Below are 57671 nucleotides of genomic sequence, written 5' to 3' on the forward strand. Positions count from 1 at the left end.
CTGACGGTGGGCGCCGACCTGATCGGCAACAACAACTGGGACGTCAAGCTGCAGTACAGCGCCGATCTCGGCAGCGGCTACCAGTCCCATACCGGCATGGCAAAGCTCAGCTACCGCTTCTGAGCGCAGACCTGGGACGGCATTCCGCGCTGCCCCGGGCGACAGGCGAACATAGGCGCGCGGCGGCACGGAAGAGTTCTGGCCCGCCGCTGGCGCGCTTATGTTTTGGGGGGACTGGGTGGAACAGATTGCGCTGATCTTCGTGTGCTTGGCCATCGGCGTCGTGCTGCGGTGGTCGGGACGCCTGCCCGAGAATGCCACCAAGGTCCTCGGCGGCTGGGTGATCAACGTGGCGCTGCCGGCCGCGGCCCTGCGCAGCGTGCATGGGCTGACCATGCAGCCCGACTGGTGGCTTGCGGCGGCTACCCCGTGGATCGGCGTAGCCTTCGCTATCGCGGTGCTCGTCCCGCTTTGCCGAGCGCTCGGATGGTCGCCCCGGCGGACCGGCGCACTGCTGCTCGTCGCCGGTTGGGGCAACACCTCCTTCGTGGGCCTGCCCATGATCGTAGCCTTCGCCGGCTCTCAATGGCTCGGGCTCGGCATCGTCATCGACCTCTTCGGATCCTATCTCGCCCTGTCGACGCTCGGTCTCGCCATCGCCAGCGTCGCGAGCGCGGGGCATTTCGACTGGCGGGCCGTCGCGAAGCGGATCGCGACCTTTCCGCCCTTCATTGCCATCCTCGTGGCCTTTGCCACCAATCACCTCGACCGTCCGGATTGGCTGACCCAGATCTTCGTCGCCTTGGCTGAGACGCTGACGCCCATCGCGTTGGCGGCGGTGGGCTACGCGCTACGGCTCGATCGCCTCTCGGGGCGCCTCGCGGCGCTCGGTGTCGGCCTGGGCTACCGGCTGGCGGCAGCACCGCTCGGCATCCTGTTGATGTACCTCGCGCTGGGACAGGCCGAAGACCCCGTCGCCAAGGTGGCCATGCTGGAGATGGCCATGCCGCCGATGCTCGGCGCCAGCATCATTGCCATGGATCACGATCTCGAGCCCGACCTCGTCGCGCTGATCATCGGAATTGGTGTGCCTCTGTCCATGCTGACGGCGTGGGGCTGGTGGACGCTGATCTCATATATCTGACCGAGGCGGCCTATGATGCAGTTCGCGATATCGGCCGAGAGCAAATCTAGGAGAGTCTATGATCGCGGTGACCCTGATCCTCGGGCTCGATATCCTGGCGCAACGGAAGGCGGTGCCGGCCGTCATCCCGGTGCGCGGAGACCGCCATGATCGAACCCGCACTCGCTAGGACTATCGAGAGCCGCCGCGGCCCGTCGCGGCGGCTGGTCGTCGCCGGCCCGCTGGCGCTTGCGCTGGCGGGACAGGCCAGAGCGGAAAGCGTTCCGGCCGCGCCGGTCCTCGCAGGGCGTCAGCTTCCCGCCCGCCTGTTGCCGGTCCCGAACACCGTCAGCCCGGCGCTCCAGGCCCATATCGCCGCGAGCTATCCGCCGGGCTGGGACGATATCCCGCAAACGCCAACCGCTTGGCGCGAGCTGGCCCAGAAAAGCGCCGCCGCGGTCGCGCCGCATCTGCCGGCGATCCGTCAGCGGCTGAACGTCAGCGTCGGGCCCGGCCGGATCGCCGGCGTCGATGTCTTCACGGTGACGCCGGCCGAGCTTCCGCCGGAGAACCGCGGCCGGCTCCTGCTGCATCTCCATGGCGGCGGCTTCGTGCTCTATCCCGGCGAGGCCGGCGCGGGCGAGGCGATGCTGATGGCTGGCTACGGCCGCTTCCGGGTCGTCTCGGTCGACTACCGCATGGCGCCGGACTTCCCCTTCCCCGCCGCTCTGGAGGATGCGACCGCAGTATGGCGGGCGCTGGCGCAGCAGCACGATCCGCGCCGCATGGCGGTCTTCGGCAGTTCCGCCGGCGGGGCCCTGACCCTGTCGCTGATCCTGCGTGCGAAGGCTGAAGGACTGCCGCTGCCGGCCGCGATCGCGCCTGGCACGCCTTGGGCCGATCTTGCTGCCAAGGGCGACACGATCGCAGCCAATGCCTTCGTCGACAACGTTCTGGTTTCGAATACGGGCTGGGCTGGCGTGGCCGCCACGCTCTATGCCGCCGGGCACGATCTGTCAGACCCGCTGCTCTCGCCCGTCAATGGCGATTTCAGCGGGTTTCCGCCCGCAATCCTGACGTCGGGAACCCGAGACCTTCTGCTCAGCGATACCGTGCGCATCCATCGCAGGCTGCGCCGGGCCGGTGTCGAGGCCGCGCTGCAGGTCTTCGAAGGCCAAAGTCATGCACAGTTCCTGGCGCCCTTCGTCCCCGAGACCGAAGAGGCCTTCAGCGAGATCGCCCGCTTCCTCGATCGCCATCTCGCGAACTAGGCTCGAGACTCAATTGGCCCACCCTGTAATGGCGGCAGCGATGCAGACGGCTGAGAGGAAGATGTCGGCGCGCTTGTCGTAGCGCGTTGCGATGCGCCGGAAGTCCTTGAGCCTGCAGAACATGCGCTCGATGAGATTGCGGGCACGATAGGCGTTGCGGTCGTAGGCGTGCGGGTTCTTGCGCGTCGGATTGGGCGGTATGACGGGTTCAGCGCCCCGTTCGACGAGCCAGTTGCGCAGGCTGGCGGCGTCGTAGGCTCGGTCCGCGAGCAACTTGCGACTGGGTTGGCGGATGGCGAGCAGGGCCCTGGCGCCGGCGAGGTCATGAGCGTTTCCTGGCGTCAGGACGAAGGCGACGGGGCGCCCGCAATCATCGCTCAGCGCGTGGATCTTGGTGGTCCGCCCGCCGCGCGAGGTGCCAATGGCATGATGATGAGCCCCCCTTTCGCGCCGGCCGCCGAGCGATGCGCCTTGATGTGGGTGGAATCAACCGCGCCGGTGAACACGCCGGTCGAACCGGTCAGGGCATAGAAGACCCGTTCCCACACACCCTGTCGGCTCCAGCGGTTCCAGCGATTGTAGATCGTGGTGGAGGGGCCGTAGACGGCCGGGCAGTCCTTCCAGCGGCCGCCCGAGCGCAGCATGTGCATGATGCCCGAGATCACGCGGCGATCATCGACACGCCGTGCTCCCCGTCGCCCCTGGGGCAGATGTGGCTCGATCGCCTCCCACTCCGCATCCGAAAGCCAGTACACTTCGCGTTTCTTCGCCATCCGAACACCTCCGGACAGCAAAGGAATCAGAACGCTCGAAGACCGGCAACATCAATTGGGTTTCGAGCCTAGACGAGCCCGCATGCGAAAGGCGACGCTCCATGGAGCGCCGCCTCACGTTCGATTCAATTGGCCGTCTCGATCCGGCGCGCGATCCGGCCCCGCCGCTAGCCATTCCGGCTCGGAGCCGCCAGCAGGCGGTGGCTGCGGCGCGCCGCAACGTCGCGGGCAAGCATCTCGGTCGGGTCTTCCGTCAGCGACAGGCCGCGCGCGCGGTAGATGTCGGCGGGGGTCAGCCCGATATCGCGCAACTGCGCGTGGTCCATCTCCGCGAGGCGGGCGAGGGCGCGGCGGTTGCTGATCGCCCGCAGCAGCCCAGCGATCCGTGCGGTCAGCGCCGAAGCTGCCTTGCCCGACCTGTCGAGAAAGCGCTCGGCGCCTGATTGAAAGTTCGTGGTGACCGATGCGGTGGTGTGAACAAGCGGCATGATGGCCTCCCTGTTTCGATGAGTGACCGGCTGCCGGGGATCGGCGGCCAGTCGCATCTCATGGAGGCGTTATGGGCGGGGCGAGCCTGGACGGCTTGCCGGATTTCTCAGGGATTGTTCGCGGTTTTTGCGATTCTGACGTTGCGCTTCTCGAAAAACGTCCCATTCGCGGCAGGGCCGGCCCATTCCGGACGGACTTGTCGGCGAGGTCCGCCGGATCGTCGCGGGCTCGAAAAGACGACGGGCCAAGGCACTGAATAATCGCATGCTCCGCCACGGAGCTCGGCAGGATTGCCAGCCCCGATCGCGCGACGCCGCCAGCCAAGCGAATTGCAAAAAACAATAAGCCGCATCGCAAAGGCCGGAGAGCCCGGACGGCTGCGATGTTGGAAAACAGCTCCTGAAACAAAGACCGGTCCGTGAGAGCCGGTGAGGGCGGCAAAGGCGGCTGGTCGCCATTGCAGTCGTGAAACATCGATCAGCTTCGGGGATGCACATCATGAAGGCTAAAGCCCCTCTGCAAAAGTCCGGTCCAGAAGCAGCCGGCGAGCTTTCGAACATCATGAAGACGTTCCGGGGCGCCTTTGCCGGCGTGGGCCTGTTCAGCGGGGTGAGCAACATCCTGATGCTGACTGGCCCATTCTTCATGCTCGAGATTTACGACCGCGTGCTGCCCAGCCGCAGCGTGCCGACCCTGGTGCTGCTCGCCGTCTTCGTGGCCGTGCTCTATGCGGCGCAGGGCGTCATCGAGTGGATCCGGGGCCGTGTTCTGGCGCGCATCGGCGTTGGTCTCGACGAGGCGCTGAGCCGGCGCGTGCACCAGATCCTGGTGCGTCTGTCGCTGCGGCGCGGCTCCGGCGAGGGCATGGAGCCGGTCCGGGACGTCGATGCGATCCGCTCGTTCCTGTCCGGTCTCGGGCCGACGGCGCTGTTCGATCTGCCTTGGATCCCGCTCTATATCGGCATCGTCTTCCTCTTCCATTGGATGCTGGGCGTGACCGCGCTGGGCGGCGCGTTGCTGCTCGTCGCGCTGACGCTGGTTGCCGAGAACCGCACCTGGGACCCCATGGTCAAAGCCGCCAGGAGCGCGGATATCCGTGCCTCGCAGGCCGCCGCCAGCCGCCGCAATGCCGAAGTGCTGACCGCCATGGGTTTTGGCGGTCGCATGGCCGAGCGTTGGGACAGCAACAACCGCGACTTCGTCGCCAGCCAACTCGCGGTCAGCGACATTGCCGGCGGCTTCGGCAATCTCACCAAGGTGCTGCGCTTCATGCTGCAATCCGCCGTACTCGGCATCGGCGCATGGTTGGTGATCCGGCAAGAGGTGACGGCCGGCGTGATCATCGCGGCCTCGATCCTCACCGCCCGGGCGCTCGCGCCGGTCGATCTCGCCATCGCCCATTGGAAGAGCTTCGTGGCGGCGCGTCAGGGCTGGAGCCGGCTCGAAAAACTGCTCTCCGCACTCCCTGAGGCTGGCGGACGAACCGAGCTGCCGGCTCCCGCCACCAGTCTTTCGGTGGAGAACATGAGCGTGATGACGCCGACGGACAGCCGCTTGATCCTCCACAACGTGAGCTTCTCGCTGCAGGCGGGCCAGGGTCTTGGCGTCATCGGCCCCAGCGCCTCGGGCAAGTCCTCGCTGGCGCGTGCCCTCGTCGGCGTCTGGCCGGCGGTCCGCGGTGACGTTCGCCTGGATGGCGCGGCGCTCGAGCAATGGTCGGACGACGCCCGCGGCCGGCATGTCGGCTACCTGCCGCAGGACGTGGAGCTCTTCGATGGAACCGTCGCCGAGAACATTGCCCGCTTCGAGGCGAATGCGCCGGCCGATGCGATCATTGCCGCGGCACGCACGGCCGGCGTCCACGATCTCATCGTCAATTTGCGCGACGGCTACGAGACCCGGCTTGGCGAGAACGGCGCGGCGCTGTCGGCCGGCCAGCAGCAACGCATCGCGCTTGCCCGCGCACTCTATCGCGATCCGTTCCTGGTGGTGCTGGACGAGCCCAACTCCAATCTCGACGCTGAAGGCGAAGCGGCCCTCACCGACGCGATAGGCGCAGTCAGGGCACGCAACGGCATCGTGGTGGTGATCGCCCACAGGCCGAGCGCGCTTGCCGCGACCGACACGATCCTCGTCATGCGGCAGGGCCGCGTGGAGAAAATCGCCCCCAAGGACGAGGTCATGCGGACGCTGGTGCGCGTTGCAAACGCCGGTGCACTGGCCGCGCCTGGCGTCACGCCAAAGGCCGAACGGCAGGGACAATCAGGAGAGGCAAGATGACCGTGCAGAACGATGGATTGCGGAACGATGGAGTGAACGAGCCGCAGGTCAAGACCGCCGCAGGCCTTGCGATATCGCGGCACCTGAAAGCCGGCGTGGGCCTCGTCGCGCTGCTGGTCTTCGGCGTGGGCGGTTGGGCGGCGAATGCCGATATTGCCGGCGCGGTGATCGCACCTGGGGTGCTGGTGGTCGATTCCAACGTCAAGAAGGTGCAGCACCCGACCGGCGGCGTCGTCGGCGAACTCTGGGTCCGCAACGGTGACCGGGTCGAAGCGGGCAAGGTCCTGCTCCGGCTGGAAGACACGGTCACGCGTGCCAACCTCGCCATGATCACCGGCGAGCTGGATGGGCTGTTTGCCCGCAAGGCAAAGCTCGAGGCCGAGCGGGACGGCGCCGCGACCGTCGCCGTGCCCGCGGAACTCTCGGGGCGGCTTCACGAAGCCGAAGTCCGACGCGCCATCGACGGTGAGCGGCGCTTGTTCGAAATGCGCCTTGCCGCGCGTGAAGGACAGAAGGCGCAGCTCACCCAGCGGATAGCGCAGCTCAAGCAGGAGATCGAAGGAAACCTCGTTCAGGAGAGCGCCAACGCCAAGGAATTGGCCCTGGCGCTTGAGGAGTTCGAGAGCACGCGCGCGCTCTGGGAGCAGAAGCTGATGCCGATCGCGCGCTATACGGAGCTGCAGCGCCAGCTGGCGCGACTCGAGGGAGCCAAGGGGCAACTGGCTGCGGCGACGGCCCGGTTGAACGGGCAGACCTCCGAGATCGGGCTGCAGATCAATCAGATCGATCATGACCTCGCAAGCGAGGTCAGTCGAGAACTGCGGGTAGCAGATGGCCGGATCGGCGAGCTGCGCGAGCGCCGAATCGCGGCTGAGGATACTCTTCAACGCATCGACGTCCGGGCGCCGCAATCGGGCACGGTACACGAATCGACTGTGCACACGGTCGGCGAGGTCATCAGTCCCATGGGCCAGCCGATCATGCTGATCGTGCCGGACGCCGACAGCTTGACGGCACAGGTTCAGGTGCAGCCGCAGGACATCGACCAGATCAGGGAAGGTGAGACGGCGATTCTGCGCTTCTCGGCCTTCAGCCAGCGCTCAACGCCGGAAGTCTCCGGCACGGTGAGCCAGATCTCCGCGAATGTCAGTCGCGATCCGGCTACCGGCCAGGATTTCTACACGGTCCGGATCAAGGTCCCCGATTCCGAAATCAAACGCCTCGGAGAGATACGGCTCGTCCCGGGCATGCCGGTCGAGGCTTTCATGCAGACCGGTGAACGCACCGTTCTCTCCTACATCGCCAAGCCCATCGCCGATCAGGTCGAGCGGGCGTTCAGAGAGCACTGAAGGCGGGTGTCCAAGACGGTGCCGATCCCCGCGGCAGCATCGTTGCGGTCGGATCGCGCCAAAAGCTTCGTGAAGAAGATGCGGACGGCCAGATCGTACGAACGATCCGGTTGCTCGTAGTAGCGGTAAAAGCAATCAGAGAGAGAAATGTCATGCAACTCGGCAGAAGTTTAAAAGTACTTTTGAAGCTGATCCAAAATTCTGGCCTCAAATCCGTCAAGGACAGTGGCGGGATCATCAAGATGTTCGGTGATTTGAGAAAATTGGGCGACGACTACGTCGACCGATATCTCGACGATACGATCTCTGCGCTGAAGCGGGCATCCGATTCTAACCCATATTTCAACAAGCCGTTGATTCTGAACAGTTTTCTTCTCCATCTCGGCCGCGCCGCGTCAGCGCCGCCGCTGACCCTGGCCGAGAAGGCGGTCGTGATGTTGATCGGCGGGGGCGTGCTTGGCGGGGTCGGAGCCGGCGGCTACTCGATTTACGATCTGATCAACGCCCAGGTCAACGGGAAGGACGAGCCGGCCCCCGAAAGTGCCGCCGCCTCCGCTGCGGAGGACCGTCCGGATTGGTCCAAGGACGAGGAGGCGTCGGCGGCGGCGACGAAGGATCTGTCGGGCTACAGCAAGTCGACAGCGGGGCAGGCCATGTTCATCGACGCCATCGTCGGCGGCGGCGACCAGCGCATCAACTACGGCTTGGTCGGTGAGGAGGCCAAGCACAAGTCCGGCGTGAACCTGACGGGCATCGCGCATATCCTCGGCACGGACAATGGCGACCGCATCGTCGCCTCGCACGATGCCGACCAGGACAACGTGTTCCTCGGCCAGGGCGGCGACGATCGCCTGGAGGGCGGTCGCGGCCAGGACCTGCTCGACGGCGGCGACGGCAATGACTGGGTCGACGGCGGCGCCGACAACGACATGCTGTTCGGCGGCGACGGCAACGACGTGCTGCTGGGCGGGGACGGCAACGACGCCCTGTCGGGCGGCGCCGGCGCGGACCTGCTCCATGGTGGCGCAGGCGACGACACGGCCGACTACTCCGGCTCGTCCTCCGGCGTGCGCATCGATCTCGGGTCGGGCAAGGGCGATGGCGGCGACGCCAGCGGCGACGAGCTCGTCGACATCGAGCATGTCGTTGGTTCGGCCCATGACGACGTCATCACGGCCAAGGACGACGACACCGTCAACCTGTTCATCGGCGGCGCCGGCAACGACAGGCTCGACGGCCGCGGCGGCCACGACATGCTACAGGGCGAAGCCGGCGACGACACGCTGCTCGGCGGCTCGGGCGACGACATGCTCGACGGCGGCTACGACAACGACATCCTCTACGGCGAGGCGGGCGAGGACCTGCTGATCGGCGGCCTCGGCAACGACCAGCTCTATGGCGGGTCCGGCGACGATGCGCTGCATGGCGGGCGCGGCGCCGACCGTCTCGACGGTGGCGACGGCGACGACCTAGCAATCTACAGCGACAGCGCCGAGGGCATCAGCATCGATCTCGACAGCAGCGTCGGCCATGGCGGCGACGCCGAGGGCGACATCCTGATCGGCATCGAGCATGTGATGGGCACGCAGCATGACGACATGCTGCTCGGCAGTGCCGCCGGCAACGTGCTGCTGGGCGGGCTCGGCAACGACGTGCTCCACGGCCGCGGCGGCGACGACCTCCTGGCCGGCGGCGCCGGCGCCGACCATCTCGACGGCGGCGACGGCAACGATACGGCCGTCTACTCCGACTCCGCCGCCGGCGTCACGATCGACCTCGCCTACAGCACGGCATGGGGCGGCGAGGCCGACGGCGACGTGCTGGTCTCGATCGAGAACCTGATCGGCTCGGTCCATGCCGACGCGTTGCTCGGCAGCCATGGCGCCAACAGGCTCTCCGGCGGGCGCGGCGACGACGTCCTGCACGGCCGCGGTGGCGACGACCTGCTGGAGGGCGGCGCGGGTGCCGACGTCATCGACGGCGGCGACGGCCAGGACACGGTCAGCTACGCCAACTCCGACGCCGGGGTGGACATCCACCTGGTGACCGGCCGGGCGCTCGGCGGGCACGCCCATGGCGACACGCTGATCAGCGTCGAGCATGCCATCGGCAGCGCCTACAACGACACGATCAGCGCCTATGGCAGTACGGCTGACACGACGCTGTCGGGCGGCGCCGGCAACGACCAGCTGACCGGCGGCTCGGGCAACGACACGCTGATCGGCGGCTCCGGCTCCGACCGGCTGAGCGGCGGCGCCGGCATCGACACGGCCGACTACAGCGCCTCCAGCGCCGGCGTGCAGGTCAACCTCGACACCGGCTACGGCTTCGAGGGCGACGCCGAGGGCGACTGGCTGATCGAGGTGGAGAACCTCGTCGGCAGCGCGCATGGCGACGTGCTGATGGGCGATGCCAACGCCAACCGGCTCGACGGCGGCGGCGGCGACGACCGCCTCGACGGCGGTGCCGGAGGAGACCAGATCAATGGTGGCGAGGGTAGCGACACCGTCGACTACAGCCGCTCCAACGCGGCCGTCCGCGTCGATCTCAACGCCGGCACGGCCTCCGGCGGCCATGCCGAGGGCGATACGCTGAGCGGGGTCGAGAACCTGATCGGCAGCAACAGCCATGACGTTGCCTACGGCAGCGACGGCGCCAACCGCATGGAAGGCCTCGCCGGCAACGACGAGTTCTACGGGCATGGCGGCGACGACGTGCTCGAGGGCGGCGCGGGCGCCGACTATCTCGACGGCGGCGCCGGCAACGACGTGCTGGCCGGCGGCGACAGCGACGACCGCCTCATCGGCGGCTCCGGCAACGACCGTATCGAAGGCGGCAGCGGCTGGGACCAGCTATGGGGCGGCGAGGGCGCCGACAGCTTCGTCTTCGCCGGCGCCTGGGGCGACGACGTCATCCACGACTTCGCCGACGAGGACGTCATCGCTCTCGACGCCGCCGCCTACGGCCAGCTCGACGCCGTGCTCGCCAATGCCGTGCAGAGCGGCGCCAACCTCCTGCTCGACTTCGGCAACGGCGCGACCATCACCATCGCCAACGCCAGCCGGGACTCCATCACCACAGACGACTTCGCCCGCGCCGCGTAACCGCGCCAAGGCCCCGTCGACAAGCAAGCCGCACGGGGCCTAGCGACCCATTATCCGCGCACGTTCAACACTAGGGGAAAAACAATGAACATCGGTAAATCACTCAGCGTCCTGCTGAAGATCATATCCAATGCCGGCTTCAAGACCGTCAAGGATGTCGGCATGAAAGTCGTCTTTTCCAATTTGAGGAAGATGACCGACGATTTCGTCGAGCGAGGTCTGGACGATCTCATCAACGGATTGAAGATTGCAGCGAGCCGAGGCAGCGACTCCGTCACCAAGGGTGCGCTCATCAAGGATTTCATGAAAATGGCGAGCGGCGGGGCGACCACGCCGCTGACGATCGCCGAGATGGCCATCGTAGGTGTGGTTGGCGCAGGCATGCTCGGGGGTGTCGGAGCCGGCGGCTACTCGATCTATGATCTGATCAACGCCCAGGTCAACGGCAAGGACGAGCCGGACGCCGAAGGTGCCGCCGCCCCGGCTCAGGCCGCCCAGGACGACCGTCCGGATTGGTCCAAGGACGAGGAGGCGTCGGCGGCCGCGACCAAGGACCTGTCGGGTTACAGCAAGTCGACGGCGGGCCAGGCCATGTTCATCGACGCCATCGTCGGCGGCAGCGACCAGCGCGTCAACTACGGCCTGGTCGGCGAGGACGCCAAGCACAAGTCCGGCGCCAACCTGGCGGGGATCGCCCATATCATCGGCACCGACAATGGCGACCGCATCGTCGCCTCGCACGATGCCGACCAGGACAACGTATTCCTCGGCCAAGGCGGTGACGATCGCCTGGAAGGCGGTCGCGGCCAGGACCTGCTCGACGGCGGCGACGGCAATGACTGGATCGAGGGCGGCGCCGACAACGACATGCTGCTCGGCGGTGACGGCAACGACGTGCTGCTGGGCGGTGACGGTGACGACGCCCTCTCGGGCGGGGTCGGCGCGGACCTGCTCCATGGTGGCGCAGGCGACGACACGGCCGATTATTCCGGCTCGTCTTCCGGCGTGCGCATCGACCTCGGGCTGGGCAAGGGTGATGGCGGCGACGCCAGCGGCGACGAGCTGATCGATATCGAGCACGTTCTCGGCTCGGCTCATGACGACACGATCATCGCTAAGGATGACGACACCCTCAATCTGTTCATCGGCGGCGCCGGCAACGACACGCTCGACGGCCGCGGCGGTAACGACATGTTGCAGGGCGAAGCCGGCGATGACACGCTGCTCGGCGGCTCGGGCGACGACATGCTCGACGGTGGCTATGACAACGACATCCTCTACGGCGAGGCGGGCGAGGACCTGCTGGTCGGCGGCCTCGGCAACGACCAACTGTATGGCGGTTCCGGTGGCGATACATTGCATGGCGGCCGTGGTGCGGACCTGCTCGACGGCGGCGATGGCGACGACCTCGCACTCTATAGCGACGGGGCCGAGGGCATCAGCATCGACCTCGAAAGCGGCGTAGGCCGTGGCGGCGATGCTGAGGGCGATACCCTGATCGGCATCGAGCACGTGATCGGCACGCAGCGTGATGACATGCTGCTCGGCAATGCCGCAGGTAATATGCTGCTGGGCGGGCTCGGCAACGACGTGATCCACGGCCGCGCCGGCGACGACCTGCTGATCGGCGGCATCGGCTCCGACCATCTCGACGGCGGCGACGGCAACGATACGGCCGTCTACTCCGACTCTGCCGCCGGCGTCGTCATCGACCTCGCCAACGGCACGGCGTCGGGCGGCGAGGCCAACGGCGACGTGCTGGTCTCGATCGAGAACCTGATCGGCTCGGCCCATGCCGACGCGTTGCTCGGCAGCAATGGCGCCAACAGGCTCTCCGGCGGGCGCGGCGACGACGTCCTGCACGGCCGCGGTGGCGACGACCTGCTGGAGGGCGGCGCGGGGGCCGACGTCATCGACGGCGGCGACGGCCAGGACACGGTCAGCTACGCCAACTCCGACGCCGGGGTGGACATCCACCTGGTGACCGGCCGGGCGCTGGGCGGACACGCCCATGGCGACACGCTGATCGGCATCGAGCGTGCCATCGGCAGCGCCTACAACGACACGATCAGCGCCTATGGCAGCACCGCCGACACGACGCTGTCGGGCGGCGCCGGCACCGACCAGCTGACCGGCGGCTCGGGCAACGACACGCTGATCGGCGGCTCCGGCTCCGATCGGCTGAGCGGCGGCGCCGGCATCGACACGGCCGATTACAGCCAGTCGGGCACCGGCATCCAGGTCAGCCTGAACTCCGGCTACGGCTTCGAGGGCGACGCCCAGGGCGACTGGCTGATCGAGGTGGAGAACCTCGTCGGCAGCGCGCATGACGACGTGCTGATGGGCGATGCCAAGGCCAACCGGCTCGACGGCGGCGCCGGATCGGACGAGATCTGGGGCGGAGCGGGTGCAGACAGCTTCGTCTTCGCCGGCGCCTGGGGCAGCGACGTCGTCCACGACTTCACCGACGAGGACGTCATAGACCTCGACGCCGGCGCCTATGCCCAGCTCGACGCCGTGCTCGCCAATGCCGTGCAGAGCGGCAACAACCTGCTGCTCGACTTCGGCAATGGCTCGACCATCACCATCGTCAATGCCAGCCGGGACACCATCACGACAGACGACTTCGCCCGCGCCGCGTAATGTGCCGGCTCCGTCGGCGATCCCCTTCCGGGCGGTCGCCGGCGGTTCCATCAGCTGCCTGCTGCCAATTGGCAGCAGGCAAACTCGACGACGGTGACCAAGCCGCCATTTCTCGTGAAGAGGTTGGCTCAGTCTGGAATGTCGGCGGTGAAGAGAGAAGGTCAGGGCTTTCTTTCGAAGCCCCGCGAAGTCAGATTCACCAGCGCCATGTCCAGGCCGAAGATTTGCCTGGCGGTGATAGACGTAGCTTCCGCGAACTGGTCGACGGCACGCGGGTCACCACGGGCGCGAACAGCTTCCAGCGTGTAATAAAGCGCTACAAAGTGACAAATCGCCGCCGTATGGGCCTCTTGCGCAATGTTTTCAGTCGGTTTGGGCCGTAGCGAGTCAAGCGCATAGGCAATCTGCCGGGAAAGCGCCTTGATCGATTCAACAGCGGGGTCCCCGGCCTTGTGGGTGGCTGTCCATAAAATGGCGGCAATGGCCGTCAGTGAGTCTGCCAGCCTTTGGGGCGACAAACCGAAATCTCCCAGCAATCCCGCGAACGTGCCCGCGAAATCGTGTCGTTCGATCATCGCATCGAATTCCTCCGCGGAACTGGAGTCATTCTTCGCAAGGCTGGCAACGAAGCTGCTCCGTTCGCCGTCGGGTACGCTGGCGTCCAGGGCAATTTCGGAGAGGGCGTCGAATGCCGGTATCCCGTGCTCCGCCGAGAGGACTCTTTCCAGAAAGACCGGGCCCAGCGGGGCGTGGATTGCCGGGCTGACGATGGGCGCCAGCCTGGCCCACCGCAGACGGCTGCTGACGACGACCGGCTGCGGCAGGCTGTAGGCTTCCCGGGATGGAAGCTGAGAGAACTCGTTGGGCTCCCTCAGTTCCTGGCTGTGCTTCACCCATGCGCTCGGCACGCACCCCATCAGATCGACGAAGACGTGATGAAAGCTGGCGTAGCTTCCGAAGCCGGCGTCGAGGGCCGTCTTCAGCAAATTGGCGCCGGGACGATAGCCCTCCAGGAATCGGTCAAGCCTGATCCGGTTGCGCCAATCCATGAAGCTGTGGCCGGTATTGTCGACGAGCAGCCGGCTGAGATACGGCGCGCCAATTCCGGCTGCGTCTGCAAGCTTGGAGAGCGATGGCATGCCGCCGCTTTCGCGCAGCAGGAGCAGCGCTCGGGACACGGCCGGATGCATAGGCCGCTCGGCCGCTGGCGGCTTGTCCCTGCTCGCCCGCCAGGCGCGCTTGAAGGCGTATTGAATTCCAGCATTGTAAACGGCTGGCTCATCGGAATCCTGTGCCACCTGACTGAGCAGTCGGTCGAGATCGACAAGCTCTTCGCCAGCGAGGACGCGAGAGGGCTGTTCCGTAATCTCGGCAAGACTCTCCGGATCGAGCAGATCGGCTCTGCCCAGGACAACCCACATCTCCAATGTGGACGAGCGGTTGAGTCGATGTTGCCGCCCAGGCGGCATCCATATCAGTGTTCCAGGCCTCAGTTCATAGACTTGGTTGCTCAATGTCAGTGCGCCAGCGCCTCGAACGACCAAGTCGAACTCGAGGCTGGCGTGATGGTGGTCGATTTGGAGCTTCGAAGCCGGCGCGGTTCGGCGCACGTAGCCGTCGGGGCGCCCCTGAATTAGTCGGGTCTCGTCGGTAATGTCGGCAACCTCAACCAGAATTGCAGAACACGGTAGGCTCCGGTGCAACGGGGGGCAAGCGCAAAAGATTTGAAGGTCACAACAACAGTATTGACGCCAAGTCGAACGCGGGTTCCTGTCCGCATAGAAGCGTAACGGCCCGCCGTCGTTCGAAGTCGCAGAAAATCCTGCCGCAGCGGTGATTCGGCGCCCCCCGACGTAGTCGATTCCTATTCTGGCCAACATTCATGCGGCGGCGACGCGAACCGACCGCCTTGCTGCCGGGCAGACGGTCGTCAGTGCAGCTCAATAACCCGAGGGCGCAGGGCGGCGACCTCAATCTATGTCCTAGCCGTCTGAAAGGCGGCCGGACGGCTAGGCAGCGCCACGGCGCCGCCCTAGTCGACCGACGAGACGTTGGCGGGGGCCCGAGCCCTCGTCAGCGCCGGAATCACCTTCGCATTTGGATGGCGATCAGCCAGAGCGAGGCGATGATGGTCCTCCGGAGATCAGATCGCTCCCGGCCTTGTCCAGGGCGAGAACGGGGACATACGATAGCAGGTTGATCTCGGCGAAATCGTCGGTGTTCAAGGTCGACCTAGCGCTCGCGACGCTCGCGATTGGCGGGATCGTTTCGATGGAAAAAGTCGCTGTGACCGATCAAGATCGGGAGCGGACTTCGCCCTGAGTAATAGATGTAGCGCATCGGCTAATCGTCTCCCTCGCGCCAAGTGCGGAACTTCGGAGCTTGCCGACAAGCCGACATTGGTCATTGCATCTAGCGGCGGCCCCCGCACTGAGCGGAAGCTGCTTCCGCTCAGTGCGTTTGATCTGGTGCGGTGTGGTATTGAGGGTGCCGTCTTCGGCGTCTGATCCGTCAGAAAATCGCCTCTGTCCGCAGGCCTAGCGCCATCGCACCGGCGTAGCGAGACTGAGGACCGGCCTGGAGAGGGTGAAAGCGTGCGCCCTGAATGTCACGAAACAGGCGTTCCAGTCCTGTCTCACGGTAAAACGACGCACCGCCCGCCAGCTCCATGGCCAGGTCGACGGTTGCTATCGCATGCCGGGCGACAAGAGTGCGCCCTATCATGACTTCGTTCACCGTCTCGGCGGACGGGGCGTTGCGCGCGACCATGTCGAGCATCCAGCGATGCGCCAGCTGCGCGGCGCGCAATTCGGTTTCCATGCGGCCAGCGAGCGATTGGTCCGGTGCTGGCTTCTTCTTCGCGATCTCGACAGCGATATCGCGGGCGCTTTCTGCAACTCCGAGATAGACGGCGTAGATCAGCGGGAAGGCAATCGTCGCGATCGTCTGGAAAACCGGATGCCACTCGCCGGCCTTGCGCGAAAAAGCGACGTTCGCGTCGGGAATGAAGAGGTTGTCGATCACGACGTCGTTCGAGGCAGTGCCGCGCATACCAAGCGTGCGCCAGGTGTTCTCGATGCGCACAGCCGCGGACTTCATCGGCACGCCGAAATGAATGACCGAGCGACTGCCGTCTTCCCCCTCGTGGATCGCGCCGGTCATGAGAATGTCGCCGGCCTCGGCGCCGGAGGTGAATACCTTCCGGGCCGTGATCCGATAGCCGTCGGCGACTTTCACAGCCTTCCCCGAGCCGCCGATCCAGTCCGAGCCACCTGACGAGAGAAGGATGATTTTCTCATCCGCGACCCTCTTCAAGAGAGGTTCGACGGCGGCCACCTTCTGGTGACGCCAGCGCCAGGCAGGAATGGCGACCTGATGCGTGTGCATGGAAAAGGCGAGTGCGGTGGAACCGCATGCACGCCCGAGCACGCGCAGCATCTCGGCGAGCTCGGATATTTCGGCGCCGCCACCGCCGAGTTCCCGAGGGACGCCTGCCTCCACCAGGCCAGCCTTCTTCAGAAGGGTGTAGTTCTCGCCGACGAAACTGTCGTTCTGGTCGATTTCGGCAGCGCGTTCGGCGAGTTTTCGCGAAAGATGGTGCGCAATTTCCACGATACCGCCGGCGCAATCGCCGGTGTTTTCGACAGCTGAGGTGGCTGGAGCTTTCGAAGCGACGTTCGTCGGCATGGCGTCCTCCATTTCCTGTGAGGCTGAAGGATCGGAGCTGAAGTCGTGAGGGTCCAGTTCAGCAACTGTACTAGAGCCGCCTTTTGCATGAGACTGATCCGGTACCATTCGCCAATAGAACAGCGGGGGCTCGAAATGGACGAGCGCGGCGGCTATGGCCAATTCTGCCCGGTGTCGATGGCGTCGGAGATCCTGTGCAGTCGCTGGACGACATTGGTGGTGCGCGAACTGCTTTGCGGCAGCACCCGGTTCAATGATCTGAGGCGCGGCGTGCCGAAAATGTCGCCGGCGCTGCTTTCCAAGCGCCTGAAGGAACTGGAGCGAGCCCAGGTAATCACCGTGTTGCGCAAGACAAACGGCTCGGTCGAGTATCATTTGTCTGAGGCGGGCGAGGAACTGAGGTCTTTGATCATGGGCCTCGGCAACTGGGCGCAACGCTGGATGGAGTCGCGGCTCTCATTGAAGAACCTCGATCCGTCGCTCCTGATGTGGGACATGCGGCGCAGCCTCAATGTCAAGCTGTTGCCGGAGCGCCGCTGCACGATACAGTTTCTGTACCCAGAGCTACCAAGCGCGCAAAAGAGCTGGTGGTTAGTGGTGGACGGCGGAACCGTCGACCTCTGCAATTTCGATCCCGGTCACCAGCTCGATCTCCTCGTCCAGAGCTCTTTGCGAACAATGACGGCGATCTGGATGGGGCTGACGACGATCAAGAAGGAGTCGGATTGCGGCGAGCTGGAGATCGATGGCGATCCGGCGCTTGCCCGCTCGATGCAACAATGGCTGGGACTTAGCGCCTTCGCCTACGAACCACGGCGGGTACAGTAATCGGCAGACGGCTGCATAGCGCCAACTCCAGACGTTCGGTGCTGACCCGAAAGCGGACGGCGGTCTCTGGTCATTTTCTGCGCCCGCCCGATGGCGGAACCTTGCCCCAACCGGTGGCCTAGCGCCTTGGACAAGCGCAGTTGCATTCAGCATGATCACATCGACGCCGACCGTCCCGTGGCGCCACAACGACAGGAGCAAGCTTTTTGGCCAGGCTCGCGAGCATCATCCTGGTATCGGCTGCTTGGATGGCCTCATTTGGCAGTTTGGCTGTGGCCGCCCAGATGCCGCTGGGTTGCTTCAGCCGCACCTATGACACAGCGCATTTGCGGATACATCATAGCCAGCAGGTTCAGCGTCTCTGGATCCGCTTCGAGGAGTCCCGTTACGATCCTGGCAAGATCGACTTCGGCATGAATCTCTGGGTCAGGAGCCAGAAACAGATATGGCGCGCGGGCGGGCGCTGCAAACCGAGCGGCAGAGGATTGAGATGCCAGCCCGACACTGACGGTGCCTCCGAGCTTCTGGTCACGCTTGAGGGCCGCAACCTACGCCTCACAAGCCCCGGCAAGCTGAAAATCTTCGATGATGTAACCGGGCCCGATCTGAATGAGAGGTTGATCGGAGGTTCGGCGGACTCAACCTTCCTTCTGCAGGCAACGCCGGACGCTGCCTGCAAGGACGCCCGCCCGTGAGCACGCTCTTGGTCATGCGGTATCGCTCATCTTGGCGCGCATGACGGCTTCAACGGCTCCGCGCCAGGAGGCGACCTTGGCGCGCAGCCGATAAGCGGACATTCCTAAGCCCACGCGCAATAGCTGAGCCTCCGACCTAGGGGCTCGATCAGCGTATATGCCGCGCTATTGGTGATATCGTGCTCGATACGGCTGCACGGCGCGAACAGCCTGCTCGGCGATCCGACCAAACTCTCGATCCGGGCGAGGCGCGATGCTGCCCTGTTGCCGGAGGTCAAACGGGTTTTTGACGAGAACTTCCAGGTGCATAGCGTGCGCAAGGTCTGGCGGTAGATGAAGCGAGAAGAGCGTCAACTCGCTCGCTGCACCGTGGCGCGCCTGATGCGAAGCGCAGGGCTGCACGGTGTGATCCGTGGCAAGCCCATGCGCACCCCGGTGGCCGACAAGGCGGCGCCATGCCCGCTCGATCATGTGAACCGGGTTTTCCGTGCGCCCGCGCCGAACATGCTTTGGCTCTCGGACTTCACCTACGTCAGCACCTGGTCGGGCTTCGTCTATGTCGCCTTCGTCATCGACGCCTACGCCCGCCGTATTATCAGCTGGCGGGTGTCCCTCGACGCGCTGGAGTAGGCCCTGCATGAGCGACGGCCCGTCCACCGCGGCGGCCTCGTGCATCATTCCGACAGGGGGTCCCAATACGTCAGTATTCGATACTCCGAGCGCCTCGCCGAAGCCGATATCGGGCCCTCTGTCGGCAGCGTCGGCGACTCTTACGACAACGCTCTCGCCGAGACGATCAACGACCTCTGCAAGGCGGAGCTGATCCACCGGCGCGGCCCCTGGCGGAGCTTCGAGGCGTCGAGTTCGGCACGCTGACCTGGGTCGACTGGTTCAACAATCGCCGGCTGCTGGAGCCTATCCGCAACATCCCGCCGGCCGAGGCCGAGGAACGCTACTACGTTATGCTGGACAAACCAGCCACGGCGGCGTGACTCAAAGAAATGGTCTCCGACGAATCCGGCGCGGTTCAGGTCCAACTTTTTACCCTTATTTATCCCAGGGCCGAAGTCCGCTGCTGATAGTCCTCTTTTCAGAGGTGCTGATGTTCGATCCGCACCCATCTGGAAAGGAAAAGATCATGAACAGACATCTCGTCGGCGCCACCATCGCAATTCTTGTAGCCATCTCTCCCGTTGCGGCCGAAGCCCGCTGCGTCCCGAACAACACAGTCATCGCCGCGAAGGCTGTTCCCGTCATTCAGTACAAAAACACGACGATCGACGGTGTGAAGGTCTTCTACCGTGAAGCCGGCCCGAAGGACGCGCCGGTCCTTCTGCTCCTGCACGGATTTCCGACCTCGTCACACATGTTCCGCAACCTCATTCCGCTGCTCGCGGACCGCTACCGAGTGATTGCGCCCGACTATCCCGGCTACGGCCAGAGTGACGCACCCGACCACACCAAGTTCGACTATACATTCGCGAACCTGACCAACATCGTCGACAAGCTGACCGAAAAGGTCGGAGCCGATCGATACAGCATGTACGTCATGGATTACGGCGCACCGATCGGATACCGGCTCGCGCTCAAACATCCCGACCGGGTCGAAACCCTGATCGTGCAGAACGGCAACGCCTATACGGAAGGCCTCGCCGCATTCTGGGATCCGATTAAGGCCTATTGGGCCGAGAAGACGCCCGAACGCAGGGAAGCACTCGCCAGCCTGGTTACGCTCGAGACCACGAAATTCCAATATACCGACGGGATGGGCGATGTCGCGAGGATCAGCCCCGACAACTGGGTCGTCGATCAGGCCTTGCTCGATCGACCGGGCAACAAGGACATCCAGCTGGATCTCCTTGGCGACTACGGTAGCAATGTGCCGCTTTACCCGCAGTTCCAGGCCTTCTTCCGCGATCACAAGCCGCCAACGCTGATCGTCTGGGGCAAGAACGACAAGATCTTCCCAGAGTCCGGCGCGCACCCCTATCTTCGGGATCTCCCCAACGCCGAGATGCACATTCTCGACAGCGGCCATTTCGCCCTCGAGGACAAGCTCGACGTGATGGCGCCCCTCATCCGAGATTTCCTCGCCCGCAAGCTTTGCAAATGAAGTGTCCCGCGGGGCCACGGCCCCGCGGCCAACATCCTGAAAGGAAGAAACATGACCTTCCCGGCGCCGAACTTCATTTTTTCGACACCGGACATTTCGCCCTCGAAGACAAGGCGGACGAGATGATCCCCGTCATGCGCGACTTCCTCGCGCGAAACCTACCTCAGTGACTGAAACTCAAAGAAGGATGACGACCATGTACAACAGCAAATCCAAGTCGAGCGTGCTTCCGACCGGTGGCGGCGCGGCCCTCATCGATCCCTCCGACGCCTTGATCCTGCTTCTCGATCACCAGTCGGGGCTGTTCCAGACGGTCAAGGACATATCGGTCTCTGATCTCCGCCGGAATGTGGAGATGATCGCCAAGCTCGCCACGCTGCTGGACATCCCGGTCATCACGACCGCCTCGGAACCTGCCGGCACCAACGGTCCGCTGATGCCCGAGATCCACGAATATGCACCGCACGCCGTCTATGTGCCGCGCAAGGGCGAAGTGAATGCATGGGACAATGACGATTTCGTCGCCAAGGTTCGCTCGAGCGGCCGCAAGACTCTCATCATGGCGGGCGTCTGGACCAGCGTCTGCGTGATGTTCCCTGCGCTCGACGCCCGCGCCGCCGGCTACGACGTTTATGCTGTCCTCGATGCGTCGGGGGATCCGAGCGAAATGGCCTCACGAATTTCGCTCGCCCGCTTTGTGCAGGGCGGCGTCAAACCGACATCGACCAACGCACTGCTGTCGGAGCTTCACCGCACCTGGGCACGGCCCGAGGCTGCCGAACTGGGCAAGCTCTACGGACTTGTCGCTCCCAACTATGCGGCCGTGGCCGAGAGCTACGCGCGTGCGCAACAAGCCGCGAGAGAGGCGAGCTAGGCTCGCATTCGACCGGTGCCCTGCGAACTGACAACACAGCAGCGAGACACGACATGACTTATGGTTTCATGGATATCGCGTTGACACCTGCAGTTCGCAGGGCGCAAGCGGAAATGGGAGCGGATCGTCTCTGGTCCGACTTCAAGGGGCACCGCGAATTCGATCGGTTTTCGGCCAGAGAGACCGCATTCATTGCAGAGCGCGACAGCTTCTATATGGCCTCGGTTTCGGAAACAGGCTGGCCCTATATCCAGCATCGCGGCGGGCCTGCGGGCTTTCTCAAGGTCCTCGACGATCGCACGCTCGCGTTCGTCGATTACCGGGGCAATCGCCAGTATATCAGCACCGGTAATCTGGCGGAGAACAATCGAGCATGCTTGTTTCTGATCGACTATCCGGCCCGCGCCCGCTTGAAGATCTATGCCCGTGCCGAGAAGCTGGCACTCGACGCGGATCCGGCGCTCACGGCCGCAGTCACCGACGGTGACTATGGCGCCAAGGCCGAACGCATTTTCAGACTGAAGCTCGAGGCGTTCGACTGGAACTGTCCGCAGCATATCGTGCCGCGCTACACGGAAGCCGAATTTTTGGCGGCCTCGCAGATGCTTCTGGACAAAGTCACTCTGCTCGGGCGGGAAAATGCGTCGCTACGAGAGCGCCTCGACTCACGGCGAAAGGGTTGAGCGGCGGCAATCATCGAAGGAGCGCCAGATCAGCGTAGGTCCAATGCAGCCATGGCAAGTTGGGTCCGCTTGGTCGCTCCGCCTGCACCGATGGCACGCGCGCAATCCAAAGATTTTTGCAAATAGCGCATCGCCTTGTGTGGCCGCGCGTTGCCGGCTTCGATCATTCCCGCGACGCGCCAGAGATCCGGATGCCACCAACGTTCTTCGCGAATACCGATTTCTCTAAGCACTGCGCGCAGACTATCCTCGGCAAGTTGCATTTCGCCCACGGCAATATAGGCCTCCGCCATCAGGCTGCGGTAGAAGGGCACGCGAGCACGCCAGCCGCCCCGGAGCAATCCGGTGATGCTGTCCTGCATCAAGGTGAAGCCGGCTTTGTCGCCTTTAGCGGACTGGATAGCGCCCGCGAAAAACACGGCTGTTCCCTCGTAAATGCCGACGTTTTCACGCCGGCTGACTTCGGCCAGCTGCCGCTGAAGCTGCAAAGCAGTTTCCAGTTCGCCCTCGACGAACGCGATCGGAAGGCCCGCCAGCGAGATCGCATTGCCGAGCGTTATCATGTGATCGAGATCGGCGGCCCGATCGATGGCCCAGCCGGCCAGACTGGAGGCACGAGCAGGATCACCTTCTAACCAGCACAAAAATGCCCGAGACAGACGAATGGCAGCGGGCAAATCGACTTGGGACCGGGCAAGACCATGACCCTCTTCCAAGTGACCCCAATCCTGCATCAGTGCCTCCAGACGGGCCGATGCCGAATTTAGCTCGCCTGCGTAGATTTCGATATGCGCCAACAGGCGCTTGCCGTCGGGCGCAGCCGCCCAGTCCAAACCCTTTGCTGCCGCAAATTCATTCATGCTGCGTAACGCCGTGAGCGGCCGACCGGAATAAAGAAGAAAAACGGCCTGTCCGCACACCGAGCGTATTTGCAATTCGGCGTCGCGCGATCCGCTCGCATGAAAGATGCTTTCGCGCCAGGCGTCGTCGGTTTGCGGGTGCATGTGGCGCGCCAGCGTCATGGCCCATGCCCGCGCCGTGGAAAGCCTGGCTCGGGTCAGAGGCGCGAGCCCTGGCAGGGCTGCGCTGTTTTCGCTTGCAAGGTCGATGGCCGCCAGCATTTCCCTGAACGCCGAAAGTTCTTGCCACAGCGGCAACGCAGCGACCACCAGCTCGACGCCCAATTCGGCGTCGCCCGCAGGATCGAACGCCCACCCGATCGCGGCTCGGACATCGTCGATCTGCCTGCGATATTTCCGTAACCATTCGCGAGATGTCTGGGATGACCGTTCCCGCTCGGCGAGCTGCAGCTTATCTTTGATCCGGATGGCAAACTGTCGCCTTGCTTTTTCCCTGTGGCGTGAACTGAAAAGACGCCGCGCAGCATAGGTGCCGGTGCTCTCGGCCAGCCTGTAGTTCACAGTCCCGCCGTCGTATTCCGCAGAGACGAGCGATTTTGCCACAAGCTGCGAGAGGGCGTCACGTCCTGTCATCGGCTCGAGGGCGCCGGCGGAATACAGGGCCTCCACGTCGTCGGCGTTGAAGCGGCCCGAAAACACCGAAAGCAGATCGAGCAAGACGGCCTCGCGGTCGGGAAGAAGCCGGTAGCTCCAGTCGAGAGTGGCCTCCAGCGTCTGGTGACGCAAAGGCGCATCCCGTGCGCCCCTGCTCATCGATTCAAAACCATCCTTGAAGAGATCATCGAGTGCCGAGGGCGCAAGGAGGCCGGCCGTGCCGGCGGCCAGTTCGATCGCGAGTGCCAGGCCTTCCAACCGTGTGCAGATCGAGACGACGTTCCGGACATATTGGTCCGTCGGTTCGGCAACGCCTGAGCCTTGCGCCTTGGTGATGAAGAGCTGGACCGCTGGAAACTGCATCGCGTCGCTCGTGGAGAGCGCCATCGTCTGGTCTGGATAAGCGAGCCCGGAGAGGAAATGGATCTGTTCCTGCCGCGTCCTCAGCGGCTCGCGGCTAGTCGCGAGGATACGGGCAGCAGGAACCTCTGATGATATCCGCTCGACGATCGTCGCGGCCATCGCAATGACGTGCTCGCAATTGTCGATGATCAAAGGCAGCTTGTTGCTCCGAAGAACGTCGATCACGCCTGCGATCGGATCGTCAAATCCAAGCGAGACACCGAGAGCGGTGGCAATCGCGGGCACGACGAATCGGGGATCGCTGAGCGTCGAGAGGTCTACAAAGGCAGTGGCTTCGCCTGCACCGCAGCAACGCTGAGCAACGGTGACCGCAAGTGACGTTTTTCCGGCTCCGCCTGGCCCGACGATAGTGACATAACCCGGTTGATCGAGCTGCCCGGAGATCTGCCGGATCGCGTCATCGCGACCGAGGAGCGGCGGCACTTGCGGCGGAGCGGTATGATAGCTCGCGACTGCAGCAATGTTCCGTGCTGCCGCTGGGCGATCGCTCTCCACCGCGGCGACGAACTTGTAACCGCGGCCGGCGATCGTTGCGATGTAATCCACGGCAGGATCGAGTTCGGCCAGCGAGCGTCGAAGGTTGCCGACATTGACCTTCAAGTTATGGTCGTGAACAATGTAGTCCGGCCATACGTGCGCGAACAGATCGGCTTTGCTGACCACCTCGCCAGCCCTGGCCACGAGCAGGGTCAGTATATCGAAACCTCGCCCCCCGAGCGCGACGGTTTGTCCCTTGTGCAGGAGGGCCTGGGCCTCTGGCAGCAACCGGAAATCGCCGAAATGGTAGGCGTTTTGCTTCGTCAAGGCACGGGCCCCGCCGTCGTTCGACACTTTGCCCTCACAAATCGTAGACGTTATATCGCATGAGCCCATTATCAGTCGTCACGGGACTTCGGCGCTAGATTCTTCGGCTAACATGCACGCTAGACCTTGTGACCTGAGACCCTTTTATCCTCCGAGCTGAGGGAGAGTCCTAGGTTTCATTGATCCGGTCCCATTTCTTGGACCGCCGGAGAGTGGAGTTTTCCGGCCTTTATCACGGCGGCGGGCTGGGTTCGCCCACCGGGGTTCTGTAACGAGATCGGCGGCTTATGGCCAATGGCGTCGTGCGGCCGATCCTCGTTGTAGTACCTGCGCCGAACCGGAAGTTTGGCCGCTGTCGATCTCTCAGCGTCGAGATCGAATCCGTCCTGTAAGCTGGCCCAAAATCGTCTGTCGGATGTCGCGCGCCCCCCAGAGCGGACTTTCCCAACGTCGGCAAGGGGCCAAAGCCGGCTGCGCGGCACATCGCTAAACTGAACCGCCCGAAACCGGACGCTCCAGATGTCAGGAAAGGGCCAGAAGCGCCGGACGCTGGTCCGGCCGAGATGCGCCAATAGCGGACGGCGGCCTGATGCCAAGAAGCAGACATTAGATCGGCTGGCCTGCCTGGACGTCGCACTTGATCACCACAGAGCGAAGCGTGATCTGTTTGCACCGCGCTGGCGAACGGGTTCTGGAAGATCATCTGCATGCGCTTGTACCGGTCGCGCAGCGTGCGCCGACCTCCCTCATGGAGCGCTTGGCGGCTCTGCATCATCGGCCTATGCCTAAGTCTGATCGCCCGGACGGTTGTTCCGGACGGCCGTATTCGTCGTGGCAAGCAAGAGAGCGCCATTGGAGTCCCTCACACCTTCGCCGCCGGATGTCTTGGCGCAACTCGACAGGCTGCAGTCGAGCGCAGCCTTCGCAGGTTCCGAAAGACTGATCGTACTCCTGCGCTTCATCGTCGCCGAAGCGCTCAACGGCGCCGGCGGCTCCCTGAAAGAAACCGTGATCGGCAACGCCGTCTACGGGCGCGAACCCGCTTATGATCCGCGCATCGATTCCACCGTCCGCGTCGAGATGCGCCGGCTGCGCCGCAAGCTGAAGGACTACTATACCGCGGACGGCCCGGCCGATCCCGTGCTCATCACGCTGACGACGGGCCACTATGTGCCCTCCTTCGCCTGGAACATGCCGAAGCTGACGGCGACACACGCAGATGGCAATGCGCTGGACGTCAGCGGCCCGATCTTCGAGAAGGGCTCGGGCGCCGCCCTGGCTATCATGCCATTTCGCGCGCTTTCGCGCGATCCCGAGGACGAGACCTTCGCCGAAGGGCTGACGGATGAATTGATGTTCGCGCTCGGGCGGGCGAAGGGCTTGCGGATCGCGTCGCGGGCTGCCGTCTATCAATATCGGGACAAGCCCTATTCTCCGGTCGAGCTCGCAAGCGCCTTCGGATTCGATGCGATCCTTCAAGGGGCCGTGCGGCGCGAGGGCGAGATGATCCGCGTCACGGTCGAGGTCTGCGATCCCAGGGGCTTCGTCGTGCTGTCCGACCGCTTCGACGCGCCGGGAACGGAGCGCATGCAGCTTCAGGAGCGGATCGCGGCGACGATGCTCAACCGCATTCGCCTCGACAGCTCCCATATGAGCGCCTTGCAGATTCGCCCCGGTCCCGCCGCGTTGGAAGCCAACGCCAAGATCTATACGGCGCGGCAGCTCCTCGACCGCCAGACACCCTCGGCCCTGCACGAGGCGCTCCAGTTTTTTGCCGATGTCAGCCGGACCGCTCCGGATTACGCCCGCGGCCATTCCGGCATCGCCGATTGTCATTGCGACCTGTTCCGGCTGGGCCTCATCGATCACGCGGCCGCTTCTGTCGCGGCGAAGCGCGCGGCGCGCAGGGCTCTGGAGATCGATCCCAGATCTGTTGAAGCGCATACGGCCAGCGCCACCATCGCGGCCTGGCTCGACCGGAATGGGCCCGAAGCCGAAGCCTGGTTCGAGAAGGCCCTGCGACTCGGCGAGAATGCGCGCGCGGCCAGGCTCCATGCCGTGCTCCTGACGATCTTCGAGCGGCATGACGAGGCCGAACGGCGGTTTCGCGAAGCGCGTGCGATCGAGCCGTTCTCCTCCCAGCAGGACATCGCCGAATCCCTGAGCCACTATCAGGCCCGCCGTCACCATTTGCTGATCGGCGACGCGGCGGCTGTGCGAAACGGCCCCAGGCAACCTGTCGAGGCCCTTTTCTACAGGGCCTTGGCCGAGATCTTCGCCGGACAGCCCGAGCTGGCGCGCCCGCTGGCGATCCTGATCGAGGCCGAGGCAAGGGGTCGCAGGGACCTCGTCTTCGCCCGGGCCGAGATCGAGGCCTGGCTTGGCGAGCCTGAGCGCGGCCAGGCGCTCCTGACATCCCCGAACGGCGAGGCGACGGCTTTCGCACGCGCAACGCTCGCGGCGGCCCTGCGCGACAACGAGCGCTGTCTCGAGGCCATCGAGGTTGCACTGGCGCGCCGCGAGCTCTCGACCGTGTGGCTCAGGACCGATTCGCGCTTCGACCACCTGCGCGGCTCGGACCGCTTTCAGCGGTTGCTGGACCAGCTGAGCGCGCAGGCGGCGGCATAGCAACGCGCGGCGCTGCACCCTCAAAGCGCCGGCGCTTGCATCGTGAGACGCTGTTCGTCTCACCGTTAGTTCCCGGTAGCTCACTCCTGCTCGGGGCGGCGCGCGGTTAGGTCTTCCCGGCCTGAAGCGTGCGCCAGTGATGTCCGGGGGCACAGGCAATCCTGGCGCAGGACGCGCGCCGCTGTTGCGAGAATGGAATGATGTGTGCTGCAGGCTGCAGGACAGCGTCATGCCGGCTGGAAGAGCTCCGTAATGGTTGAGCCGATGAAGCCTGCTCCCGACGCCCATGTCGCTTCTTCGGAGCTGCCTCAGGAAGCTTCCGGGGGCGGGACAAATCCGGATGCGCAGGGAAATTCGGTTTCGCAGCGACAGATAACGCCCGCGGCGGTCATCGTCATATTGTCCGTGGCGGCCATCATCGGGTTGTCGCTCTGGTATGTCGCCCAGCCGCAGCCGCTTCTGGTGCAGGGCGAGACCGATGCCACGAGGATCGACATTGCCGCCCGTGTCGATGGCCGCCTCAGTCAGCGACCAGCCTCGCGCGGCGACAATGTCGTTGCCGGGCAGATTCTGGTCGCGATCGAGAACCCGCAGCTCTTGACCAAGCTCAAGGAGGCTGAGGCTGCCAGGGCGGTCGCGCTGGCGGATTTCGCTCGTGTCCAGGTCGGGACGCGGCCGGAGGTGATTGCGGCGCGCAAGGCTGCGCTCGCAGCGGGAGAGGCCTCGGTGACGCTGTCCCAGCAGACGTATGACCGGGTCAAGCAGCTCGCGGAGCGCGATTTCGCCTCGACCCAGCGGCTGGATGAAGCGACGGCCTCGCTCGATGTCGCGCAAAGAAGCGCCGAGCAGGCGAAGCTCGCCTATCAGGAAGCCGTGGCGGGATACACGGCCGAGGAGCGCGGCGTGGCCCAGGCCAACGTCGCCAAGGCGGAGGCCGCGATCGCCACGCTGGCGGCGCAGGTCGCCGAACTGACCGTGAAGGCCCCCGCTGCCGCGCAAGTCTATCAGGTCGGCGCGGAGCCCGGCGAATATGTCTCGCCGGGCGTGCCGCTGCTCTCACTGGTCGATCTCAGCGATGTCTGGATGCGCTTCGACCTGCGCGAGGACCTCGTCAAGGGCCTGAAGCCCGGTGACAGGTTCGAGGTCAAGGTTCCCGCGCTCGACGACCGACCCGTCACCGTGGCGGTGCGGACCATCGCGACGCGCGGCGAATATGCCGGCTGGCGCGCCACCCGCGCCACGGGCGATTTCGACCTGCGGACCTTCGAGGTCAGGGCCTATCCGATCGCGCCGCTGCCGGGTCTGCGGCCCGGCATGAGCGTCTATTTCGACCGCGCCGGGGCGCGCTGATGTCGATGCCCGAGGCAACCGGCCTGCTGGCGGTCGCGGCGCGGGAGGTGCGCTGGATCTGGCGCGACACGGTTGCGCTTGTCCTCGTCGTCGCGATTCCGCTGATCGCCTTCGCCCTGCTGGCCGGAACCTTCAGCAATGCGGTGATCCGGGATCTGCGCGTGGATATCGTCGATCAGGACCGGACGCCGACTTCGGCGGCCTTCATCCAGGCCGTCAACGCGGCGCCGGGCGTCAGCGTCGCCAGGCCCTCATCCGAACTCAACGACGCGATGCATGCGATCCGCTCGGGCGAGGCGATCGCCACCGTCTACCTGCCGCGCGAGCTGGAGCGCGACATGCTGGCGGCAAAGCGGCCGGAGATCGTGATCTTCTACAACAAGCAGTATTTCACGCCCGGCAATGTCGCGTCGAGCGCGCTGCAGGCGGCGCTCTCATCCGCTGCGGCTACGATGACTGCGCCTGCCGCGAGTAATTCCGCCTATGCGCCGGGAGCCCTCGTCGTCGAGCAATATGTGCTGACCAATCCGGCCCTCAACTACGCCCAGTTCCTGCTGCGAGCGATCCTGCCGACCGTGCTCCACGTCATGATCGCGATCGCGGCCGGCTATGCCGTGGGGTCGGAATTCGCGGGCCGCGACATGGCGGGATGGCTGCGCGTGGCGGGCGGCAGCCCGTTGACGGCCTTGACGGGAAAGCTTCTGCCCTATTTCGGCATCTTCATCGTGATGATGGCGGTCGGGCTCGGCGTCATTCACGGCCTCTACCAGATCCCGTTTCGCGGCGAGGCGCTGTTGATGGGGGCCTCGGCCTGCCTTCTCGTCACCGCCTATCTCGCTTTGGGCGCGCTCTTCCAGCTTCTCGTCAGGAATCTGGCGACCGGTCTGACCCTGACCGGCATCGTCTGCTCGCCGGCTTTCGGCTTCGCCGGCGTCGGCTTCCCGGTCCTGGCGATGGGCGCGTTCGGCCGAGCCTGGGGCTCGCTGCTGCCCCTGCGCTGGTACATCCAGATTCTGTTCGACCAGGCAGCGCGCGGCGTGCCCGCGCGGGATTCCCTCGAACCTTTCCTGGTCCTGGCCGGTCTGGCCGCCCTGTTCTTCGGCCTCGCGCTGCTGCGGCTGCGCGCGATCGCCCGCCGCCCGCTGCCGCCGCGGGAGGCGCCTGCGGATTTCGACCGGGGCGGACGGCTCGGCATCGTGCGCGCCTTCGTCCATGAATATGGCCGCATCCTGCGCGATCGCGGCGCCTTCGGCCTGATCGTGCTCGGCCCCATTATCTATGGCGTGTTCTACCCGCAGCCATATCTCGGACAGCTCATTCGCGGCGTGCCGATCGCGGTCGTCGACAATGATGCGTCCGATCTGAGCCGGACGGTCATCCAGGCGCTCAACGCCCATGAGGCCGTCTCGGTGGCGACCAGGACCGCGACGCTCGCCGAGGCGCAAGCCGCGCTCGCCCGGCGCGAGGTCTTCGGCATCATCAACATCCCGGCCGGGACGCAGCGCGAGGTCCTCAAGGGCAACAGCGCAAAGCTGCCGGCCTATGTCGATTCCGCCTATTTCCTGCTCTACAGCCGGACCTTGCAGGGCATCCTGGAATCGGTCGGCACGGTGACCGCCGAGCTTGCAGGCCGTGGCGCGAGACAGGATGGCAGCCTCTATCGCGCGGCACTGGCGAAGGGCTCGCCGGTGGTGATCCTCAATCAGCCGCTGTTCAACCCGACCGGCGGCTATGCCAGCTACATCGTGCCGGCGGCCTTCGTGCTGATCCTGCAGCAGACCCTGCTTATGGGCGCCGCGACCGTCGGCGGCATCGCATTCGAGCGCGGCGGCCAGGCCGCGCGCCGCCGCCGCGGCCTCCCCGCCGCCGTGATCGGGCAGGCTCTCGCCCATCTGCTGCTCGCCCTGCCGGGCTTTGCGCTCTATCTCGTCGTGCTGCCACGCATCTACGGCTTCACCAGCAGCGACCACCTTCTCGACATCCTGGCCTTCGCGATCCCGTTCATCCTGTCGGTCAGCTTCCTCGGCCAGTTCGTCGGCGCCTGGTTCAAGCGGCGCGAAACGGCGGTGCTGCTGCTGATCGCGATCAGCCTGCCGCTGTTCTTCCTCGTCGGCGTGGCGTGGCCGCCTGAAGCCATTCCTGAAATCCTGCGTCGGATCAGCGTGATCTTCCCCAGCACCTCGGGCATCGACGGGCTCGTCCGCATCAACCAGATGGGCGCATCCTTCGTCGATGTCGCAGCCGATTGGCGCCGGTTATGGCTCCTGACCGGCATCTACGCCGCGCTCGCCATGCTGGCGGCCCGTGTTTCGGGGCCATGGAGATCGTCTTATGGGCGCTAGGCGGAAAGTCCTGCTTCTGGCCGGTGCCCTGCTGCTTATCGGGCTGGGGGGCGCCCTCCTCTACGGCCGGCGCGGCGAGGCGGCTTCGGTCGCGATCGCGGGCATGGTCCGTCAGACCGAAATCCGCATCGCTCCCGAAATCACCGGCAGGCTTGCCGCGATCCCGGTGTCTCCGGGCCAGCCCGTCCGCAAGGGCGATCTGGTCGCGACCTTGGACACCCCCGAACTCGCCGCCTCCGTCGCCGAGGCGCGCGCCGCCGTGGCGAGCGCCCGGGCGGAGCGCGACAGGGTCCATTCGGGCGTCCGGGCCGAGGAGGTCGCGATCGCCGCCCAGGCTGTCCGAACGGCGCAGGCCAACCTGCTCCTGGCGCAGCAGCACAATGACCGTGCCGTCGCGCTGTCGGCCCGCAGTTTCACGAGCCGCCAGCAACTCGACGAGAGCAATGCCTCGCTTGCCAAGGCGCATGCCGATCTCGACTTGAAGCAGGCGCAATCCACGGCAGCGCAAGCCGGCCCCATCGCCGAGGAGCGCGCGCTTGCCGATACGAAGGTCGCCCTGGCGGAAGCGGCGCTTGCCGATGTCCAGGCCAGGCTCGACAAGACCAGGCTGACCGCTCCGGCTGACGGGACGATCGGCATCCGGGTGGCGGAGCCGGGCGAGATCATCGCGCCCGGCAAGCCCGTGGCGACGCTGCTGGTGGCTGGCGGATACTGGTTCGGCTTCACGCTGCGGGAGGATTATCTGCGCGGCCTCGCCTTGGGCGAAACGACCTCCCTGACGCGCGCCGATGGCAGCCGCCTCGCGGCACGCGTCACCGAGTTGCGACCGCTGGGAGAATTCGCGACATGGCGGGCCGCGCGTGCGGTCGGCGATCACGATCTCAACAGCTTCAGGGTCAGGCTGGACCCCGTCGCCGGGAGCGATGGCCTCGAACCGGGCATGTCGCTCTGGCTACAGCGCGGTCCTTGAGCCAAACTCCGCCAGGACAAGGCCCGGCTCGCTTGCTTCGGGCCGCAGCATCCGGCAGCGCGGCATGAGCGTGGTTCAATCCGAGACGATCCTGCAATTGCTGGCCGACCCGATGGTCCAGACCGGGCTGATGGCGGTGGCAGGCGCGCTGGTCACGCGCGTCGCGCTGCGGCACCATCCCGCCAAGCGCCTGTTCGGCCAGGTGCTGTTCTTCGCGGCCTTGACGGCCCTGCTGCTGTATCACGGCATCGTGCCCTACCAGGCAGCGCCGCCCGAGACGGCCGCTCTCCAGCATGTCTTCGTCGGCATCGCGAAAATCATCTGGTGGATCAATGCGGCCTGGGCGCTGATTGCCTTCGTCCGGGTGTTCCTGATCTTCGAGAAGCAGCCCCGCGAGGGGCGGCTGATCCAGGACCTCGTCGTCGGGACGATCTATCTCGGCGCGCTGCTGTCGGTCGTCGCCTATGTCTTCAGCGTGCCGGTGGGAACACTCGTCGCGACATCGGGTGTCGTGGCCATCATCATCGGCCTCGCATTGCAGAGCACGCTCAGCGACGTCTTCTCCGGTGTCGCGCTCAATATCGGCCGCCCCTATGCGGTCGGAGACTGGATCGTGCTCAATGACGGCATCGAGGGGCGGGTGCTGGAAACCAACTGGCGCGCGACCCATCTGCTCAACGGCGCCAACGATCTCGTGGTCCTGCCCAATAGCAGCCTCGCCAAGGCGACCTTGACCAATATGAGCAGCCCCGAGCGCAGCCATGGCGTCAAACTGATGGTGTCGCTGCTGCCCACAAAACCCCCTCGCGTCCTGGTCGAGGCGATGCGCGATGTGCTGCTGAGCTGTAATGCGACCCTGAAGAGCCCGCCGCCGGCCGTACAGATCAAGAAATTGACGGGAACGTCGATCGACATCGAATTGTCGTTCCGCGTAACCGACATATCGAGATCCGGAGCCGCCAGGAACGAGCTCTTCGACCTGATCTACCGTCACGCGCTGGCGAACGATCTCAAACTCGTCCCGATCGCCGATGACCAGGCCGCCCCCGCGACGATGTCCTCGGGCGGGACACGCTCCGAGATCGAAACATCCCGGCATCGGACCACGCCGCTGCGGTTGCTCGACGCGGTTCCACTGTTTGCAACCCTGACCGAGGACGAGAAGGAAGTCCTCGCAGCGGCGATGGTCCGGCGGACCTTTCGCAAGAACGAGATCGTCGTCGAACAGGGCACGACGCTGCAATCGCTGATGGTCCTTCGCAGCGGCGTCGCGGTCGTGACACGGGCCAAGGCTCGCCAGGAGATCGAACTGGGGCGCCTCGCGCCCGGCGATTTCTTCGGCGAGGGAGGACTGCTCACAGGCGCCAAGGAACCGGGAACCATCAAGGCGCTGACGCTTGTCGTCATCTACGAGATCGCGCAGCCGAGCCTTGCCCCATTAATGCAGGATCGCCCGGTCATCGCCGAGGATCTGGCCATGATCTTCGCGCGTCGCATGGATAATGAACGGCAGCGATCGTTGCCGGAAAGCCGTGCCGTCGAGCCCGGCTCGGTACAGCGCCTGGTCGAGCGCATGCGCCATATCTTCGATATCAAGCACGCTGGCGGCGACGCCTGAATTCGCCTGCGGCGAGGCGTTTCTCGATCCCGGCGCCAACACGGATGTCCGGCATCGTCAGGCCCCGGAACTGAATGGATTATTCGCGCGCATGATCGGGCAGCCCTGGACGTACTCCCCGGGTTTGCCGCACGATACGGCATCGTGATCCTGAGAACCGATGATAGGGCCGATGCCGAGTTGTCGAAGGAGCGCCGCGTCGACACGCGCGCCGCAAGCGCCAACAGCAGACGTTGAGCCACCGCCTAGAAGCGGACATTCATATCCGGTGGAGTGGGGGCCGTTTGCGCCCCTTAGCGGAATTCCGTTTCGAACACGTGGCAGCGCAATCCGTCAAATCGTCGCCAAGTTCGCTTTCCTCATCGATTTGGTCGCGATCGACTGCTGGAGTCAGTCGGATAGGGATCCTCCGCCAATCCGACTGGGCAGCAATTCGCCCATGCGCTCAAGAACCGGATAGGCCGCGGCAGCGACGATGTAGCTGTTCACGAGCTTGATGTTGCGCAGCAGGTCGAGGTGCATCGCGCTCGTTTCTGCGACGTCGCGACGGCGAGCCCGCAATCGATCGACATGGGCTCGCGTGGCTGCCTGCTCGGTATCGCGAAAAATTGCTTTCTCTTCCGCCAGCAACCGGGCGGCGCGCGGATCGTCCGTCATGAACAGAGAGGCGGCGGTTCGTAGATTGCTACTTAGGCGATCGAACATGGACAGGAGGTCGGCCTCTTCGTCTCTTGAGAAGCTGAGGCCACGTTTCAGGCGTTTCGAGGCGTGCGGCAGCAGGTTGCGGGCGATAACGTCGCCGGCATGCTCCATGTTCATGGCAAAGGTCAGGATCTCCTCAAGGCGCCGATGGTCCGCGTCGTTGAGCTCATCGGGATCGATTGACGTCAGATAGGTCTTGATCGCTGTGTTGAGATGGTCGAGCACGTCGTCGAAGCGCCGTTCCAGCAAGGCCGCGTAAGGCGTCAGCAGCGGCAAGAAGAGCAGCGCGAGAACAGCATTGAAGACCAGGTGGAAGCTCGCCACCGCACGCGCCTCGTCGGGCTGGATCGTGACCATGAAGGTCCCGATCGCGGGCAGGAATGCCAGGGCCAGGACGACGCCGACGAGCCGTGTCAGGAAATTGCCGACCGGAAGGCGCTTGCCGGCGGGATCGCTACCGGAGCTGCCCTCGATGATCGGATTGAGCGCGGTTCCGAGGTTGGCGCCGAGCACGAGCGCGAATGCGGCAATCGGCGGCACCGCGCCCTTGCTGGCCAGCGACATGATCAGCAGGACCACTGCCACGCTCGAATGCATCGCCCAGGTGACGCTGGCAGCCAGCAGGACCGCGATGAGCGGCTCGGTGCTGATCGCGCCGAGCAGCAGCCGCAGGCTCGGCACGTCCTCGTAGGGGGTCATCATTTCGAGCAGGCGATGCAGCGCCAGCAACATCAGGCCAAGCCCGATGAAGACGCGGCCCAGATCGTGCGTGAGCGGGCTGGAGTCGCGGCGAAACATCAGGACGCCGATCAGAACTAGCACCGGCATCAGTGCCGAGACGTCAAAGGATAGGACCTGGACGATCAGCGTCGTCCCGACATTGGCCCCGAGCATCACGGCTAGCGCCGGCGCCAATGCGACCAGGCCGGCCGCCGTGAAGCCCGCCATCATCAGCCCGGTCGCCGTGCTGCTCTGCAACGCGGCCGTGCCCCCCACTCCCGCGAGAAAAGCCCGGCCGCGGTTGCGCAGCGCGTTGCCCAGGATGCTGCGGAGCCTTGGCCCGAACGCGCGCTGGACGCCCGTCTGGACCATATGCGTGCCCCATAGCAGGAGCGCGATGAAGCCGGCGAGATCGACGAGTGTAAGCGGAAAAGCCATCGTGCTGGCCTCCTTGGCAAGCAATCTAATCAAGCTTGAGGGAGTGGATCACCGCTTTCAGGCCCGGCTCCTCGACCAGGTCGGCCGCGTCGCCAGCTTGAACCATTGGTGCCGCCGCTGATCGCGCTCCGGCCAATCGTCTAGGCGCCCCGTGACGGTGAGCAAAAAGAGCTTCACCTCGCACAGAAGCATATAGTCCTCCATCCGCTTCCAGTAGAGGTATCGGCCCATCGACTTCCTGCGAATGGTTCCAATGGCGCCGGCTTCCTCCTGCGCTTCGCGCGCGGCGGCCTCATGGGCTTTGAGCCCCTTGATCGGCCAACCCTTCGGAACGGTCCAGCGCTTCGTGGTCCGGGTGGTGACCAGGAGAACCTCGATCGAGCCATCCGGCGAGTGGCGGACCGGCACGGCACCGACCTGCAGTCGGGCCTTTTCCGGTACGCGCCGCGTCTTCTTTATCGACTCGCCGATGCGCTTCATGATGTGAAAAGTCTAGACTACGATGCACTCCGGGACTCAACTGCTGGGTTAGCGGTCTGGCGTCAGCTTCCGACCTTAAGCCGAGTTCAGAGCTTCATCCGCTTTCCGCACGGATAAGGCAAAGGCCGCCAATTTGCTCGGATCCAACCGGCCTGCAATCCGGACGCCCAAACTCAGGTCGACGCCGAACGGCCTTACCTGTCGGATGGCGTCACCGACATTCGCGGGGGAAAGGCCGCCCGCGAGGAACACTGGGAGACGGCTGGACTGAACAAACTCGGCGCTTATCGCCCAATCGTTCTGTCGACCTGTTCCGCCCAATTCCGGCGTCGCCGCGTTGGGTTGGCCCGAGTCGAGCAGGAAGGCGTGAACGTACGGGCTGTAGATTGGGATCATCTCCAGCGCTGCGCGGCTCTCGACGTGAACAACCTGAACTCGACGCACATGAGGCTCGATGTCAGCCAGACGAGAGGACTCGGCCGGATCGATATTCCATAGAATTTGGACGGTGGTCGGACGCGTACTGCGCACATGGGCAGCTATTGCGTCGGCTGTCCGCTCGACGGTCAGCAGGAATGTAGCGACTGAAGGCGGTGTGAATTTCGTGATCTCGGCGACAGCAGAGTCTCCGATGTTGCGAGGGCTGGAAGGCCCCACACAATTGAAGCCAAGAGCGTCGACGCCAGCTTCTACGGCCAGGCGGGCTCCAGTGCAGTTGCAGGAGATCGAGGCGCTCCACCCGCAGGTGCTTGAGGCTCGCCTCGCAGCCGGTGCGGATGGCCTTGCGCCGGCCGTCCTTGTAGGCGACGCCCGGCCCCATCTTGGTCTGTCCGCATTTGGTCGCGATGACGAGCCCGTCCGGATAGGGCTGGAGCGACTGGGCGATCAGGGTCTCGTTGAGCCCCGCCCCGTAAGCATAGGCCGTATCGATCAGGTTGACGCCGATCTCGAGCGCGCGCAGCAGCACCTGCCCGGCGCCCTCCGGGTCCGGGTAAGGCCCCCAGTTGCCGGGCTGCCCGGAGAGCCGCATCGCTCCGTAGCCGAGGCGCGACACCGGAAGGTCCCCGCCGATCCGCGGGTCGTCTCGATGGCGGGCTCAGCCATGTCGGTTACTCCTGTCCCGGCGGGTAAACTGTGCTTGGCGACGTTCCGCGACCCGTGACAAAACCGCAAGATCGGTCGAGCGCCTCATGTCGGCGACTGCGCCGCGCCATTGAAGCTCATCCGGCACGGGCTTGCGTCTGCAGGATAAAGCCGCCCTTCGCTAGATTTCCGGAAGACGAAGCCACAGGGCGACCGCGCTCAGCACCATGTTGACGGCGAGGGCTGCGAGGAGCAGCCCCATGATCCTGCGGATGAGATTTGCACCGTTCGCGCCGATCAGGCGCCGCAGCGTCTCGCTCAGCAGAAAGACGCCAAGCATGACGGCAAGGACTGCGGCGAGCGCGACGATGGTAAGCGCCTGCTGGAGCACGGTGTCGCGATTGTTGTCCATGAGGAGGACGATGGTGAGCATCGCCCCGGGCCCGGCGATGATCGGCGTCGCGAGCGGATGAACTGCGACGGACATAGCGGAATCTCCCTTCTCGGTCTTGAAGGGAGACGCCGGGGCATCGCCAAGCACCATGTTCAAGGCGAACACAAAGACGATCATCCCGCCCGCGATCTGGAACGACCGCCGCGAAATGCCCATTGCATGCAGCAGCATCGGTCCGGCCAGCGCGAAGATCGTCAGGATGCCGAACGCGATGACGATGCTGAAGCAGGCGGCCCGGCGGCGCTGGGATGCGCTAAGGGTGGTCGTCGCCCCGAGAAAGAGAGGCAGAAGGCCGATGGGGTTGAGCATTGCCCACAGGACGACCAGCTGGGTCGTGAAAAGCCGATAGTCGTCGAGCACGCGGTGCCGCCTCGTCCTTAGCTGCAGTTTGGCTTGGATTGCTCGCCCTGCCGATGCTTCAAGCACCCGGTGCGTTGCCGCGGGCGCCTCGCCGGGCCAGCACGACCATCGCGGCAAGGGCGAGTAGCGTCGCGGCGGTCAGGAGCCCCATGGCGGCGCGATAGCCGCTCGTGAAGAAGTCGTCGACCAGCCCGGGATTCGGCGCTCCGCCGAGGAGGCGGGCGAGCTGCTCGGCCGCCACCGTCGGCTCGGAGACCAGCCGGTCGATCCAGGCCGGATCAATTCCGGAGGAAAGATGCGCCTCGGATTGCAGCGCCTGCTCGGCCAACATTCGGTAGAGCAGCGTCGACAGCACCAGGCCGGTCGCGCCGCCGACATTGTGAATGGTCCAGCATGCCCCCATCGCCACGCCGCCGAGCCGCTTCGGCACCGAGGACAGGGCGGCAAGCGTCGAGGGGCCGAGAATGCAGCCCCAGCCGATACCCATCGTCGCGAAGGCGAGAATGACGAAGGGGGTGCTCGTCGCCTCGGAGAACAGCATCTGCAAGCTGGCCGATAATGCCAGCAGGGCGAGGCCGGCCGCGAGGAGCGGCATGGGCCCGTGCCTGTCCGCCAGCTTGCCGACCACCGGCGATGCGAGCGCCACCAGCGCGGTCGTCGGCAGCAGCATGAGGCCGGTGAGCAGGCTGCCATAGCCGCGGACGACGCCGAGGTAGAGCGGCATCAGGAAGAACGCCGAGCAATAGAAGAAGGCGAGCGCGAAGGTAGCGATGCCGGCGGCCGCGAAGCGCCGATTGGCGAAGAGGTCGAGGCGGATCAGCGGCGATGCGGCACGCCGCTCCACTACGACGAACAGCAGCAGCAGGCAAAGGCCGCCTCCGGTCGCCGCCAGCGTCGGGATCGCAGTCCAGCCCCAGTCCTTGGCCTGCGTCAGGCCGAGCAGCAGGCTCGCCAGCCCTGCGAGCAGGAGGCCGACGCCCGGCCAGTCGAGCGGTCCGCGATCGCTCTCGTCTCGCGTCTCGCGGACGGAGGAGAAGCACAGGACGGCGCTGAGCAGAAGGAACGGCACGTTGACGAAGAACACCCAGCGCCAGCCCAGCAATTCGACCAGCACGCCACCTGCGACGGGGCCGAGCGCGAGGCCGATGCCGTTGGCGGCGAAGAGCAGGCCGAGCGCCCGCCCGCGCATCGCCTCGGGAAAGGCGTCCGACACGATTGCGGCGGTGGTGGTGTAGAGCGCTGCGGCGCTCGCGCCTTGGACAAAGCGAAAGCCGATGAGCGCCTCGATCGACGGCGCCGCGCCGGCACCGAGCGAGCCCAGCGTGAATGCGGCCATTCCGATATAGAACAGCCGCCTGCGGCCGTAGCGATCCGCCAGCCGTCCGCTCACCACCATGAAGCCGGACAGGGCCATGACGAAGGCCGCGACGATCCATTGCGCCTCGCTCACCGTAGCCGCGAGGCCGCCCTGGATATCGGCGATCGCTGTGTTGACGATGGTGAAGTCGATACAGCCGACGAAACTTGCCAGGCTGACGCCGAGAAGCAGGATCCAGCGGGTGCGCGCCTGATCATCGACTGTAAGGGAGGTCATTTGCCGCGTCCGATCCAATTTCGCGTACCGTGCAGGTCTGACCGGCTGCCGCCCAGGCGGATCGGCAGCCGGCCGGGAACCTGCCGTTCAGCCTTCCTCCTCCTCGAAGAGCCAGAGCGTCGCGCTCGGCTGGCCCGGCCCGCCATGGTCGGTCATGCCGAGGAAGACCGGCAGGCGGCGCCTCTGCCCGTCTGACAGCGAGGCGACGAAGGGGCGCGCGGCCTCGACGAGGCGGCGCAGCTCGCGGCCGCGTGCCTCTTCCGCATCGGCGATCGCGCCGAGCACGTCGAGGAAGCTGCCGGGCGCGGCCGCCTGCTGACGCCCGTTGCGGCGGTCGGAAGCGGCCTTGCTGATGTCGCGAATGGCGGCTTCCACGGGCGTCCAGAGCTTTTCCTGCTCGGGCGTCAGCTCGGCGACCACGCGCAGCGCGGCGAGCCTGGCGTTGAGCACGGCGCGGGCATCGGCGTCGCTCCAGTCGGGGAGCTGCTGCGCCTGCGGAGCGGTTGCCTGCTGTGCGAAGGCCTGATGCGGTCCGGCAAGCAGCGCCGTGGCGAGCAGGATCGGGGCGAAGATCTTCATGGCATGGATTCCGGAAACTTGAGGGGAACGAGGGAGGGGTTCACTTCCAGCCGCCGCCGGGGAGCGGGCCGTGATAGGGCGTGTTGCGGCAATGGCCCCAGGGGCCGCGCCAGGAGCCGGGAGGGCAGCCATTGCCGCCGAAGACCGGAGCAGGACCGGTCCAGCCGCCGCCAGGGAGGCGGCCATAATACGGTGTGCTTCGGCAGCCTCCCCAAGGGCCGCGCCAGGCGCCCCAGCCGCAGCCCTGAGCGACGGGCACGACCTGCAGCGTCGGCTCGGGGATCGGGAGTTGCGGGAGAGCCGAGGCTGGCGCGGCGAAGGCCGCGAGGCTAGCTGCGGCTGCGAGCAGTGGCAGGATCACGTGTCTCATGGGTTCCTCTCGTTCGATGGGGTGGGCGGAAGGCATGCAGATCAGGCGTCCGGCCACCGGCCGAGCCAGGGATTGGGAGTTGGGTGCCCCCGATCCGTCAAAAGCGGACGGCCAACCGGGCGAGGCCGGTATGCGAGCTGTAGCGGTCGCCGAAATCGCCGTTGTACTGGAGCTTCAGCTCGAGGTTGCCGGCGGTCGCCAGGTTGGCGCCGACCGAGACGCGCGCGAGCGCGTTCGGGATCGGCGTCGTGGCCCTGAAGCCCGCGGTCGCACCCTGCACGCCGGCGAAGCGCGCGGTGGCGGCCCAGCCATCGTCTCCGTTGACGCTGAGGCCGAGGCTGGCGAAGGGCAGCAGCGTGCCGAAGGAGCCGAGATCGATGCGTGTGCCGACCTCGACCGCGCCGGTTGCCGTCAGCATGGTCGCCGTCTCACCCGCGACCGCCAGGCGGAAGGGGCTCCAGCCACCCTCGGTATAGGCGCCGGCGGCCATATGCGCGACGCGCAGCTCGGCCATCGGCTTTACGTACCAGTCGCCCATCGCCATGCGGTAGCTGAGGCGAGCGGTGGCACCGAGATGCCAGGCGTTGGGCGAGCCCGTCGCCGACTGCATCGTATCGCCCAGCACGATCTGCCGGGTGCTGTCATAGGAGCCGTAGCCGGCGTCGAGTGCGCCCGAGAACAGCCAGCCGCCGCGCTGGTGCTTCAGCACCAGGCCGCCGAGCACGCTGTCGCCGGTGACGGTCGAGGTGCCGCGGCTGCCGGAGAAGCGGCTGCTCTCATAGGCGAGCGAGCCGCCGAGGAACCAGTCCGGCCGGATCTCGCGCTGGCCGCCGATCTGCGCCGTCACCGCGCTGGCGTGGTAGCCGAGCGAGCCGGGCAGCGTGTCCTGTACGGTCGCGTTGCCGATGACGCGGCCCCAGACGCAGTCGCGCTCGCGCAGTCCGAGCGTGGCGTCGACCAGATCCGGGCAGCTTTGCATGTTGCTGACGAATGCCTGGCTCGCCGCGAAGTGGGCGGCTGCGATGGCGCCGATCGTCTGGCCCGAGAGCGTATTGAGCGCATGGGCGTAGCTGCCGCTATCCTTGATCCCGGCCAGCGCCGCAAAGCCCGTGCCCAGACTCTCTCCGTTGTTCCAGGCTTCCTGGAGATGCGCTGCGACCTGGAGCTGGGTTGCGCCGAGGCGGCCGGAGCCGATGAAGTCGGCGCTGGGCTGGATATGCAGGCTGGAGCCGTCGCTGACCGGCTTCAGGTCGAAGACGTGGCTGCGATAGCCGGTGGTGGCGGGGTCGAGATCGATCCCGCCCGATGCGGTCAGCACCGTGACGGGGGCCTTGGACAGGGTGATTGGCCGTGCCTCGATCATGCCGGCGAGCTCGGCGCGGCCCTGCACGGTCAGCATGTCGGCGCGGCCGGCGGCATGGTCGGTGTCCACCAGCAGGCGGCCGGTGGAGCTCTGGGAGAGCTTGCCGGTCAGTGTCGTCGCTGAGATCGCGGTGCCGTAGCCGACCGAAAGGATGCCGTCGTTCGAGACCCGGCCGTTCGGGCCGAACTGCATCACCGGACCCATCTCGACGCGCCCTTGCCGCGCGTTCTGCAGCGTCGAGCTGTCGCCCAGCACGACCGAGCCCAGCACGGTGCCTCCGAGGTTGTTGACCTGGCCGGAGGTCGGGCCGTTGCTCCAGGAGCCGATGGCGACCTGGCTCGTGCTCTGGCTGCCATCGATGACGCCGCCCTGCCGCACCAGGACGCCGGTGCCGGTGAATGGGACGGTGCTGCTGGCCCCGGCGATGAAGACCGCGCCAGCGGCCGACCCCTTGGCCACCACTTGCGCCTGCCCGCCCACCTGGTTGCCGTTCGCGTCGGTATAGCCGCCGACCGCGACGTTGCCAGTGGCGGAGTCGGCGCCGCTGCCGATGGCAACGACGCCCCAGGCATTTGCCCCGCTGACGGTCACGCTGCCCTGGTTGACGGCCACGAGGGCAGTCGAGGTGCACGCGCCGCAGGCCGACGAGGCGCCCGAGAAAGCGAAGCCGGTCCCGTCATCCTGCCCGACGATGCCGCCGAAGCCGGTGCTCTGCGCGAAGATGCCATGCGCATAGGCGCCCGTCGTCGCGATGGTGCCAAAGGAACTGACTGTCACCTGTCCGCCGACGGATCCGGTCGCGGTCGTCACGACGACGTTGCTGCCGAAATTGTTGCCGTTGAGCCCCTGGACGATGCCGCCGCCGCCAGCGCTCTGCGCCAGGATGCCCGCCGCGCCGCTGCCCGTGGTGGTGATGGATGTTCCCGGATCGGTCGTGACGTTGACGGCGCCGCCGTTGTTCCCGCTGCCCGACGGATTGCTGAACAGGTTGTTCGAGGTCGGCCGGAAGCCGCCGGTGACGATCACGCCGCCGCCATTGCCGACGCTCTGCGCGATGATGCCGGAGGCGTTGAGGCCGCTGGTCTTGATCGTGGCGGTGTCCTGCAGGTTGACGTTCACCGTCCCGCCCGTGCTGCCGGAGGGCGCGTCGCCGTTGAAGGCGAAGGCGACCGGGATCGTCCCGCTCGCAGCGCCCGCAGGCGCGCCGGCGGAGCTGGTGGACTTGCCGGTGGTGGGGTCGTAGATCGCGCTCATCACGGTGGCGAGGCCGCCGCCGCCGCCCACGCTCTGCGCCAGGATGCCGGCCGCGTAGTCGCCGGAGGTGCTGATCTTGCCGGTGCCGCTGACGGTGGCGTTGACCGTCCCGCCCGACTGGCTGTCGCCCCAGTTCTGCCCGCCGGCGCTGGCGCCCAGCGTCAGCAGGAAGCCGCCGCCGGTGGGCGCGCTGGCGGTCAGCGTCGCGCCGCCGTGCCCACCGCCGCCGCCCACGCTCTGCGCCAGGATGCCGAAGGAGAGGTCGCCCAGCGTGGCGATGCTGCCGCTATGGGTGATGTCGACCTCGCCGCCAGAGCCGCCGCCGCCGCCATTGCCGCCCAAGGTCAGGTTGCCCTGGAAGAAGGAGCCGGAGAGGTTCGTGCGGGCCAGGGAGGGGCCGGTCGCGCCGCCCACGCCGCCGCCGCCGCCGACGCTCTGGGCGAAGATGCCCGCCGAGAGCGGCCCCGTGGTCTGGATGCTGCCGGCATCCAGGACCTGCACCGTGCCGCCGTTGCCGGCCGCGCCGCCATTGCCGGCCCAGCCCACGCCGAGGTTGACCGTGTAGTCGGTGAGCGAGGTGCCACCATCAGGCGCGTCGCCGCCGGCGCCATTGGCCTCGGCGTAACCATCGCCGATGCTGTTCAGCGAGGGGACGTCCCCATAGCTGCCGGTGAACGGCGCCTGCCAGGCCCAGATGTCCGAGGTCACCTGGACCACGGGGTTGTTCTGTCCCATGCCGAGCGCGCTTGCGAGATGGGTGCCGACATAGCCTCCCAACGCATAGGTCGGGTCGATGCCGGAGCCCATGGCCGCGTTGCCGCCGCGCCCGCCGCCGCCGCCGACGCTCTGCGCATTGATGCCGGCCGCCTGCGCGCCGCGCGTGACGATGGCGCCTGTGCCGTTGTCCACGAGCACGCTGCCACCATTGCCGCCCGCGCCGCCATAGCCGCCCACCGAGACCCGGAGGTTGAGGTTGCCGTTGCTGCCGGCGCCCATCGAGGCGGCGCCGTTGCCGCCGCCGCCGCCGATGCTCTGCGCCAGCAGGCCGTCCGAGCCGTCGCCGGTCGTCAGGATGCCGCCGGACCCGTTAAAGGCGTAGCTGCCGAGGGCGGTGGGCTGGTTGGGCAGCGTCTGCGGCGCGTAATTGTAGAGGCTCACCGCGCCGCCTTCGCCGGCTGCGCCGCCATGCCCGCCCATGGCCACCGTGACCGTGAGGGTGGGAAGATCGCCGTTGCTGCTCTGGTAGCTGCCGCTGTTGGCGCGGCCCGCGCCGCCATGCCCGCCGCCGCCGCCGATGCTCTGCCCGTGCACGCCCGGCGAGAGATCTCCCAGCGTCATCAGGAGGCCGCTGTTATAGGCGGAGACGGGGCCGCCATCGCCCCCGGTCCCGCCCGAGCCGCCAATCGATGTGGAAATGGTGATCGTTGGCGACATCACCGAGTTGCTCAGCGCGCGCGCGTTGCCGCCGGTGCCGCCGCCGCCGCCGATACTCTGCGCCAGGATGCCGGCTGAGCCGATGCCCATCGTGCCGATCATCCCGGCGTTGAGCACCGTGACGTCCCGGCCCTTGCCGCCGGTGCCGCCGCTGCCGCCGAGGCTGGTGCTCACGCTGATCGACGGGAACTCCTGATCCGAGACCGACGTCTGCAGCGCGGCCGCCACCGCCGAGCCGCCATGGCCGCCGCCGCCGCCGATGCTCTGGGCGCGGATGCCATGGGCATCGTCGCCCATGGTGAGGACCTGGCCGACGTTATAGACGCCAACCGAGCCGCCTGTGGCGCCGGTGCCGGCATTGCCGCCGACCGCGGCAGCCGCGGAGAACGGGCCCGCTACCTCGTTGGTCACGTTGACCGCGATGGCCATGCCGCCGGCGCCGCCGCCGCCGCCGATGCTGGCCGCGTCGATGCCGACGGAATGCGTGCCCATGGTCTGGACCACGCCACCCAGGTTGAAGATGGAGACCGTGCCGCCCGTGCCGCCATTGCCGCCGCTGCCGCCGATGCTGAGCGCAAGGCCGCCGATGTTGGCGCTCCAGGCGTCGCCCGCGCGGCCGCCGCCGCCGCCGATGCTGGCGGCGACCAGGCCGCGGGAATGATTGCCCGTCGTCGAGACGACGTAGCCCGGCTGGATGGACCAGTAGCCGTCGTCTTCGTTCAGCCAGACCAGGCCGTTGTTGATCGTCGCCGAGCCGCCGGTGCTGGCGCCGCCGCTATTGCCGCCGACGAAGGCCGAGAAGCCCAGCGAGCCGCCGGTCACGCTGCCGCCATAGCCGCCGGCGCCCGCAATGCTCAGCGCCACCACGCCGTCGGAATCCCCGCCCGAGGTCTGCAGCAGGTTGTAGCTGTACTGGTATTGCGACGGGTCGGTGGTGGACGGGGGAGTGTTGGGGCTGAGGGCGCTGATCAGCGAGATCGCGGCCGTCCCGCCCGCGCCGGAGGCGCCGCCATTGCCGCCATGCTCCCGGAACAGCGAGCCGGCTTGCGCGCCGTTGCCGCCGTTGCCGCCTGTGCTGAGCGCCATGGCGCCGACCGCGGCGTAGCCGCTCGTCGTCACGTTGGTGGTCCCGGTCGTGGCGAAGTCGGTCGTCACGTCGTTGCCGCCGAGCTGCAACTGCACGGCGCCGCCAATGCCTCCAGTGCCGCCGGCTCCGGCTGTGGAGCCTGTCAAGCCGTTGCCGGTGCCCCCGGCGCCGCCTTCCATGCCGATGCTCTGGGCCAGAAGGCCGACCGTCAGCAGCGAGGTGTTGATGGAGACGGTCTGCCCCGGATTGTTGAAGGCGTCCGCGTTGGCGGCCGCGCCCGTGCCGTACCCGGCGGCGCCCGCCACCGTCACCGTCCCGCCGGCGAGCTGGAGGGTGACGTCGCCACCGCTGCCGCCGCCGCCGCCGCCGCCGCCCGTACCGGAGTCGAACGTCGAGCCGCCTTCTCCTCCGTTCGCCCCGCTGCCGGCTTGGCTCGTCGCCGTGATGCCTGAGCCATGGGACGTGACCTGCGCGACCATGGAGACTGCGATGGTGCCGCCACTCGCGCCGCCGCCGCCGGCCGAGCCGGTCGCTTTTTCCTCCAGCACGGTGTCTTCCGCAGCAGCGCCGTCACCGCCTTGGGAGAGGAAGCTCACCGCCGTCTGTCCCGCCGCCATGCTTGAGAAGATCGGCGTCCCGATACCGGGCTGGACCTGAACGATAATGTTGCCGACTGCGCCGCCGCTGCCTCCGGCGCCGCCCTGGCCCCGGTTGCCGGAAGCGCCGCCCTGGGCGCCCGAGCCGCCGAGCGCGATCACGCTCAGCGCCGAGCCGGCGCCGGTGTTCTGGGTGAGGAAGGGTGCCCCGACGAAGTTGATGGTGATGTCGGTCGCGCCGCCGCCCGAGCCGCCGTTGCCGCCATTGCCCGTGGACTGGCCGGAGGAGGCACCGGCGGCGCCCTGGCCGCCCTGCGTGCGGATGCTGACGGTGGCTTTGGGGTCGCTGGAGCTGCCGGAATAGCCGCCGCCGAACGCGAGGTCGATGATGTCCGGCGCTGCCGCCCCCGCTTTGCCCGCAATCGTAGCGTCGGTGCCCTGCTGGATGAAGCTGTAGGGGAAGGGGCCGTCGTTCGGCGCGATGGTCTGCGCCGCCGGCGTGGCAGCGGCAAAGGCGAGGAGGCTGGCGCTCGATGTGAGCGCCGTCGTGCCGCGCAGGAGGCGGGACCAGCTGGCGGGGCGGATCATCGGCCGGCCTCCGCATTCAGGTCGATGAGGAAGGAAGCGGAGGAGCCGGACGCCGGGGCGCGGACAGGTAGAGGGGGCATCATGTCAGTCGATCCGTTCGTATGACCCGTCCGTCGAGAAGCGCGCTCCGCAGGCATGAAGGCGCGATAGAGCACCTTCGCCATGCTGTTCTTTCAGCTGAGGAGCGGGCGTCGTCGCATGCCCCCCCGTGATTGGCGGGACATGTGTCGCAAACCGGGCAAGAGGAAAAATATCGCTTCGCTATGCGGGTATCGGCGCTGCTTATGGCTGCACCCGAGGTTGCTCCTGGGCCAGCCGAGAACCACAGGCAGGCTCAGGCGGCCGCGCTCATCGCCGAAGCGATCGCAGCCGCGTTGAAATCGATCAGGAATTCGAGCGGGTAGCCCGGATAGTGCTCGACCATGATGGCGTGGATCTCGGCCGTCGCCGCTCCGACCGACCCGGCGGGGCCAATACGCGAGCGGACGAGGTCCTCGAAATCGACGATGTAGCGTTGCTGGGCATCCAGCAGCTCGATTGCGCCGGACGGGCCGTGTCCGGCATGGACGCGCGCCACATCCGCGTAGCGCTTGGCGACCCCATCGAGCTGCGCCAACCACAGAGCTGCGCGGCCTTCCGCAAGCCACGGATGGCAGGCGGAATAGACGAGATCGGAGGCGAAGAGCTCGCCGGTTCGAGGAGTGAAAAGAGCGACGTTGTCGCTGGCTTCGCTCGGCCCGAGATCGTCGACGACGAGCTCGATGCCACCGAACCGCAATGTCTCGCCGGAGGCGATGATCCGGTCGGGGTAGACGAAGCGCCGTGGATAATCTGTCCCGTAATGTGGCGTCCAGTACAGGCGCTTCGCCTCGGCCGTCGCACGAATTCCTTCGGCAGTCGCCGACGTTGCCAGCACCGGCACCTTGCCCAATCCGTCGAGAAGGACCGCTGCACCGTTGTAGTGGTCAGGATGAGGATGGCTGAGGATCAGGGCTGCGATTGGCTTGCCGATCGCATCGATCTGCCGGCGCAGGGCGCGTGCACTGGAGACCAGAAACTGCGCGTCGATCACGACGATGCTCTCGTCCCCCTCCAGGATGAAGGAGTTGACGAGGAAGGCCGCTTCCGGAGCGGTGAAGACGTGCGTCACATGGGTCATCTGTGGCTCCCGCCATGGAATGGCGGCGATGCCTAGATGACACCGGGGGACCTATCAAATTCATTGGCCTCATATAAGTATGAAGCCGATTCATAGAGTGTGGCATGATGTTTGGGGGGCGTGCCCATATGAGTGAACAGCATGGGCGATCGCTCTCCACGACCCAGATCGAGGTGCTGCACAGCCTGTTGCAGACCCGCAGCCTCAGCGTGACCGGCAGCGCACTCGGGCTCACCCAGTCGGCGATCAGCCACGTACTAGCCGGGCTGCGCCGGCATTTCGGCGACGAACTCCTGCTTCGCCGGGGGCGCGGGATGGTGCTGACGCCTTTCGCGGCCAGCATTCAGGAGCCGGTCGGCTCCGTCCTGCGCCAGATCGAGGACGTGTCGGGATTGCGGGAAGCCTTCGAGCCGCAGGCCCTGACCCGCCGTTGCGTGATCGCCGCACGCGATCTCACCTTGAGCATCGTAGCGCCGGCGCTTCTGCGCCGCTTCGCGGAGCAGGCGCCACGCGCCAGCATCAGCATCGTCTCATGGGAAAGCACGCGCATTGCCGACCAGCTCGCATCCGGCGCGTGCGATTTTGCCATTGGTGTCGATCCGCCGCTGTCGGATATGGGCCTTCGCATCCAGAAGCTTTACGAGGACGACTTCGTCGCCGTGTCGGCACGGAAAGCCGAGGCCGCCGGCCCTCTGACGATCGACGATCTGGTGCGCCGGCCCGCGATCCTCGTAAGCCGGACCGACGCGATCGGCAGCCCTGTCGACGATGCACTGGCCGCGCAAGGCCTCAGGCGCCATGTGGTCATGCGTAGCGCTTATTTTCTCTCGGCCATGTCGATCGTCCGCGACGCAGACCTGCTGATGGTCGTCCCCCGGCGCATTGCGTTAAAGCATGCTGCGGACTTCGATTTGGAAATCAGCGAACTGCCTTTGAAACTGCTGCGCTATTCTGTGTTTGGGGTTGGGCATGAGCGGTTTGCGGCTAGTCCGCTCTACAAATGGTTGCGCTCGCTCTGTGTCGAGGCGGTCAAAGAGGCTGTTGGACAGCTCGGCGGACGCAATTGATGGTCAGTCTGGAGGCGGGTTGGCGCCACGAGGCTTCATTCGTGGTCGCGCCAGGAGCAGACATTGGGACGTTGCCGGGAAGCAGACATCGCTGAAAACGGGGCTGACTTCTGTTCCCGCCCAATAGCGGATTGGAGGCGCGCGACTTGAGGGATTGGGGGCGCGGCTGGTCGATTGCGGCGCTCCCCAGATCGCCACAATTTACGGCCGCCACATGATCCTGCCATGTCTCCATAGCGGTGAATTGGGACTCTGCTCCGGCAGCAGGCCGATGTCGCGGAGGTCACTGGGTGTGATTCGAGGACTGGACTGCATGCTTCGCCATAGAAAGCGGATGATGGCGAACACAGCCGAAAAGCAACGGGTGGGCGATTCCCGGAAGATAGCGGAGCGCTGGGAGCCTTCATGTGGGCTCCCGACTGACGGAATCGAAATGCTTTGCACAAAGCTCATCATAACCTCTCTTGAAGAGTGGGCCAGCAAGACGCAAGCCGTGGAAAAGAACATTGCGCTTCATGTTCTTGTCCTCTCAATGGCCAGAACGAACTTCAAACCGGATCAGCCCCGAGAGGCAACGTCACTACGTTCAGTTTCTGCACGCTGATACCAAGTTTCCTCGACGCAGCAGTCCGTCTCCGCTTGTGCGGAAAGCTATCGCATCCGACTGACGTGGCATCTTGGACTGAATGTGACTTCGAATTGTCCCACGCTGGAACAAATCGGATTTTCAGGCAATTTTCATCCAATCTCACCAAACGTAATATTGCAAAAAATCCAGGATAGACGCTAGCTGACCTGAAATAGTGACCACCGTGCGACTGAAAATGATATTCTGGCCATTGTATCTGGCGGAGGAATTGCCTTGAAGACGGCGCCATTTTGTAGAATGGGGATGCCCCTGACGAAGGCAACATATAATCAAGGCAGTGCTCCGCGGTTTCTACGTTGAGCAACGGCTCGCATCGGACCTGTCACATGCCCCCGGCACGCGCCGGGCAGGTGCGCTTTTCGACCGACAACCACGCCGGACGCGATCGCTTCGCTATCTGGCGGGAAATCTATAGCCGGCACCTCTTCAACGTGGATATCGAACCGCTCAGCGATGAGCCGTTTCGCGCCGACGTCGTGTTGCGCGCCCTGCCGGGAGCGAATGTCGTGCTCGGGTCTCGATCGGCGACGCGCACCAGCATTACACGCCCGCTCCTCCAGACGGCATCCGACTCGCTGCTCCTCGCCGTCACCACCAAAGGCCGTTCCCAGGCCCGCCAGCTCGGCCGCGAAGAGACGATTCCGGAAGGCGGCGCCGTGCTGATGTCATCGGCCGAACTCGCCAGCCACACGTTGGAAGATGACGGTGTTCTGCTGAGCATCGCAGTGCCGAAGGCGTCGATCATGCCCTATGTGGGCGATATCGGCTCGGCTCTCATGCGCCCGTTCACCCCTGAAGCCGATGCCCTGCGCCTGCTGGTAGATTACGCCAAGAGCGCCATGGCGCTCGGCGAAACGGCCTCGCCGGAGCTGCAGGGCGCTGTCGCCCAGCATCTGCGCGATCTGGTGGCCGTACTGCTGGGAGCACGCAACGATGCTCGGGAGTTCCTGGCCGAACGCGGCGTGCGCGCAGCGCGTCTGCGCGCAGTCAAGAGCGAAGTCCTCGTTCAACTCGGCCGTGACAATCTATCTGCCGAGACGGTCGCGCTGCCGTTGCGCATTTCCGCCAATTATGTGCGCAAGCTGCTTCAGACGGAGGGCTTGAGCTTTTCCGAATACGTGCTGGGTGTGCGCCTTGCGCGCGCCTTCGCCATGCTCCGCGATCAGCGTCTCTCCGACCGGGCCATCAGTTCAATCGCGATGGCGGTCGGATTCAGCGACATCTCCTATTTCAACCGCACCTTCCGGCGTCGGTTCGGCATGACGCCGAGCGAGGCCAAGAATGAGAGCTGATGTCGGAATCGATCAGGCGCGGCATCGACTGATATCGCCGGTGCAGACGTGGAAGATGAGCTTCATCCCATCGGGCGTGGCTTGAGACCGCACATCCTCCGCGAACCTGGGTCTCAAGGCAGGACGGGTCTCAAAGAGCCGTGCATGGAAAGCCGCCCCGACCTCGTCGGCAACGGGGCGACCTTCTTGACGCTCTCCTGAACCAACTGGATCGTCTCATGATCCATGCGGCCGTCAGAACCTGACGTTGAGGTTGCCGCGGAGAGTCTGGTCGGTGAGGCCAGATCCGAACTGTCCGCCATAGGAGAGGCCCAGCGTGGCATCGGGGGTGATGTTAAGGTCGAGCCCGACATCGACGACGGCGGTGTCCCTCGCGATGGGCACCCCAGCGATGCTGAAGGACGACCCGCCTGAGAAGGTCATGGCCGAGGCCGGCGTGGTCTCGCCATAGGCGTGGCGCCAGCCGATCATCCCGCGTGCCGTCACGGCCACACCGTTACCGAGGGCAATGTCCGTCGAGGCGCGCAGGCCGAGCGTGCTGAAGGTCACGCCGGTATTGCTGCCCTGGCTGGTAAGCGCCGCTACCCCGCCCTTCTCGGTGAAGCCGTCGGTGTCGAGGTTGACATAGGCAAGATTGGCGAAGGGCTCGAAGGCGGACTGACCAGCCTTGATGCGATAGCCGAGCTCGCCGAAGGCCTGCGCCGTGCCCGCGCTATAGTCGCCTCTGAGCGCATCGCCGAAGCCGGAGAAGGCGATGGTGCGGCTGGTCGAGACGTCGTGCCGCGTATAGGCAAGGCCGGAACGGAAGGCGAGATTGCCCCAGTTCGTGCCGCCATAGAGGCCGACATGGTAGTTGTCGCTCGAGCCCGATGCGGTGCGGCCATCGACCTTGAAGGATGAGCGGCTGTAGCCGCCGGTCATGCCGATGCGCCAGCTCTCCGCGACGAGGCCGTCGGCGCCGATGAAGAAGCCGCCGAGATCGCGCTTGATAGTGGCGGCATTGCCGTCCCCCTTGACCGATCCCCAGGAGCCGAAGCCGCGCCCCCAGACCGCGAAGCGATCCGTCGTGGCCGGCGCGAGCACGGGCTTGCCATCGACATAGGTCGTCACCGGCGCCGAGACCACGCCGACACCGTCGAAGGCGGAGCGCAGTCGGTCGATGGTGGCCTCGCGGAGGAACCGGCTGTCCTCGATCATCACGCCCTTGGCCGAGGCATGCACCTCGCCCGAGAGTTGGTCGAAGGCCGCCCGGGCCTGGGCTTCCGTCGGGATGCTCAGGACGGCGTCATAGAGCGCGTTGCCGCTGCCGAGAGCTTCCGAAGCCATGCCGGTGACGATCTGATTACGCGTATGGCCGACCGAAGCGAACGACTTCGTCCTCGTCACATCGAGATAGGCATGCGTCGCGTCGTAGCTGCCGACGAGCCCGAGGAAGGCGGAGAAAGCGCCGTTATTGGCCAGCGAGTAGCTCCCGGTCACACCTCCATTGGCCTGCAGCACCGTATAGCGCGTGCCGATGACATAGGGCGCCGCATCGATCTTGATCACGCTGAGGGCGGCGCCATTGGCGATCGTCGCGGTGCCAGTCGCATTGATGCGATCCGACTGACCCGTCGAGGTCAGTTCGACCTGATAGGTCGAGCCCGCCGCCTGGGTGATATTGCCCGCAACATTGAGCGTGCCGATCGAGTTGCCCGGCGCGACGATGCCACCGGCATTGGCGAGGATGCCGCCGACCGTGCCGTTGCCGCCCAGGATGCCGCCGCCCGAGATCGTCACCACCGAGTTCGCCAGCGAGCCGTTCACAGCCAGCCGGCCGGCTTCGACCGTCGTCGGGCCCGACAATGCGCTGACACCGGTGACATCGAGCGATCCGACCCCGCGCTTGGTGAAGGAACCAGCCCCCTCGATCACATTGCCGAAGGCCGCATCCATAGCCTGGTCGATGACGAGCGTGGCGTTGTCGACGATCTTGCCCGAGCCGAAGCTCGTGGCCGAGCCGATCAGGACGCCCGTGTCGATCGTCGTTCCGCCGGTATAGCTGTTGGCGCCGGTCAGGACCGTCGTGCCGGAACCCTGCTGGATCAGGCGGCCGCTTCCGGAGACAACGCCGCCGAGCGTGACGACGCCGGATCGGTTGAAGGCGAGTGTGCCGCTATTGGCGACGTCGCCCAGGATTGAACCCGTCGCGCCGCCATCGCCGATCTGCAGGGTGCCGCCAGCGATCGTGGTGCCGCCTGCATAGCTGTTGGCCCCGGTCAGGACGAGGGTGCCGGAGCCGAGCTGGCTCAGGCGGCCGCTGCCGGAGATGGCACCGGTGAAGCCGACAATGTCGGAGCGGTCGAAGGCGAGCGTGCCGCTATTGGCGACATTGCCCTGGATCGTGCCGACCGTGCCGCCATTGCCGATCTGCAGCGTGCCGCCAGCGATCGTGGTGCCCCCGGTATAGCTGTTGGTGGCGGTCAGGATCGTCGTGCCGGAACCGAGCTGGCTCAGGCGGCCGCTGCCGGAGACGCCGCCGCCGAACGTGACGACATCGGAGCGGCTGAAGGCGAGCGTGCCGCTATTGGCGACGTCGCCCAGGATCGAGCCTGTCGTGCCGCCATTGCCGAGCTGTAGCGTGCCGCCGGTGATCGTGGTGCTGCCGGTATAGCTGTCGGCGGCGGTCAGGATCGTCGTACCGGCGATCTGGTTGACCGAGCCGACGCCGTTGATAACCGACGCGAAAACATAGCTCGCGCTGGTATGGTTGAAGTTGACCGAGTCGGTACCTGCGCCGAACTGGACCGAGGCCGCGTTCAACGTGCCCGGAGCCTCTGCCGACGATCCGGCCGCGCCGCCGATGTTGAGCGTGCCGGCCGAACCCGCCTGCGCCGCCAGCATGACGAAGCCGCCGGCCGAAACCGCGCCGCCATTCGCGATCGTCAGCGCGCCGGTGCCGAGGTCGCCAACGACAAGGTTGGCGGCGTTAGACCAGAGCGAGCCCGCGCCGGAGACCGTCACAGCGCCGCTGGATCCCACCTGGAAACCGACCAGGCCCGCAGCATCGGCGGCCACGCCTCCGTTCGAGATGGTGAGCGCGCCTACGCCACCATAGCCGACATAGAGTATGCTACTGGTCCAGTTCGAGCCCGCGCCGTCTACCGTGACGGTGCCGCTGGAGCCGACATTGAAGCCTAGAGCGGCTGATGCGTTGCTCACAGAGCCGCCACTGGCAATGTTCAGCGTGCCAGCGCCGGACTGGCCGACCCTGAGATCGGCACTGTTGATCCAGGCAGAGCCCGCGCCGCTGATGGTCGCGGTGCCGCTGGAACCTGCATTGACGCCGATGACGCTCTGACCGGAGCTGACAGAGCCACCATTCGTGACGGCCAGAGCACCCGTGCCGCTATAGCCGACGGCCAAAGCCGCGTTGGCCCAGCTCGAGCCCGCGCCATCGACCGTCGCAGAGCCGACGGCTCCCGAGCCGAGGCCGATATAGCCGACGACATCGCTGACCGCGCCGCCGTTCGAGACGACGAGAGTGGCCGCGCCGGAACCGCCGATATTGAGATTGCCGCTGTTGGTCCATGTCGACCCGTTGCCGCTAACCGTGACCGTGCCGCGCGAGCCGGTGTTGGCCGCGATGGAGCCCAGGACGTTGCTGACCACGCCGCCATTCGTGATGTTCAGCGTGCCGGTGCCTGTGTCGCCGACCGTGAGGTCTACGGTGTTGGTCCAGGTCGAGCCGACTCCATCGACCGTTGCCGTGCCGGTCGAGCCCCCATTTTCTCCGATGGTGCCGGTCGAATTGGTGACCATGCCGCCGTTAGAAACCGTCAACCTTCCTATACCGGCGTTGCCGACGAAGAGGGCGCCGGCGTTTGTCCAAGTCGAGCCCACGCCGTCAACGGTCGCCGTGCCCGAGCCACCGGCAAGCCCACCGAGAGCGCCAAGGACGTTGCTGACGCTGCCGCCGTTCAGGATATTTAGCGTGCCGCTGCCCGAATCGCCGACGCCCAGATTGAAGCTATTAGTCCAGGTCGAGCCCGCACCAGTCACCGTTACCGTGCCGCTGGAACCGACGTTCGTGGCAATCGAGCCAGAGCTATTGCTGACAGTGCCACCATTCGAAACTGTCAGCGCGCCCGCGCCGTAAAGCCCAACATAGAGAAAGCCAGTATTGGTCCACGTCGATCCTACGCCATCGACCGTTGCTGTGCCGGTCGAGCCCCCATTTGCTCCGATGGTGCCGGTCGAATTGGTGACCATGCCGCCGTTAGAAACCGTCAACCTTCCTATACCGGCGTTGCCGACGAAGAGGGCGCCGGCGTTTGTCCAAGTCGAGCCCACGCCGTCAACGGTCGCCGTGCCCGAGCCACCGGCAAGCCCACCGAGAGCGCCAAGGACGTTGCTGACGCTGCCGCCGTTCAGGATATTTAGCGTGCCGCTGCCCGAATCGCCGACGCCCAGATTGAAGCTATTAGTCCAGGTCGAGCCCGCACCAGTCACCGTTACCGTGCCGCTGGAACCGACGTTCGTGGCAATCGAGCCAGAGCTATTGCTGACAGTGCCACCATTCGAAACTGTCAGCGCGCCCGCGCCGTAAAGCCCAACATAGAGAAAGCCAGTATTGGTCCACGTCGATCCTGCGCCATCGACCGTTGCTGTGCCGATGCCTCCCACCGCATTGCCAACAATGCCTGTGACGTTCGTGGCGACGCCGCCATCCGAAACGATCAGCGTGCCCGTGCCGGCATCGCCGACCGTAAGGCTGACGCTGTTGATCAGGGTCGAGCCGGCGCCGTCGATGGTCGCTGTACCCTCTGAGCCTGCCATGAGACCGATGAAGGTGCCGCCTGCCTGCGCCGAGCCGCCGCTGGAAACCGTCAGCGTGCCCGAGCCTTCCTGTCCGGCCACGATACCGGAGGTGTTCTGCCAGACCGAGTTGGCACCATTGATCACAACAGTCCCGGTCGAGCCCGCAGAATACGCCACGTAGCCCATGATATCGGTGACCTTGCTGCCTCCCTCTATCTTCAGCCGGCCCGTGCCGTCGTAGCCGACATAGAGCGAAGAGCTGTTGATCCAGTTCGCAGCCGCGACCAACTCCACCAAGCCATTGGAGCCAGACTGATAACCGATATAGCCAAGATAATTGCTCAGCGTGGCGCCGGTAGTGATGCCCAGTCCGCCCAGGCCGCCGGGGGCGACACCCACCGTCACGTTGTTTGCGACTGCGTTCACCGCGCCGTTGATATTTGCGTAATTCAGAGCTGGGACGATGTCCGCATTGTCGCTCAATGTCGGAACCGCGCCTGTGCTCCAGTTTCCGGCGGTGAACCAGTCGGCGGTGGTGCCCGTCCATTCCGCCGCCAGGGCCGTGCCCGGCACGGGCAATGAACCCGACAGCACCAGCGCGAGGACGGAGGCGGAGGTCAGCAGGCGGCGAATCCCGTTCGAACGCGGCTCAAAGGCCATGGCAATGGCCTTGCGACCTTCGTTCTCTTGCGTAGCCATTCAAAATTCCCTCGACTCGACAGTCGCTTAGCGTGCTGTTTGGGCAGCTATCGCATCAGACCGGAACGGCGTCTTGGGCTGGGCGGGACCCTGAATTGTCCTGCACGAGAGTGGATCTGTTTTTAGGAGCGCGTTGCGCGGCGGGCACACGCGAATGGCTTCACTATCGGGAATCGGATTAACTCACGATATTCTCCTGAGTTGCGGACGGCAGATGGAGCGCTTCGGCGTTTGGATGTCCCCGCTGGGCTCAATCGGGCAATGAGGGATCTATCGGCTTGCCCGGACAGGTTTGCAAAGCCGGCTGAATTGCCCGAATGCGGACGCGCTCGACGTCGGCTAAGGGCCAACAGCTGTGGGATGCTACGGGGCCGCACGCTCTCAACGCTAACGTTAGGCGATACGCCCGCCACCTAACAGGATGCGCGAACGGCCGCGATCCACGCTCGTCAGGCGCTGACGGAAGCGGCCGATTCCGACCTCGTGCACGACGGGGCCACGCCTCTCCGATGACGCTTCCAGCAGCGAGCGGTCGCTCATCGTCGCGGCGGGCGGCAGGCCGAACGCGGCGAGCACCGTTGACGCGATATCGATGATGCCGCAGGCGCGATGATCGCTGACGCCGCCGGTGAAGTGCGGGCCAGCTCCGATCAGGACGGTGTTGAGCTCGTGCGTGCTGAGCCCGCCATGCATGCTACCTCCTGCGGGGAGGTAGTCGGGCGTGATGAAGCTGATGCCCGGATTTCCCCAGACATCCTTGTCGTCGAACGAGCGCAGCACATAGACGAGATCCGGCGCGCGGGCGTGGTTCAAACCGACCAGCGAGAGCGAGAAGGTGCCGGGCACGTCACCCTCGATACCATTTCCGCCCGGCGAGAACAGCATGCCGAGGAAGTCCTGCTCCATCAACCAACGGGCAATCTCGTCGCGGCGGGCAATGCCGCCCTCGGTGATGCGAATCTCGCCCGTATTGCCGCGCGTCACCGAGATTTGCGTCCCGGTGAAGATCGGCTCCTCGGGGCGACAGCTTTCATGCCCCACCGTGCGTAGCAGGTCGTGTAGCGGGACAGTATCGGTCGTGGTGATATGGCCATGGTCGGAGGCCACGATGATCGTATAGCGTTCGTCGTCCGATTGTTCCTCGATCCAGCCAAGGACCCGTCCGAAGGCCTCATCCACGGCCTTCAGCACGCTTAGCGTCTCGTCGGATCCCAGGAAACGATAATGGGACGAGGTGTCGGGCTCGTTGAACCAGAGCAGCGCCACGTCGGGCTTTATGCGTTCCAGGACATGTTCACGGAAGACGCGTTCGGCATAGTCGATCTCGGCGAAGCGCGGCAAA

34 protein-coding genes and 2 pseudogenes (1 of these 36 running past the window's edge) are annotated in these 57671 nt (G+C 65.7%); 19 read left to right on the plus strand and 17 right to left on the minus strand.

What is annotated here, in order from left to right; translation table 11 throughout:
• The first annotated feature begins 238 nt into the window (after window positions 1-238).
• Complete coding sequence (locus DWF00_RS08220; protein ID WP_114827956.1) at window positions 239-1144, plus strand: AEC family transporter; 906 nt, start codon at window positions 239-241, stop codon at window positions 1142-1144.
• Window positions 1145-1290: 146 nt separating this feature from the next.
• Window positions 1291-2394 carry an alpha/beta hydrolase gene (locus DWF00_RS08225; RefSeq protein WP_114827132.1) on the plus strand — a complete coding sequence of 368 codons (1104 nt, stop codon included), beginning with the start codon at window positions 1291-1293 and terminating at the stop codon, window positions 2392-2394.
• 9 nt (window positions 2395-2403) lie between these two features.
• Here the strand turns inward: DWF00_RS08225 and DWF00_RS08230 are convergent.
• Window positions 2404-3167, minus strand: a protein-coding gene (locus tag DWF00_RS08230; RefSeq protein WP_425453070.1) for an IS5 family transposase whose coding sequence is annotated in 2 segments (ribosomal slippage) — window positions 2404-2835 and window positions 2838-3167 — 762 coding nt in all. Because the reading frame shifts where the segments join, the coding sequence is not laid out codon by codon here.
• A gap of 167 nt (window positions 3168-3334) precedes the next feature.
• Entirely contained in the window at window positions 3335-3655 is a 321-nt protein-coding gene (locus DWF00_RS08235; protein WP_181832448.1) for a YjiS-like domain-containing protein, read from the minus strand.
• A gap of 490 nt (window positions 3656-4145) precedes the next feature.
• On the opposite strand from DWF00_RS08235, the gene DWF00_RS08240 reads away from it, so the two are divergent.
• The 4 genes from DWF00_RS08240 (at window position 4146) to DWF00_RS08255 (ending at window position 13032) form a co-directional block, all read left to right on the plus strand.
• Window positions 4146-5936 carry a type I secretion system permease/ATPase gene (locus DWF00_RS08240; protein WP_245973794.1) on the plus strand — a complete coding sequence of 597 codons (1791 nt, stop codon included), beginning with the start codon at window positions 4146-4148 and terminating at the stop codon, window positions 5934-5936.
• Window positions 5933-7285, plus strand: coding sequence for an HlyD family type I secretion periplasmic adaptor subunit (locus DWF00_RS08245; RefSeq protein ID WP_114827136.1), 1353 nt, complete (start codon window positions 5933-5935; stop codon window positions 7283-7285). The genes DWF00_RS08240 and DWF00_RS08245 overlap by 4 nt, the downstream gene beginning before the upstream one ends.
• Window positions 7286-7527: 242 nt before the next feature.
• On the plus strand, window positions 7528-10389 hold the full coding sequence (locus DWF00_RS08250) for a calcium-binding protein (protein WP_181832449.1): 2862 nt from the start codon (window positions 7528-7530) through the stop codon (window positions 10387-10389).
• Between the two features lie 84 nt (window positions 10390-10473).
• Window positions 10474-13032, plus strand: coding sequence for a calcium-binding protein (locus tag DWF00_RS08255; protein WP_114827138.1), 2559 nt, complete (start codon window positions 10474-10476; stop codon window positions 13030-13032).
• 161 nt (window positions 13033-13193) lie between these two features.
• Here the strand turns inward: DWF00_RS08255 and DWF00_RS08260 are convergent, their stop codons facing one another.
• Entirely contained in the window at window positions 13194-14912 is a 1719-nt protein-coding gene (locus DWF00_RS08260) for an AraC family transcriptional regulator (protein WP_114827139.1), read from the minus strand.
• A gap of 631 nt (window positions 14913-15543) precedes the next feature.
• Window positions 15544-16719 (minus strand): acyl-CoA dehydrogenase family protein, encoded by a 1176-nt coding sequence (locus tag DWF00_RS08270; protein ID WP_114827957.1) that lies wholly within the window; start codon window positions 16717-16719, stop codon window positions 15544-15546.
• A gap of 135 nt (window positions 16720-16854) precedes the next feature.
• Between DWF00_RS08270 and DWF00_RS08275 the strand changes: the two genes are divergently transcribed.
• From DWF00_RS08275 to DWF00_RS08305, 6 genes and pseudogenes are all read left to right on the plus strand, one after another.
• Window positions 16855-17547 carry a winged helix-turn-helix transcriptional regulator gene (locus DWF00_RS08275; protein WP_114827958.1) on the plus strand — a complete coding sequence of 231 codons (693 nt, stop codon included), beginning with the start codon at window positions 16855-16857 and terminating at the stop codon, window positions 17545-17547.
• Window positions 17548-17753: 206 nt separating this feature from the next.
• The gene (locus DWF00_RS08280) at window positions 17754-18242 is read left to right on the plus strand and encodes a hypothetical protein (protein WP_114827141.1); all 489 of its coding nucleotides are present in this window, start codon (window positions 17754-17756) and stop codon (window positions 18240-18242) included.
• Window positions 18243-18461: 219 nt separating this feature from the next.
• Window positions 18462-19234, plus strand: a pseudogene (locus DWF00_RS08285) (IS3 family transposase); the annotation flags it as partial.
• 146 nt (window positions 19235-19380) lie between these two features.
• Window positions 19381-20355, plus strand: coding sequence for an alpha/beta fold hydrolase (locus tag DWF00_RS08290; protein ID WP_114827142.1), 975 nt, complete (start codon window positions 19381-19383; stop codon window positions 20353-20355).
• 196 nt (window positions 20356-20551) lie between these two features.
• Entirely contained in the window at window positions 20552-21229 is a 678-nt protein-coding gene (locus DWF00_RS08300; RefSeq protein WP_114827959.1) for an isochorismatase family protein, read from the plus strand.
• Window positions 21230-21282: 53 nt separating this feature from the next.
• On the plus strand, window positions 21283-21912 hold the full coding sequence (locus tag DWF00_RS08305; protein ID WP_114827143.1) for a pyridoxamine 5'-phosphate oxidase family protein: 630 nt from the start codon (window positions 21283-21285) through the stop codon (window positions 21910-21912).
• A gap of 29 nt (window positions 21913-21941) precedes the next feature.
• On the opposite strand, the gene DWF00_RS08310 is transcribed toward DWF00_RS08305, so the two are convergent.
• Window positions 21942-24653, minus strand: coding sequence for an ATP-binding protein (locus DWF00_RS08310; protein WP_245973795.1), 2712 nt, complete (start codon window positions 24651-24653; stop codon window positions 21942-21944).
• 807 nt (window positions 24654-25460) lie between these two features.
• Between DWF00_RS08310 and DWF00_RS08320 the strand changes: the two genes are divergently transcribed.
• From DWF00_RS08320 to DWF00_RS08340, 5 genes are all read left to right on the plus strand, one after another.
• Complete coding sequence (locus DWF00_RS08320) at window positions 25461-27281, plus strand: TPR end-of-group domain-containing protein (protein ID WP_147283613.1); 1821 nt, start codon at window positions 25461-25463, stop codon at window positions 27279-27281.
• A gap of 405 nt (window positions 27282-27686) precedes the next feature.
• The gene (locus DWF00_RS08325) at window positions 27687-28631 is read left to right on the plus strand and encodes an HlyD family secretion protein (RefSeq protein ID WP_245973796.1); all 945 of its coding nucleotides are present in this window, start codon (window positions 27687-27689) and stop codon (window positions 28629-28631) included.
• Window positions 28631-30973 carry an ABC transporter permease gene (locus tag DWF00_RS08330; protein ID WP_114827147.1) on the plus strand — a complete coding sequence of 781 codons (2343 nt, stop codon included), beginning with the start codon at window positions 28631-28633 and terminating at the stop codon, window positions 30971-30973. Before DWF00_RS08325 ends, DWF00_RS08330 begins: the two co-directional genes overlap by 1 nt.
• Window positions 30963-31943, plus strand: coding sequence for an HlyD family secretion protein (locus DWF00_RS08335; protein WP_114827148.1), 981 nt, complete (start codon window positions 30963-30965; stop codon window positions 31941-31943). Before DWF00_RS08330 ends, DWF00_RS08335 begins: the two co-directional genes overlap by 11 nt.
• A gap of 70 nt (window positions 31944-32013) precedes the next feature.
• On the plus strand, window positions 32014-33561 hold the full coding sequence (locus tag DWF00_RS08340; protein ID WP_425453106.1) for a mechanosensitive ion channel family protein: 1548 nt from the start codon (window positions 32014-32016) through the stop codon (window positions 33559-33561).
• A gap of 390 nt (window positions 33562-33951) precedes the next feature.
• On the opposite strand, the gene DWF00_RS08345 is transcribed toward DWF00_RS08340, so the two are convergent.
• The 10 genes and pseudogenes from DWF00_RS08345 to DWF00_RS08390 form a co-directional block, all read right to left on the minus strand.
• The gene (locus DWF00_RS08345) at window positions 33952-35421 is read right to left on the minus strand and encodes a Na/Pi cotransporter family protein (protein ID WP_114827961.1); all 1470 of its coding nucleotides are present in this window, start codon (window positions 35419-35421) and stop codon (window positions 33952-33954) included.
• Between the two features lie 57 nt (window positions 35422-35478).
• The gene (locus DWF00_RS08350; protein WP_245973797.1) at window positions 35479-35901 is read right to left on the minus strand and encodes an NUDIX hydrolase; all 423 of its coding nucleotides are present in this window, start codon (window positions 35899-35901) and stop codon (window positions 35479-35481) included.
• 75 nt (window positions 35902-35976) lie between these two features.
• Complete coding sequence (locus tag DWF00_RS30100; RefSeq protein ID WP_210207828.1) at window positions 35977-36558, minus strand: phosphoribosylanthranilate isomerase; 582 nt, start codon at window positions 36556-36558, stop codon at window positions 35977-35979.
• 52 nt (window positions 36559-36610) lie between these two features.
• Window positions 36611-36955: pseudogene (locus DWF00_RS30105) on the minus strand (aldo/keto reductase); the annotation flags it as partial.
• A 210-nt stretch (window positions 36956-37165) separates the two neighbouring features.
• Window positions 37166-37798, minus strand: a complete 633-nt coding sequence (locus tag DWF00_RS08365; protein ID WP_114827151.1) for a MarC family protein — start codon at window positions 37796-37798, stop codon at window positions 37166-37168.
• A 58-nt stretch (window positions 37799-37856) separates the two neighbouring features.
• Window positions 37857-39392: an MFS transporter gene (locus tag DWF00_RS08370; RefSeq protein WP_114827152.1), complete on the minus strand. Its 1536-nt coding sequence runs from the start codon at window positions 39390-39392 to the stop codon at window positions 37857-37859.
• An 87-nt stretch (window positions 39393-39479) separates the two neighbouring features.
• On the minus strand, window positions 39480-39971 hold the full coding sequence (locus tag DWF00_RS08375) for a hypothetical protein (RefSeq protein WP_114827153.1): 492 nt from the start codon (window positions 39969-39971) through the stop codon (window positions 39480-39482).
• 40 nt (window positions 39972-40011) lie between these two features.
• On the minus strand, window positions 40012-40341 hold the full coding sequence (locus DWF00_RS08380; protein ID WP_245973799.1) for a GCG_CRPN prefix-to-repeats domain-containing protein: 330 nt from the start codon (window positions 40339-40341) through the stop codon (window positions 40012-40014).
• Window positions 40342-40438: 97 nt separating this feature from the next.
• A complete protein-coding gene (locus tag DWF00_RS08385; RefSeq protein ID WP_114827154.1) occupies window positions 40439-46663 on the minus strand; it encodes a hypothetical protein in 6225 nt (2074 codons plus the stop codon).
• A gap of 334 nt (window positions 46664-46997) precedes the next feature.
• Complete coding sequence (locus DWF00_RS08390) at window positions 46998-47822, minus strand: MBL fold metallo-hydrolase (RefSeq protein WP_114827155.1); 825 nt, start codon at window positions 47820-47822, stop codon at window positions 46998-47000.
• A 128-nt stretch (window positions 47823-47950) separates the two neighbouring features.
• Here DWF00_RS08390 and DWF00_RS08395 point away from each other — a divergent pair, with 128 nt between their 5' ends.
• The gene (locus DWF00_RS08395) at window positions 47951-48889 is read left to right on the plus strand and encodes a LysR family transcriptional regulator (protein WP_181832451.1); all 939 of its coding nucleotides are present in this window, start codon (window positions 47951-47953) and stop codon (window positions 48887-48889) included.
• 975 nt (window positions 48890-49864) lie between these two features.
• Window positions 49865-50830 (plus strand): AraC family transcriptional regulator, encoded by a 966-nt coding sequence (locus tag DWF00_RS08400; protein WP_114827157.1) that lies wholly within the window; start codon window positions 49865-49867, stop codon window positions 50828-50830.
• Window positions 50831-51064: 234 nt separating this feature from the next.
• On the opposite strand, the gene DWF00_RS08405 is transcribed toward DWF00_RS08400, so the two are convergent.
• Complete coding sequence (locus tag DWF00_RS08405; RefSeq protein WP_114853013.1) at window positions 51065-56329, minus strand: autotransporter domain-containing protein; 5265 nt, start codon at window positions 56327-56329, stop codon at window positions 51065-51067.
• A gap of 393 nt (window positions 56330-56722) precedes the next feature.
• Window positions 56723-57671, minus strand: partial view of an alkaline phosphatase family protein gene (locus DWF00_RS08410; RefSeq protein WP_114827159.1) — the 3' portion only. The gene runs 518 nt beyond the window's last position; the window shows 949 of its 1467 coding nt (coding positions 519-1467); its start codon lies off the right edge, out of view; the stop codon is at window positions 56723-56725.

The organism is Allobosea caraganae (assembly GCF_003351345.1).
Taxonomy (GTDB): Bacteria; Pseudomonadota; Alphaproteobacteria; order Rhizobiales; family Beijerinckiaceae; genus Allobosea; species Allobosea caraganae.

What these genes read in the sequence shown, in the direction of transcription:
- DWF00_RS08225 (WP_114827132.1), top strand. Translation starts at nt 1,291, where the DNA reads ATGATCGAACCCGCACTCGCTAGGACTATCGAGAGCCGCCGCGGCCCG.
- DWF00_RS08235 (WP_181832448.1), bottom strand. Translation starts at nt 3,655, where the DNA reads ATGCCGCTTGTTCACACCACCGCATCGGTCACCACGAACTTTCAATCA.
- DWF00_RS08240 (WP_245973794.1), top strand. Translation starts at nt 4,146, where the DNA reads ATGCACATCATGAAGGCTAAAGCCCCTCTGCAAAAGTCCGGTCCAGAA.
- DWF00_RS08245 (WP_114827136.1), top strand. Translation starts at nt 5,933, where the DNA reads ATGACCGTGCAGAACGATGGATTGCGGAACGATGGAGTGAACGAGCCG.
- DWF00_RS08250 (WP_181832449.1), top strand. Translation starts at nt 7,528, where the DNA reads ATGTTCGGTGATTTGAGAAAATTGGGCGACGACTACGTCGACCGATAT.
- DWF00_RS08255 (WP_114827138.1), top strand. Translation starts at nt 10,474, where the DNA reads ATGAACATCGGTAAATCACTCAGCGTCCTGCTGAAGATCATATCCAAT.
- DWF00_RS08260 (WP_114827139.1), bottom strand. Translation starts at nt 14,912, where the DNA reads ATGTTGGCCAGAATAGGAATCGACTACGTCGGGGGGCGCCGAATCACC.
- DWF00_RS08270 (WP_114827957.1), bottom strand. Translation starts at nt 16,719, where the DNA reads ATGCCGACGAACGTCGCTTCGAAAGCTCCAGCCACCTCAGCTGTCGAA.
- DWF00_RS08275 (WP_114827958.1), top strand. Translation starts at nt 16,855, where the DNA reads ATGGACGAGCGCGGCGGCTATGGCCAATTCTGCCCGGTGTCGATGGCG.
- DWF00_RS08290 (WP_114827142.1), top strand. Translation starts at nt 19,381, where the DNA reads ATGAACAGACATCTCGTCGGCGCCACCATCGCAATTCTTGTAGCCATC.
- DWF00_RS08300 (WP_114827959.1), top strand. Translation starts at nt 20,552, where the DNA reads ATGTACAACAGCAAATCCAAGTCGAGCGTGCTTCCGACCGGTGGCGGC.
- DWF00_RS08305 (WP_114827143.1), top strand. Translation starts at nt 21,283, where the DNA reads ATGACTTATGGTTTCATGGATATCGCGTTGACACCTGCAGTTCGCAGG.
- DWF00_RS08330 (WP_114827147.1), top strand. Translation starts at nt 28,631, where the DNA reads ATGTCGATGCCCGAGGCAACCGGCCTGCTGGCGGTCGCGGCGCGGGAG.
- DWF00_RS08335 (WP_114827148.1), top strand. Translation starts at nt 30,963, where the DNA reads ATGGGCGCTAGGCGGAAAGTCCTGCTTCTGGCCGGTGCCCTGCTGCTT.
- DWF00_RS08345 (WP_114827961.1), bottom strand. Translation starts at nt 35,421, where the DNA reads ATGGCTTTTCCGCTTACACTCGTCGATCTCGCCGGCTTCATCGCGCTC.
- DWF00_RS08350 (WP_245973797.1), bottom strand. Translation starts at nt 35,901, where the DNA reads ATGAAGCGCATCGGCGAGTCGATAAAGAAGACGCGGCGCGTACCGGAA.
- DWF00_RS08370 (WP_114827152.1), bottom strand. Translation starts at nt 39,392, where the DNA reads ATGACCTCCCTTACAGTCGATGATCAGGCGCGCACCCGCTGGATCCTG.
- DWF00_RS08375 (WP_114827153.1), bottom strand. Translation starts at nt 39,971, where the DNA reads ATGAAGATCTTCGCCCCGATCCTGCTCGCCACGGCGCTGCTTGCCGGA.
- DWF00_RS08380 (WP_245973799.1), bottom strand. Translation starts at nt 40,341, where the DNA reads ATGAGACACGTGATCCTGCCACTGCTCGCAGCCGCAGCTAGCCTCGCG.
- DWF00_RS08385 (WP_114827154.1), bottom strand. Translation starts at nt 46,663, where the DNA reads ATGATCCGCCCCGCCAGCTGGTCCCGCCTCCTGCGCGGCACGACGGCG.
- DWF00_RS08390 (WP_114827155.1), bottom strand. Translation starts at nt 47,822, where the DNA reads ATGACCCATGTGACGCACGTCTTCACCGCTCCGGAAGCGGCCTTCCTC.
- DWF00_RS08395 (WP_181832451.1), top strand. Translation starts at nt 47,951, where the DNA reads ATGAGTGAACAGCATGGGCGATCGCTCTCCACGACCCAGATCGAGGTG.
- DWF00_RS08400 (WP_114827157.1), top strand. Translation starts at nt 49,865, where the DNA reads ATGCCCCCGGCACGCGCCGGGCAGGTGCGCTTTTCGACCGACAACCAC.
- DWF00_RS08405 (WP_114853013.1), bottom strand. Translation starts at nt 56,329, where the DNA reads ATGGCTACGCAAGAGAACGAAGGTCGCAAGGCCATTGCCATGGCCTTT.